Here is a 57,671-nt window from a genome sequence, read left to right as displayed (position 1 = left end):
TGAGCTACGAGCTTACTGAAGACGTGCCTATTTCTCTTGTCGGACAAGTGGTGAAAGGTCTTAAATGGAATGATCCGGATGTGGTCCCGGATATTGAGCGGGTGGTGAAAGAATTTGATATCAATATAATTCTCCCATTTGTAAACGGGGCAATCGAGATTGCCTCTATATGCCGCGACAGGATGCCGTCGGTGTTCGTGCCCGTCACCGACTTCGAGACTGCCTGCAAGCTCTTTGACAAGGCGGAGGCTGCAAAGGTGTTCAAGGAGGCGGGATTGCCGATACCTCGCACTTACAGCGTGCTCTCCGCCCAGATGCCGGCAATTGCAAAGCCGCGTAAGGGTGGTTCATCTCGGGGGATACATATTTTCCACAACATGGAAGACCTCATGCATCTGCATGACCTGAAAAGCTATCTGGTGCAGGAATATATACCCAATTGTAAGGAATATACCGTAGATTGCTACATCAGCCGCGATGGTGAGATCCTCACCACTGTGCCGCGCGAGAGAATCGAGATTATGGGGGGTGAATCCACTCGCACACGCACGTGCCGCAACTCGATACTTGAGGAGCTGAGCCGGAAAGTGATAGAGACCTTCTCTCTCCGCGGACCCGTCAACCTTCAGTTCCTTCATGACCTTGATTCCGACAGATACCTGCTCATGGAGGTCAATCCAAGACTCGGTGGTGGGGTGATCTGCTCGATATTCGCCGGGGCTCCTATCACCGACTATATCATAGACGAGGCTCTTGGGGTGGAGTTGTCGCCTTGCAACGATTGGGCTTCAGACACTCTTATGGCAAGATATTTCAAGGAAGCTATCTTCTATGAAGAACGTTAAGACACTGTGGCTCATCCCCGCAAGAGGGGGCAGCAAGGGGATTCCGGGGAAAAACATAAAGCCGTTTCTCGGGCGACCGCTCGTATGCCGGGCTGTTGATCAGGCGTTGGAATGTGCCGCTGTCGGCGACGTCGTTTTCGTATCTACTGATTCTGAAGAGATTGCAAAGGCTGCCGAAAGCAGCGGCATACAGATCCCCTTCATGCGTCCGGATATTCTCGCGTCTGACACGGCTTCAAGCTATTCAGTCATAATGCACGCCCTCTCGGAGTTTGAGAAGAGAGGATTGGAGTTTGACCGGGTAGTGCTTTTGCAACCCACGTCGCCTCTGCGACGCATCGACGACATCCGTAAGGCTTCCGCACTATGGTCAAAGGATGCAGACATGGTGGTGTCGGTATGCGAGGCAAAGACCAATCCGTATTACAACGCTTTCGAGACTGACTCAGAGGGTATGCTCCACATATCCAAAGGCGACGGGCACTTCACACGCCGTCAGGATGCCCCGAAAGTATGGGAATATAACGGTGCAGTCTACGTCATGACTGTCAGCTCGCTCCGCAAGGGGGATTTCTCCTCATTCTCACGCATACTCCCCTCCCCCATGCCATCCTTACGTTCTGTGGATCTCGACACCCCCGACGACTGGATCATTGCAGAAACATTATTCTCACGATTAAATGATATCACCCCAGACAATCCTTAAGAAATATTACGGCTATTCATCCTTCCGACCGGGACAGGCGGAGATTGTGGACGCCATTCTCCAAGGACGCGACGCGCTTGCCCTAATGCCTACGGGAGGCGGTAAATCCATCTGCTTCCAGGTGCCCGCCCTCATGCTCCCGGGATGCGCGATCGTAATCTCTCCGCTGATCGCTCTCATGAATGACCAGGTGCTCGCGTTGCGTGCCAACGGCATCCCTGCCGCCGCCATACATTCCAATCAGGATGAATACATAAACCGTGATAGCTACGACAAGGCGATAAAAGGGGAAATGAAGATCATATACATCTCTCCGGAACGAATGACCGCCGACATTGACCTTATCGCTTCCAAAATAAACGTGTCGTTGGTAGCGATTGATGAGGCACACTGCATTTCACAATGGGGACACGATTTCCGCCCCGTCTACACATCGCTAAGATACATCAAGGAGAGATTTCCCGGTGTGCCGGTGATGGCTCTGACCGCCACCGCCGACAGGCTGACGCGTACCGACATATCGACTGCCCTCGGACTTGACGACCCGTTCTGCTGGACCGGTTCGTTCGACCGTCCCAACATCTCAATATCCGTGATGAATGACCCCGGGAAGAAGCAGCGTCTGAAAATAATCTCATCGCTCATCGAGAAATATCATCTTGACTCGGGCATCGTATATTGCCTGAGCCGAAAGAAGACAGAGGAGATGCATGCCGCCTTGACGGAACTCGGATACCGGTCAGTGTGCTATCATGCCGGAATGACACCACAGGATAGGGAGGCGTCGCAAAAAGCGTTTGTCGACGGCGATGTGCAGGTGGTATGCGCCACGATAGCCTTCGGAATGGGCATCGACAAGAGCAACATACGATGGGTGGTCCACAATAATATCCCGGGCAATATCGAGAGCTATTATCAGGAGATCGGGCGTGCCGGACGCGACGGATTGCCGTCTGAGGCAATAATGTTCTACAATTTCGCCGACATAATGATGCGGCGCAACTTCGTCGACGAGTCGGGACAGAAGGAGATAAACAGTGAGAAACTTGATTTCATGCAGAAGTTTGCCGAAGCGTCGATATGCCGCCGACGAATCCTACTCAGCTATTTCAGTGAGGAGGCCACCCACGACTGCGGCAACTGCGACAACTGCCGGAATCCACGCCGACGCTTTGACGGAACCATCCTCGCGCAGAAAGCCCTGAGCGCAGTGATAAGGATCAATGCTCAGGAAGCGATGAATACGGTGATCGACATTCTGCGCGGATCCAACCGTGCCGACATCGTAAAGAAGGGCTACAACCGCATAAAGACATACGGGGTGGGTGCCGACCTGTCATCAAGGGTGTGGCATTCTTATATGCTTCAGATGATTCAGCTCGGACTCTTCGAGGTAGCGTATGAAGAGAATTTTCACTTGCGCCCCACCCCATACGGGATGCGCGTGGTGAAGGGGTTGGAGAGGATTGAGCTGTCGCTGTTCCAGGAATCCGACTATTATTCTTCAGGCAAGAAGCGCACCCAGGCAGAGCCGAAAATCGTAGTCAAAAAGACACCGGAAGAGCAGCTCACCGATATATTGAAGACCCTTCGTAAAGAGATTGCCGGGAAAGAAGGTATTCCGGCATATATGGTGTTCTCCGACGCATCTCTGGAGGATATGGTGAGGGTAAGACCCACCGATATGGAATCATTTGCCACCGTATCGGGAGTGGGCGACGTGAAACTGTCGCGCTATGGAAAGACCTTCGTCAGCGAGATAAGGAAATTCCAAGGACTCCCCAAAAGCCTTCCCGCAGGATCAAGCGCGAAGGAATCTTTGAGGATGTTCAATTCCGGGATGAAACCGGCGAATATAGCCTCCGTAAGAAACGTTTCCATCAGTACCGTATATTCCCATCTTATCCAGTTTGCCGACAATGATATGCTCTCCGACTTCCGTCGCTTGCTGACAAACGAACAATACGGCATCGTATGTCACGTATTCAAGAATGATGCGGAAAAGGCTTATCAGACTCTCAACAACCTATATGCCATACCCTCCCATATAATCCGGGCAGCTCTCGCCGAGCAAAGATATAGGGAACGTCATGGGAATCCGGGTTAGAACTGGAAGAAAATAGAAATACAATTATCTTATAATTAATAATATATCACAATACGAAGTATTTTTTTGAGAAAAATACTTCGTATTTGAAAATTTATTATTAACTTTGCAGCCGTAAACGCTGAAAGGCAATCGGGGCGTAGCGCAGTCCGGTTAGCGCACCTGCTTTGGGAGCAGGGGGTCGAAGGTTCGAATCCTTTCACCCCGACTTAGTAAGACTGAGTGTCGGTTTCATTTTTTGATACCGACACTCTTTTTTATCCCATACTCTTCCATTCTATTGCCGGGTTCGGTCTACCATATCATCAGGTTCACGAAAACGGGACAATCCTTCGTCCATAGATCAGGAACGTCCCATCCGGACGTATCGCCTCAAGACGACGTAGCCACCCTTTCATATATTTCCACGCCACTTTGCTCTTCCGGTAATGGCATACTCTCGCAATATATATCTTTGAGAACAATTCCTCCGGAATACCGCCGTTTAAAGCACGCAAAGTATCCTTACCCACTATTCCGTCGGTTTTGACACCGGCAATCCACTGCACATCCTTTATCCGCGCCGCACCACTTCCCCATATCCAGTCGACTATAAGATTCGCCAACCCTTGGCTCTCTATCTCATCCCCACGACAACGGTCCCAGAACATCCGTTTGAGCACATCGCGCCAATCCCCATAACTGATATTCCTCAGATCTGAAGGCGACGGCTCTCGTCGCCCATTCTGACGGCACCACGATTTATACGTGGTCAATGTGACGTCGATCATCGTCTCCCCTCCGGGATCATCCTTATCATCACTCCAACCCTTTATCCGGGCAAGACGGAATTGCTCATCATAAGGGAGCGACAGATCCTTACCCTCATCCCCATACACACCGGCTGCAAAATGCATTATCAACGGTATCATTCTCTCAAAATTTGCCATATCTTTTTTCCGCGAAATTACGTCCACTCCCCTCGCCATCTACGTTATTCTAAAACTTTCTAACCCTCAATATCATAAAAAATCCGACATTTTACACACGGATAATACGTTTTCAGAGATTACTTAGTAATTTTGCAATCCGAACGACAATTTGAAGCAATCATGGATTTTTCTAAAATTGAACTTGACGTACACACCCACACGCTTGCAAGCGGACACGCTTTCAGCACCATTCAGGAAATGGCAAAGGCAGCTTCTGAAAAGGGTCTTAAATTCTTAGGCATCACAGAACACACTCCGGGTATACCCGGCTCTTGCGAACTAATCTATTTCCGCAATCTCCACGTAGTGCCACGCAATATGTATGGGGTGAATCTACTGCTCGGAGCGGAAATCAATATCCTAAACCCGGACGGCACACTCGACATCGACGAAAGCCTGATGGAGAAACTTGACCTCCGCATTGCCGGAATACACTCCCTATGCTACCGCTGGGGCACACGTGAGGAAAACACCGCCGGAATGATAAAGGCGATATCTCACCCGCTCATCGACATCATAAGCCATCCCGGCGACGGCACCGCCGACCTTGAATTTGAGCCGATAGTACGTGCCGCAAAGGAGCATAACACACTTCTTGAGATCAACAACAGTTCTCTCAAACCGATACGCAATAAAGCCACGGCAAGAGACAACAATCTGGAGATACTGCGTCTGTGCAAACGCTACGAACTCCCCGTGATACTTGGCAGCGATGCCCATATATCATTCGACATAGCCAACTACGAATACCTACCCACCCTCCTTCACGAGACCGAATTTCCCGACGACCTGATCATCAACACCTCCGTCGCTAAATTCAAATCCTTCCTCAAACCCGGCTACCACGGCATCCTTTAACTATCTACCACAATATCTTATTTCCCAATTAATTACAAATAAAGCACAAAATTAGTCAAAAAAATCCCACAAAAAATTTGCACAAACAAAAAAAAAGCTCTAACTTTGCACTCGCAAAAGAGCGGGAACGGTGCGAAGCCGTAACTGACTTGGATGCAAGGAGAGATGGCAGAGTGGTCGATTGCGGCGGTCTTGAAAACCGTTGAGGGTCACACCTCCGGGGGTTCGAATCCCTCTCTCTCCGCTGAACTAACCGGACAATACCGGACAGTAAGCAGACAAGTCCCACAAATTCAATGATTTGTGGGACTTTTTTTATTCCCTTGTGTCTGCCTTAAAGTACATCTTTTCGCCCCTAAAAGACAAAGTTCGTAACCTAACTCGTACCCCCGACAAACAAAAACGGAAAGGGGGTACAGATTGTCCGAAATTGGCGAAGTCCTGTCGCTATTTGGCTTGCCTGCATAGAACTCATTTTTAGAGAATTACAATAGTTTTGCAACTTAAAAAGTGAGTTATGAAATCGACATTCAACATTTGCTTTTACGCAAAGAAAGACAAGCAGAAAGCCAACGGTGCGTACCCCCTTTTCGCCCGTATCACAGTGGACGGCGTGGCGAGCCGTTTTAACACCAAGCTGGACGTGCTGCCCTCTATTTGGGACGGCAAAATGGGCAAGGCTACTGGACGTACTTCGGAAGCCAGCCGCATAAACCGTATGCTGGATGATATAAACGCATCACTGAATACCATTTATCACGAAATGCAGCGGCGTGACAACTACGTGACCGCTGAGAAAGTGAAGAACGAGTTTTTAGGTCATAGTGAGAGCCACGAAACAATCCTTACCCTGTTCCAAAAGCACAATGACGATGTAAAGCAGTTGGTCGGCATATCCAAGACGATAGCGACCTACCGTAAGTATGAAGTCACCCGCCGCCACCTTGCCGAGTTCATTCAAAGCAAGTACAACGTATCGGACATATCCATTAAGGAGATTACCCCGATGTTCATTACCGATTTTGAGTTATACTTGCGTACCGCTTGCAAGTGCGGTTACAACACCACCGCCAAGTTCATGCAGTTCTTCAAGCGCATTATCATCATTGCCCGCAACAATGGCATACTGGTGAACGACCCGTTCGCCAATTATAAAATCCGGCTGGAAAAAGTGGACAGAGGTTATCTGACAGAGGACGAGATAACAATCATCCTTAAAAAGAAAATGGTTTCCGAACGGCTGGAACACGTCAGGGACTTGTTCATCTTTGCCTGCTTCACCGGGCTTGCCTATATAGATGTAGCCGGGCTTACGCAAGATAATATCCGCAAATCCTTTGACGGCAACCTTTGGATAATGACAAAGCGGCAAAAGACGAATACGGACGTTAATGTTCCCCTGTTGGATATTCCCAAGATGATTTTGAAGAAGTACAAGGGCAAGTTACCGAATGGCAAGATACTTCCCATAATCAGCAATCAGAAGCTAAATGCCTACTTGAAAGAGATTGCCGATGTATGCGGAATTAAAAAGAACCTGACATTCCACCTTGCCCGGCACACGTTCGCAACGACTACCACACTATCAAAGGGCGTACCCATTGAAACGGTTTCCAAGATGCTGGGACACACCAATATCGAAACGACACAAATTTACGCCCGCATCACTAACAGCAAGATAGGCAGCGATATGCAGGGGCTTGACAAGAAGTTTGTCGGCATCGAGAAAATTTACAAGGAAGTCGCCATGTAATCTTGATTATTGGGAACTGGTCACAATTTGTGACCAGTCCTCACTATTATTCCAACATTACTTAATTCCCTAAAATATACGATTATGGATTTACAGATTATCCAAAACAAGATTTTTGAAGTCAGAGGTTGCCGGGTGATGCTCGATTATCATTTGGCAGAACTCTACCAAGTGGAAACACGAGCCTTGAAGCAGGCGGTCAAGCGCAATATCGAGCGTTTTCCAAGTGATTTTATGTTTGTTCTCACCCAAGAGGAAGCTAACTTGCTGTTATCCATAGGGGTGTCACAAAATGTGATACCCCCAGCTTACAACTTCGGCGTTGCTATGCCTATGGCTTTCACCGAACAGGGCGTAGCCATGCTTTCTTCGGTTCTCCGCTCCAAAGTAGCCATAGAAGTAAACATTTCAATCATGCGGGCTTTTGTCCTCATGCGCCAAATGGCAATCGGTTACGAGGAACTGTTAAAGCGCATCGAGGAACTGGAGGTAAGCACCGATGCGCAGTTCAACGAACTGTACCAAGCCCTTACCCAGCTTTTGAGCCAGTCGAAACAACAGAAAGAACGCCGTCCGGTAGGTTTCGTTACCTATAACCGTGACAAAAACGAATAGGTAACGATTTCGGCAACGAAATTCCGCCTAACAAACTATATCCCAGTATTGTACATTCTTCCACCTTGCGGGCAGTCCACCGACTACCCGCATTTTTTATATCCTTTTCCAACTGGCACATTTCCCGAAACGCCAGCCGTGCGTGGCATGGCTGACTGTATTTCGTGAAAAGAGCCGTTGGAAACCCGCACAAGCGTATTGCAAGCAAGCTCACAACACCCTTGCCTTTCAGCCCGCATGGAGTGTTCCCTAAAAGACGAAAGAGAACAGGCACTTTTCCCCTGTTTCCCTAAATGTAAATCTTCCTCTCACGCAGTCCCCCAGCCGGGACAGTCGTTTTAATCATTTCAATAGGCAAAGGTAGTTACGTGTTCTTCACGATTTTGCAAGGTCGAGCCGTTCCGGTTTGGCGAAAAAATCTTCCCTGCCTTGCGAGGTATTTTTTGCCCAAAACCCTGCAAACTCTAAACACTACCCTTTTAAGCCTATGTGAAACGAAAACGACCGACCCGACCGGAAGACGCATAAAAAAAAAGTCGGATTTACGGGAAACAGGAAAAAAGTTCAGTGAAACTTCAACTCCCTCACCTCTCGAATCCGCATAAAATCAAAAACTTAAAAATTACAGCAATATGGAAGCAAAGGTATTATCGGAAGCAAAAGTTTATGTAGGCACTTACGGCAAGTATAACAACGGTTCATTGTCCGGCGCATGGCTCGACCTGTCGGACTACTCGGACAAGGAAGAATTTTACGAAGCCTGCCGGGAACTTCACAAGGACGAGGAAGATGCGGAATATATGTTTCAGGACTGGGAGAACGTGCCGGAGGGCTTAATCGGCGAAAGCTGGATTTCTGAAAACTTCTTTTCCCTGCGTGATGCGGTAGAGGATTTGGACGACACCGAGCAGGAAGCCTTTTTCGTGTGGTGCAACTATAAAAGCCATGATTTGGGCGAGGAAGATGCGGACGACCTTGTACGGGACTTTCAAGACGAGTATCAAGGTCAATATAACGATGAAGAAGATTTCGCCTACGAAATTATCGAGGAATGTTACGAACTGCCGGATTTTGCGAAGACCTATTTCGATTATGAAAAGTTTGCCCGTGACCTGTTCATGTGCGATTACTGGTTTGATGACGGCTTTGTGTTCCGTGCGGCATAACCAAATACTAATCCGGGCGGGGTGTCAAAGCCCTGCCCGCTTAAAACAACCAAGTTTATAACCATAAAAAATAAGACATCATGCAGTCACTTAACAAAAACGGGGTAAGCATTACCCAAACACTGGGAGAAGAAAAGTTCGTGAAATGCTGTTTAGGGGCTTTCAGGGGACAGATTTATTTTCAATATGACTACCGCCACACGGACGGCGAACTTTTCAGCACAGTAGCCAAAACGCTGGACGAGTGCCGCCGCAGGCGTGACGGGTGGATAGCGAAAAAGAACGGAGTAATAAATAAGTAAATTTTAGGGACATGAAAACGACAGAAGTAAACAAGGAGCTTATCGGCAGGCGTTGCGAGTGTATTTTTACGGGCTTAATGGTAACGGGCGTTATCGAGGACACAGAAGAAAACGAACACACCATAGAGGTAAAAGTCCGTTTCGACCATCCGCACCGGTGGGGCGATGATTTGTATAATGATGTGTGGGCGTGGGGGCGCAAAATTGACGAGTTCGGCACGTTGCACCATTTGCAACTGCTGGTAGATAAGCCGGACTTTCAGATAATGACGGTAGTTTTCGGCGAGCCAATCAGCCAAATAGACCGCAGTGTTTTTGAGGATGTTGCAACGTGGGGCGTCTGTTCGCTGCAAGGCTGGGTAAACAGCTACGAGAGTGTCCGGTTTGTAGCCATAGACGACCATACGGCAATCATTACGGGCGAATACAACATGGAACAGGTAAAGGTGTGGTTAGAGAAATACACGTCCATAAAGAGCCTTAAAACCAGTTGATAGAGAACGGCGGCTGTTTGCCGCCGCCACTTTCTTTCGTGAGTGCCGGGAAATAAAGTGGCAAAGAAACCCGCCCTGTTCCCTAACATGAAAAGTCCACCCGCCGAACTGTCAGCGGGTGGACTGCCATAACATACGCCTTGCGTATCATTCCCTATTTGGTGTCCCCTGTCTGTCGTTGCTTTTCACGTATATATGCAACCGATAAGGAAATAAAGCTTATAAATCTTCATGTTGGAAGAATTTTACACCAAGTATGCACACGGTTTCTTCTTCCTCGATGTCGTATTTCCATGTTCGTTTATAGACAAGCATTTCCGTGTCGCAGTCGAACCATTCCATTACAGGCGCATCATCTTCTTCGTCCGCCCATTTGAAAACCTGATTGGACGGCGTTTTCCACAATTCAGCCCTGTCACGTGCGGAAATGCAGTCCTTATCCACAATGATAATGTCACCTACTGCCGGAACTGTATCTGTTTCCAACGTGGTTTCTATGTACCACGAGATACCTTTTATATCCAATTCTATTTTTACCATGTCATTTTATTGTTTAGGGGTCGTTATTGTTTCTGTTTCTTCCTTGCCGTTGTCATTATTGAACGATAACGAAAGTTGCCGCACCTGTCCAAAGCTATCAATTACATAAATGTCAATCGTCTGCTGGTCTGTCGATGCCGAGGTGTAGTATAGCCGGAACATTTCTTTCTCCAGCGGGTACAGGTCATTGGGCAGGAACATCGTGCCGTTATCCATTTCCAGCTTCCCTTTGCCGTCCGGCTGGAAGTACCGTATCTGATAGGTAGTCGGCTGGTAATAGCCGCCACGCACCAGTCGGCAGCGTATTTCGGCGGTTTCCCCGACTTTCAGCCTTTTGGGTACTGGCAGCGTTTCGATGCTGAACGGGTATGCCTGCTGAATATCCAAGTTGTCATTACAGGCGGTGACAAGCACGAGGGCGGCCACGATGTAGCAGCCCATGATGATTTTATACATTACATTCTTCATATACATTATTATATAAGGGTTATCAAAATAAAGTAGTCGTTTGCCTAATCCGGGCGGCAACTTCCCTGACAACAGGAACACTGACCGCATTTCCGAGTAAGGCATAACGGTGTATCTTCGCTATCTCTTTTTTCTCTCCGTCATATATCCCGTATCGGGTATAGTTGTCGGGAAAGCCTTGCAGCCTTTCGCACTCTACTTCGGTCAGCATCCGCACGTGCTTCAGTTGTTCGGGAGTAGGCGTTCCGTTGTACGCTTCACCCGATTTCAGGCACAGCACATAGTTCCCGATGTTAGGTTGCCTGCCGTAGTTCCTTGTTATCGTACCACTTGGACGAGCAGCGGGTTCATTACCCCCGACCTTACCATGCACTCCGCCCGGCGTAGGGAGAGGAAATAGGTCTGCGGTACATCTGTCTGCAACACGTCCGACAAGGTACATCCGCTCCCGGTTTTGGGGTAGAAACCATGCCGTATTACACAGTTGCCATTCAAGTCTATAACCGCCAATGTCGGCAAACGCTTTGACAATGCCCCAAAAATCCGGGCGATGTCTTGCGAAGAATATCCCCTTAACATTCTCCCAGATAAAAACGTCAGGTCTGAAACGCCTAACGGCTTCGACTGCATATCTGACAAGGTGGCTTTCTCTCCCTTGCAGTCCCTTTCCGTCCCCGATTGCGCTAAAATTTTGGCAAGGGCTTCCGAAAGTGACAATGTGGGGACGTTCGATGCCGACTTCCCCGATGTTTGTAACCGTTCCGATGTGTTCCGCATAAGGAAAATTGTATTTGAAGTTAGCGATTGCGTGTTTGTCTATCTCTGAAAAATATACCTTGTCGAAAGTATATCCGGCGGCTTCCAGCCCTTTGCTGAAACCGCCGATACCTGAAAATAATTCAAGCAGTACCATAGGCTAATTGATAATGAATTTCAGTCCCACAGATACCTGCGTGTGGAACTTGCCTATGTCCGAGCCGAACAACGCCCGTTCCCTTGCGTTCAGTAGCAGAGCCACCCGGTCGGTCAGGTAGGCTTCCAGTTCCAGCGTTAAAGCCCCGCCGTACACAAAACAGTCCTTATCCAGCAAGGTAGAGCCGTCCGGCAAGAGTTTTTGGCTTCGGTTGCTTGTTTCATATCCGGCGAGTGCCGACAGTCCCAGCGAGAGAAAAAAGGTCTTTCGCCTGTCCGAAAGGAATTTCAGGTAATAGCCGCCCTCTGCGGTGAACTGTTCTACGGGTATCTGCATATCCTTGTAGTCATACTTCTTGTGCAGGTACTCCCCGCCAATCACCCAGCGGTTGGCGTTCTTGGTGTAAACGCTGTACGCCGCCCCGATGTGGTAGGCGAAATCACTGCCAGCGTTCCAATGCACCCCGTCCGCCATGCCCGCCGTCACCTGCAAGCCTTTCATGCCCGGCAGGTATCTTTGTGCGTGTGCATGGTTGAAATGCAGGCACAGCACAAAGAGTATTCCGATAAATAGAAACCGTTTCATCCCTATTTGATTTTGAGTTCGTTAATCACTTCTGCGTTCACGATGTCGGCGTTTTCCACCCGGATAACCTGATGCCGTCCGCCGTTCTTCTCGTAGAGTTCCACCAGTAGCAGCTTATCGTCAGGAATGGTGAACTTCGGCAGGGCGTACACCGTGCACACGGTTGATTTCCCGGCAATCTCTATCACCTCGTTGTAGCTGCGTACTGCATCCAGTACCGTTTCCTGAATAGCTGTGCGCTTAGGCACTTTCTTATCGACTATCTTAAACTTGATGAAATCGGTATCGAAAGGCACGTTGGAACTGTTCTTCGTCTGCGTATGCACGTAGAGCATCCCGTTATAGGTATAAATCCCCTTGATTAAGAACTGTATGCCGAAACGCTTGCTACCCAAGTGGCGCACTTTCCGGTCATTGTTCTTGTAGATGCTCCGCATTATCAGCTTCACCAGCAGCGGGCTTTCATTACCTAATTCCCGGAAATAGATGTTCATGCGGGTATGCGAAAAGTCGCTGGTGTCCTCGTTCTCCAAGAAGTCTTTCATTTCGATATTGAGCATTTCCGGTTCACGGGCGTACTTGGCGTTGAATGAAAAGAAACTCCCGTCCTCGCAGATAACGGAGAAGTTCGTTTCGCCCGGAAAGCCCTCTGTCGTGGCTTTCACCCGGATAACGTTCTCCGCACCGTCCGCCTTGCCCGCTATGATGTGGTTGCTTCCCAAATCCACGTAGCGGACGGCGGCGGGGAAGATGATATGCACCGTCTTGGCAAAGGTCACTTCCACGCCGTAGGGCGTGACCATTTGGCGGTACGGGAGTTTCCGGGTAATACCCCGGTACAAGTCGTTGCCAGCCGCATACTTCACGGTGTCAGTGGTTTGTGCGTTTGCCGCACACACGCCCAGCAAGAGGGCGAACATTACAAAAATCTGTTTCATTACTAATTGAAATTTTAACGGTTGATAAAATGGTTATTGTTGTTTGGCGTAAAGCATGACTTTATAGCCTGCTTTCAGCTTTATTTTTACAGTCCTGAACTTTTTCGCAAGATAGCCGGACGTTCCTTGCAGCAAGCCCCTTGTCACGTCCATAGCCACCTGCTGCCCGGCACTCCGTGCAAAGGAAATGCTTGTACCCAACCCGCTGCCGATATTCGCCATAGCTTCGTTGAACGCTTCCTGCTCCATAGAAGACGGTACGGAAAGCCCCTTTTGCCCGTCCGTGTCGAACACGGCGAGTTCCACCGGGATGATGTTGCCAGCGTACTCAATTGAGGACACCAGTATGTCGAGCCGTTCGCCCTGCACCTTTGCCGTCCCCGCCACAAGGGTATTCTTCGGCACGACTATGTTCCCGGCTTGCACGGGTTCGAGCAGCCGTAGTTTCACCGCCTGCCCGTCCATCAGGGTTTGGTCTTGGTGTATGCAGGCGGCTACCGTGTTCTTTCCCATAGCGTAGCCTGTTCCTACCGCCGTGTTGAAGCCGTAGTTTCGTGGCTGGCTGTAAGCCCGGATGAAGTCGGCATCGCTCATGGGCTGCTGCAATCCCGATACGGTCGTTTCCCGGATTGCCTGCACGGGCTGGGCTTGCGGCTTTTGGGTGACAGTCCCGGCAACAGGCACTTGTGCCGTTTGCCCGTTCTGCCCGCCGTCATTCATGTACTTTGCCGCCAGCTCGTAGGACTTTTCCAAGAGTGCCATTTGGTCGTCAGCCGTAGGCGTGGCGTTCTGCTGCTGTTGCAGTCTGTCGGTCAGTTCCGCCACCTGCCGCTTCAAGTCCTCTTTTTCCTCGTCCACCGCCGGGGTTTCGTAGAACGTGCTTAACTGGCGGTTGATGTCCCGGTAGGCGTTTGCCGAATAAGAAGCACCGCCGCCCCTTTGGGATTTCGGTTCTTCTTCCGGCATCAGGTCGATTTCCGCTTGCGGTTCTTCCGTTTCATCGTCCCCCGTGAAACCGAAGTCCTGCAAGGATTGTATCTTGTCCTGCTGTTTGCGGTTCAGCATCGCCTGTTCGTAAGCCTTTTGCTTGTCGGCTATAATCCCGTCCTCTGCGGGCAGGGGGATGTCAGCGTTGAAGCCGCCCACGCTTTCCATGTTCACGTCCTCTTTGCCGGAGGGGGCGAATATCAGGTACATACACCCGGCAAAGGCAAGGAACATCAGCGGGAAGACTATCATTTTCCTGCGCTGCTGCACCTGCTGCGGGGTAAGTTCCCGTTTGGGGTTATCTTCCTTTTTCGGCTTCCCGTCCGTCTGCGGTACGGTCGTGCCGTTCTCATTCTTCTGTACTTCTTCCATATTCCGGTCTGTTTAAGGGGTTGATACTGTTGATTGTGTCATTGCCTTGCAATGGCAGTTGTCTGATATGTTCTATTTGCAGCCGCCTGCCGTCCCGTTTCCCGATATTGTAGATTGATGAAACGGTGATGTAGATAGACAAGCCACCGAAAAATAGGAACATCACGAGGATAACCGCCAGCCTTTTGCCCGGCGTAATCCGTCCGCACATTCGGCGCAGGCAGTCGTCCGCCCAGTCCTGCACCTTTTCGATGTAGTTTCGTTTTCTCTCCATAAGGTTATCTCTTAATGGTCTGTAAATCCTTGTTCTCGGTAATGGTGAACGCTTCGATGATGAAGCCGTGCGGGTTGTTGTCGCTCCGGGTTGCGTTGAGCAACCGGCACGAGGTCACAAGGCTTCGCACCGTCAGGCTGCTTTCCCGGACAATCAACTGGCGGGCATACGTGTTCACCTTGTAGGGGTACTGGTCGAAGTCGCACTTCACGCTGTCAATCTCCACCGTCTGCGTGACGTTTCCGGAAATCACCCGGTTGTAGTAGCCCTTTTCCGCCAAGTCCTTGTAATAGTTGAAAGCGGTCTTGTCGGCGAGGAACAGCGAGCGTTTGATGTTGCTTTCGATAGCCCCCTTGTCGGGTGATAAGGTGAAAAACAGTTCGTGGAAACGCCGCACGTGCGATTTGGCTTCCACGGGTCTGTTCTGTGCCATGTCCTGCGAGAGTGCCAGCATCAGGCTTTTGCCGTTGTCGAGGACGTATATCTTCTGTCGCTGCTTTTCGGCGAAGCTGTACGAGTTCCACACGGCAAAACCCGTCACCAGTGCGCACAGGCAGATGAATACCAGCGCAAAGAGCCGGATTTGTCGGAAACTCGTTTCGATGTTCGTTAATGATTTAAATTCCATATATTAAATTTTGATGTTGGTTATTTGAGTAGTTTCCCGGTTACTTTCCCGCTTGCCGCACCGACCGCAGCCCCGGCGATTGACCCCGCCCGTGCCACGTTGCGGTTATAGGCAGACGTGCCGCCAGCCGACACAATCCAGCTTGCCACCGTGGGAATGGTGAAGTAGCCCACGATACCTATAATCATAAAGATTACATACACGGTGCTGCTCCCGTCAGGAATGAAATTCGGGTCTGAAAGTTCCTGAATGTCCTTTTGGAGCATCAGCGTTTGTATGCGTGCCAGCACGCTGCTGAACAGGTCGGACACGGGCAACCACAGGTAAATGGAGATATAGCGTGAAATCCACTGGGTCAGCGTGCTTTGGAAACCGTCATAGACGGAAATCGCAAACGCCAGCGGACCCAGTATCGAAAGCACAATCAGGAAGAACGTGCGCAGCGTGTCTATAATCAGCCCCGCCGCCTGAAAGAGCATTTCCAGCAACTCCCTGAACCAGTCCCGGACGGACTTCTTGATATTGTAAGCCGCCCTGTCCATGTACATACCCGTCATAGTCACCATGTCGGAGGGCGACCAGCCCAGTTCTTCCAGTTGTCTATCAAATTCCTCGTCCGATGCGAGGTAAGCCGTTTCGGGGCTTCGCATCAGGGCTTCATATTCCAGTCGGTCTTTCTGCGCCCGGTACTCGTTCATGTCGAAAGTCTGCGTTTCCATAAGCTGGTTGCACCCTTTCACCACTGGCGACAGCACCGTGTTGATAGTCCCCAGCACGAACGTGGGAAAAAACATGATACACAGCCCCAGCGCAAAGGGACGCAGGAGCGGGTACACGTCTATGGGTTCGGCACGTGCGAGCGACTGCCATACTTTGGCGGCTACATAGAACAGCGCACCCAGCCCGGCTATCCCTTTCGCTACCCCCGTCATGTTGCTGCACAAGGGCATCATTTCATCGTAAAGCACCCGCAACACTTGGTGCAGGTTGTCAAAATCCACTGCTGCTAATAACATAGGCATACCGATTTATATGTTACCAGTAGCGTTCATCCGCCGAGCCGTAGAGAGCCAGCACCCGGTCGGTGTCGTTCTTCTTCTTTGCCCGCAGGTAGGACACGGATATGTTCTTGCGGGTGTAGTAGTTCACGAGGTTGCGGTAATTCAATAGGCTTCGGTAGGCATTATCAATAATAGCCAACCGTTCTGCATCCGTCAGCGACATACCCGTGATGTTCACTACATTTTTCAAGTCCTGCAACACGTCCGAGCTTTCCGACATCAGTTTGGCATAGCCGAACGATATTGCGGAAAGTTCGTCAGGCGTGAAATTCGGGTCTGCCAGCATGTTTTGGAAGTTGCGCACGTAGATTTCGGAGATTTCCGCCACCAGTTCAATGGACTTCTTCACCTTGACACCGCCCTTAACCACGTCATGCACCGCTTTGAGCGCATCGTAATATTTTTTACCCTGCTGGAAAATCTTCTGTGCTTCCATGAAGCCGTCCAGCGTGTTCTTGGCAGTGGTGGAAGTCTGCACTATCTGCTTGGTGGTGTTGATGATACCCTGTGCCAAGTTGCCGGGGTCTGACACCACCCATTGTGCGGATGCCTTGCCGATAAAGCAAAGGCATACCGCCATAAGGAGAATTGTTTTCTTCATGTTCTTGATTTTTAAGTTGTTGATGATTGGGGATTGCGTTTGCTTTCCGCAAGCCGCTTGATAGCCAGTTCAAGGTTGCCGCCCAGCTTCTCGGCGAGGGCGAACAGTTCCATTTTTTCGCTTTCCTCTGTCGTGAACGTGTAATATTCTTCCAACGAAACTTCCGTGGCATATACCGCCGACTGCGTGCCGCCCAGCGAGAAGAAAACTTCCTTGTACTTCCGTCCGGGGTGGTTCGCCATGTTGATAGACAATATCTGCGAACGCTCCTTGTCGGTCAGTCCGAGCAGGTTTTGTATACTGTCAAACTTGTTGAGATATTTTCGCTGGTCTAACAGGATTTTGCAGTCCGAGTTATTGATGATACTCTCTTTCACTATGGGCGAGGAAATAATATCTTCCACTTCCTGCGTTACCACAATCGCTTCCCCGAAATACTTTCGGACGGTTTTGTACAAATATTTTATGTAGTCCGCCATATTCGCCGATGCAATCGCTTTCCACGCTTCTTCAATTAGTATTAACTTCCTTATTCCCTTTAACTTGCGCATCTTGTTTATAAAGGCTTCCATGATGATGATAGTCGTTATCGGGAATAAAATCTTGTGGTCTTTGATATTATCCAATTCAAAGACAATGAAGCGTTTATGCAGCAAATCCAGCTCCTTGTCAGAGTTCAGCAGGTAGTCGTATTCACCGCCACGATAGTATGGTTCAAGCACGTTCAGGAAATTGTCAATGTCAAAATCCTTTTCCCTGACGTTCTTCTGTTCAAGCTGTTGGCGGTAATCATCCCGGACAAACTCGTAGAACGTGTTGAAACAGGGCGTTACCGACCTGTCGCCCGTGATACGTTCGATATAGGCACTTACCGCATTGGACAACGCCACTTCTTCCGACCGCTTGGGGGCTTCATCGTCCCGCTTCCATAAAGTAAGAATAAGCGTCTTGATGCTCTCTTTCTTCTCGATGTCAAATACCCCGTCCTCGACATAGAACGGGTTGAACGCTATCGGGTTTTCGTTGGTGTAGGTGAAATAAATCCCGTCCTCGCCGTGCGTGCGGTTGTGGATAAGCTGGGACAGCCCCAAGTAGCTGTTACCCGTATCGACCAGCAGCACGTGCGCACCCTGCTCGTAATACTGGCGCACCATGTGGTTGGTGAAGAAAGACTTCCCGCTACCACTCGGCCCAAGTATGAACTTGTTTCTGTTGGTAGTGATGCCTTTCTTCATGGGCAAATCCGATATGTCGATGTGCAGCGGGCGACCGCTTACCCTGTCCACCATTTTGATGCCGAACGGGGAAAGCGAACTCTTGTAGTTCGTTTCTTCCACGAACAGGCAGAGAGCCTGCCCCAAGAACGTGTAGAAACTTTCCTCTGCGGGGAAGTCGGCTTCGTTGCCGGGTATGCCCGCCCAAAAGAGCGTGGGCGTATCGACCGTGTTGTGGCGTGGCTTGCACTCCATTAGTGCAAGCTGGCTTCCCACATCGTTGCGTATGCGTTTGAGTTCTTCCCGGTCGTCACTCCATGCCATGACGTTGCAGTGGCAACGCACCGAGATAAGCCCCCTGCTATGCGCTTCGTTCAGGTACTCGTCTATCCACTCCTTGTTCACTTGGTTGGCACGGGAGTAACGGGAGAGCGATTGCATATTCCGGGCGGTCTGCTCGAAGTTCTTCAGGTTTTCGGCGTGGTCGTCTATGAAGATGAACTGGTTATAGACGTGGTTACACGACAACAGCACGCCCACCGGGGCGGCAAAACTTAACCTGCAATCGCTTCTGTCAGTGGACAGCTTCTCAAATCGGCAGTCCGTCCCGACCTTTCCGGGCAAATCTTCCACGTCCGAAAGCGTGTGCAGGCACAGTATGTCGTCCCCAACACGCATTTCTTCCGGATACAGCCCGATGTCTTTCAGGCAAGTAGTGTCGGTTTGCGAGAGCGAGAAGTATTTCTCGATGATGCCCGCCTTTCCGTCCTGCCCGGTGATTTCCGATGCCGCCAGCCGGGTAAGCGTGACAAACCCGCTGTCGTTCATGATGCGCTCGAACTGCCCGACCGCTTCGATGAACTTTGCCGCCGCTTCCTTGTCGGCTATTTCCTGCGGAACAATCCTGCCCCGGCAGAGGGTGGAGAAGTCGCTCTGTCGGCGGCTTCTCTCCCTTGTCGTTTTCGTCAGGAACAGGTAGCAGTAATGGTTCAAGAACGGGCGTTCATTGAAATGCCGTTCAAAACTCCGGGACAGGAAACTAAGCTCGTCCCTTTCCGTGTCGGGCTGGTAGTTCTCCTTGATGAAGAAGTCCTGCTTGTGTACTATGGAGTAGTCAGGCAACACCTTGATTGCCTTGTACCACGCCGAATGTATGGCTTCGTACTCGGCACTGGTGACGGTGAACAGTTCGGGCAGTTCCACCCTGAAAGCCACCGTTATGTCTGCATCTTTTGAAATGATGCAGCCGTTCTCCACCGCCAAAAGTGGGAATTTCCTTTCCAGCGTGGTAGCCTTTAATGTATTCCTCATGTTCTTTCTTCCTTTCTTCTTTTGTAGTTGAACAGCCGGGGTATCGCCTTTCGGCTGATAATGAAGCGTGGGTGTCTTTTGCGTGCGGCAGCTTTCATCAGCCCGTGCGTGCCGTACCGTGCGTTGAGCCGGAACGTCTGCCACACGAGCAGCAGCGAAGCCGACACGATGAAACCGATACATAGCCACTGGTTCACGCCTGCCATGAACAGCACGATGAACACCACGAAGACGGCGAGCAAGCCGCCGCAAAAGATAAAGAGGTACTGGCTTTTCAGCCCCTTGAACTCCACCGGCTTCCCGATACCCCTGTTTACCGGATATTCAGACATAGCCGCTGGTTTAGAGGAAGAACGACCGCAGGATAGTGGCGGCGACAATCAGGAAGATGCACGCCCCGAACCAACTGGCGGCAGTCTTTGAGGTGTCGGGGTCGCCGCTCGAAAATTTGTTATATACTTTTACCCCTCCAATCAAGCCGCAGACCGCCCCGATTGCGTACACCAGTTTTGTTCCGGGGTCGAAATACCCAGTGATTAGGTTCGTGGCTTCGGTGATGCCCGCCTGCCCGTTGCCCTGTGCGTAGGCACTTACCGCAGCGGCAAGTATAGCCGCCGACAAAAAGATTCTCTTTCTCATTGTGATTTGTTTTTAATGCCGGGCGGCGGGTGGGAAGTCCGCCTTTCCCGGCTGGTGAATAATTTGAAATTTTAGTGGTTGCGGCACGGATGCCGTCTGTTGGTTCTTGGGTTGCCAATCAACCGTAGTCACGTTGCTTCATATTGTTACACATTATTATATTATAGGAAATCGTTCATGTCGAACGCTTCATGTTCCTTGCTTGTACCGCCAGCTTCGGCAGGGACGGCAGCCGTAGCCAGTTCCGCTTCGTTGCGTCCCAGCAGTTCCGCCACCTTTGCCAGCCCGCCGTTGATGTTCTCCACCACCGCATCGTAGAGGTTCGTCCCCTCAATGCTTGCCAGCGTCCCGGCGGCTTGCCGCTGTTCCGCTTCGGTGGGGTTGTCGGCGTTCGCCGTGCGTACCGCTTCGCCCAGTTCGTCAAAGCTCACGCCCGTAGCCCGCCCGGTATCATCGTCACCGTCCATGTACCCGGCTATTTCCTCGTCCTCGTAGTCGGGTTCGTCATTCTCGTAACCGGGCGTTTCTTCCGGCAGTCCGTCAGCCTGCGGCGCAAAAATAGTATCATTTTCAGCCGCTTGCGGGAGGTGTCCCGATTTGTCCTGCGCTGTCCCGATTAGTCCACCCTTGTATCGGCTTTCACCTATCAGCGTGTAGCCTGAAACTTCGTTTCGTGGAAGCGACGCATCATCCGTTCTGCCCGGTGATGTCCGACTGTCCGTGTAGCGATACCACAGCCATAAGGCGATATAGTACACCAAAAGCCCGGTAAGTATGCAATAGATTACCATAGTCAGACAGGCTTTTGAAAATTACTTTCGTACAGGGTGTTTATCTCGTCTTGGTATTGCTCGAAGTGGCGCAGCAGAATGTTTTCCACATAGCTGCTTACCGTTACCTTTCGCCCGCCTATCACCGTCACGATACGCATCAGCTTCTCGTGCGTGGTACGGCTCACGTACAAGGGCTGTCGGTCTGCCAGTTCCACTTTCTGAAAGTAGGTTTCCCGGTAGTCGCCCGAACCGCCCTTGCGCTTGCGGGGTGTCGGTTTCTCTACTTGCACCGTTTCTGTTTGTATTTCTTGCGGGACATCATTCGTCTTATTATTATCTTGTTTACTGGGGACACCTTGCGAGATAAGTTCTTTCATGAAATCCTCGTCTATCTTCGGCATCCCGCCGCTTTGCTTTGCCATATCATTGTAATTTGATGTAGTACGTTATTTCGGTTATCAGTTCTTCCAAGTTGCTTCCCCTTACCAGCGGGCGGCTGGCGGGAAAGAGCGTGGAGCGGAACACCGCCTTTTTATCCGCTACCAGTTCCTTTTTGTAGCGTTTGGTATCGGGGATAAAGGTTTTCATCAGTGGCAGTTCCAGTTCCTTAATCGTCTTGTCGTAGGCGGCGTAGAGGTCTGTTTTCTCCCGCCCGTCCACCATGTTCCAAAAGAGGTACAGCCCGGCAAGTCGGCAGGCTTCATTCTTCACCAATAGCTTTTGGATAGCCATTGCGAACGACAGGCTGCTTTCCAGCACCACCTTGTCGGCTGAAATGGGGGTGAAAATGTAGTCCATGCCCGCAAGGGAGTTTATCACGCCCTCGCTGTTCACCGTGCCGGGCAGGTCGAAAAAGACAATATCCGGCACGTGTCCGGCGGCTATATATTCGTCAGCCGTTGCAATCGCCTTTTCGGGCGAACTGCACAGCACCGGGTAGGCTTTCTTCCCCAGCCGGGTGAACTGTTCATACGCCATGCGCTTGTAATCTTCATCCGCCCCGACCTGCTCGGCATCCCGCTTTCGCATCCCGGCAATGGAGTGTTGGGGGTAGTCGCAATCGACCACCGCCACATCGTAGCCTTTGAGGTAGTAGAGGTAACTCGCCGCCAGCACGGTAAAGGTGGTTTTGCCGACCCCGCCCTTTTGGGTGGAAAAGGCGACATAAAGGGGTGTTTTCTCGTTTTCCATATTGCTTTCGTTCATTATTGGTTGATAGATTTATTTATTGCTTTCAATCATTCATTCCATATTGCAATCTTGAAATATTGAAAGATTGTTTTATTTCAATCTTGTTTTCCTGCTTTCATTCTTTCTTGAAATATTGAAATCCTGCAATCATGTTTTCTTGAAATCCTGCTTTCAATCATTCTTTCCTGATTGGAATATTTCTTTCAATCTTGCTTTCAATCTTGAAATCCGATGCAAAAAAAGGGAGAAAAAACGTCCCCTGAAAACCTTGTCCCGATTTGTCCTGCGCTGTCCCGTTTTGTCCACCAACCACCTATTTTACAGCATTATAAATCACCGTTACTTTGCAGCGGAGTAACGAACCGCAAGGGGCGCAGGTGTAAAACAGGGCTGGTGAACGGCAGGGCTTACCGCTTCACGCTAACCCCAATCCGTCCGTGACGGATTTCGATTTTCGTCAGAAAATAGCAAGGTGTGTTTTGTATGCTACAAAACCGTTTTCCGTGCCTGAAAACGCCTTGCCCCTTGCGGGGGTAAATATCACTCCGAAGTCGTAATTTTTTAATCCAAAGAAGCATGGAAACAAGAAAACCTAACAAGGGCGGTCGCCCCGCCCTCGCAGACCCGGCGAAGCACCGCCATGTCCTTTACCTGAACGACCGGGAGAATGCCCGCTTCCTCTCGCAGTGGGAGCAGTCGGGCGTTACGAGCAAGTCCCGGTTCATCGCCGCACGGTTGTTCGGCGAGCCGTTCCGGGTGGTGAAAGTGGACAAATCGGCAGTAGAATATTGCGCCCGGCTGACCGAATTTTATGCCCAATTCAGAGCGGTAGCGGTCAATTACAACCAAGTGGTAAAGGCTCTGAATAGTAACTTTTCGGAGAAAAAGGCACTGGCTTTTCTCTATAAACTGGAGAAAGCGACCACCGAACTGGCTGTGTTGAACCGTCAGGTTATCGACCTGACAAACGAGTGCAAGGAACTATGGTTGCCAAAATAAGCACGGGCGGCAATATGTTCGGCGCACTGGCGTACAACCAAAACAAGGTGGACAGCGGGGAAGCAAAGGTGCTTTTCTCCAACCGGATGCTGTTGAGCGAGGACGGGAATTTCTCTATCGGCGAGTGTATGCGCAGCTTTGAAATGCAGATGCCCGTCCAGCTATCCACCAAGAAGCCGATACTTCATATTTCCATAAACCCGCACCCGGAAGACGTGCTGACCGACCTGCAGCTTTCCGACATTGCCAAAGAGTATATGCGGAAGTTGGGCTATGGCGACCAGCCCTATTTGGTGTACAAGCATACCGACATCGACCGCCACCACATCCACATCGTGGGGTTGCGGGTGGACGAGAACGGCAAGCCGCTGAATGACAAGTTCGAGCATCGGCGCAGCAAGCAAATCACCCGTGAACTGGAAAAGAAATACGGGCTGCACCCGGCAGAGCGAAAGGAACGTGCCGAACGCCCGGAACTTAAAAAGGTGGACTATGCCGCCGGGGACGTGAAGCACCAAATCGGCAATACCGTGAAAGCGGCTTGCTATGGCTACCGCTTCCAGTCGTTCGGGGAGTACAAGGCTTTGCTTGCCGCTTACAACGTGTGCGCCGAGGAAGTCAAGGGTGAAGTGAACGGCAAGCCCTATCAGGGCATTGTCTATTCCGCCATGAACGACAAGGGCGAAAAGGCGGGCAACCCGGTAAAGGCTTCCCGCATCGGCAAGTCGGTGGGTTATGAAGCGGTGCAGCGCAGAATGGAGAAATCGGGCGAAGCAATCAGGAACGGGAAACTGAAAGAGCGCACCCGGAAGATTGTAGCCACTGCCATGCAGACCACCCGCAGCCGCAAGGAACTGGAACAACAGCTAAAGAAGCAGGGCATTGACGTGGTATTCCGTCAGAATGACAGCGGGCGCATCTATGGCGTTACGTTCATCGACCATGACAGCCGGGTGGTGCTGAACGGTTCACGCTTGGGCAAGGAGTATTCGGCGAACGTGTTCAACGAACGTTTTTCGGGCGAAACCGGAAAGATGCACCAGCCCGAAGTGTCAGCACCGCAGCAAGACCAGCCCACGCATCAGGAACAACCGGGGTTCATGCCGAAATCCGACATCGTTCCGGGTGTGGCTTCCGTGTTGGGTGCGTTCGGTGGATTGCTGGGCGGCGGTGCATCAGGCGGTGACGATCCGCAGGACACCGCCCGCCAAAAGAGAAAGAAGAAAAAGAAGCGCACAAGGCGCATCGACTAACTTAAAAAAACATTACAATCATGCAACAGGAAGATGATTTGAGAGGGCTTGCAAGGGTCATGGACTTTATGCGGGCTGTCAGTATTCTATTCGTGGGAATAAACGTGTACTGGTTCTGTTACTCCACCCTGAAAGAGTGGGGAGTGACCTTTGAAGTGATAGACAAGATACTGTGGAACTTTCAGTGCACCACCGGGCTGTTCTCGTCCGTTCTTTGGACAAAACTATTTTCGGTGCTGTTCCTCGCCCTGTCGTGTATCGGCACTAAGGGCGTGAAAGAGGAAAAGATAACGTGGGCGAAGATACATTGCAGCCTTGCGGCAGGTGTCGTGTTGTTTTTTCTGAACTGGTGGCTGCTGGAACTTCCGCTGCCACACACGGCGGACACTGTGTTTTATATCGCCACGCTGTCGGCGGGCTATATCTGTATGCTCATGGCGGGTACATGGATGTCCCGGCTGTTGAAGAACAACCTAATGGATGATGTCTTTAATACAGAGAACGAAAGTTTCCAGCAGGAAACAAGGCTTATCGAGAACGAGTATTCGGTAAATCTGCCTACCCGGTTCTACTATAAGAAGAAATGGAATAACGGTTGGATAAATGTCGTGAACCCGTTCCGTGCCAGCCTTGTGTTGGGTACACCGGGTAGCGGCAAGTCGTATGCAGTGGTAAACAGCTACATAAAACAGCAAATCGAGAAAGGTTTTGCGCTTTACTGTTATGATTACAAGTTTCCCGATTTATCGGAAATCGCTTATAATCATTTGCTTAACCACTTGGACGGGTATAAGGTAAAGCCTAAATTCTACATTATCAATTTTGACGACCCACGCAAGAGCCACCGATGCAACCCGATAAACGCCAGCTTCATGTCGGACATTGCGGATGCCTACGAAGCCAGCTACACGATAATGCTTAACCTCAATCGAAGTTGGATAAGCAAGCAGGGCGATTTCTTCGTGGAAAGCCCGATTATTCTTTTGGCGGCTATAATTTGGTATCTCCGTATCTATCAAGGCGGTAAGTATTGCACGTTCCCCCATGCCATTGAACTGTTGAACAAGAAATACGCCGATGTATTCACTATTTTGCGCAGTTATCCCGAACTGGAAAACTACCTTTCGCCGTTCGTAGATGCTTGGGAATCAGACGCTCAATAGCAGTTGCAGGGTCAAATAGCAAGTGCGAAAATCCCGCTTTCAAGGATGATTTCACCCGCTCTTTACTGGGTAATGACAGGTGATGATTTCTCGCTGGACATCAACAACCCGAAAGAGCCTAAAATCTTGGTTGTCGGCAACAATCCCGACCGTCAGAACATCTATTCGGCGGCACTGGGATTATATAACAGTAGAATAGTGAAGCTGATAAACAAGAAAGGTCAGCTTAAAAGTTCGGTGATAATAGATGAATTACCGACTATATATTTTCGTGGGCTTGATAATTTGATTGCGACCGCCCGAAGCAACAAGGTTGCGGTTCTGCTGGGCTTTCAGGATTACAGCCAGCTTACCCGTGACTATGGGGACAAGGAAAGCCGTGTGATACAAAATACTGTGGGCAACGTGTTTAGCGGTCAGGTAGTCGGTGAAACGGCAAAAATACTGTCGGAGCGTTTCGGAAAGGTGTTGCAGAAACGGCAGAGCATGACAATCAACCAGCGGGAGAAGTCCACCTCGATAAGTACCCAAATGGACAGCCTGATACCCGCCAGCAAAATATCCAACCTCACGCAAGGTATGTTCGTGGGGGCTGTGGCGGACAACTTCGATGAACGGATAGAGCAGAAGATTTTCCACTGTGAAATCGTGGTGGATAATGAAAAGGTAAAGCGGGAAACCGCCCGTTACGTGAAGTTGCCGCAGATTATCGACTTCACCGACAAGGACGGCAATGACCGGATGCAGGAGGAGATACAAGCCAATTATGACCGCATCCGTCAGGAAGTCCGGCAGATTGTCGAGGACGAGATAACACGGATTAAGAACGACCCGGAGTTATGCCACTTGATAAAAAAGGAAGAATAAACGGCGAGGAACATTATTCCTCGCTATCTTTTTCAGGCAATATTGAGGATAATTCATCTTCAATATCTATCCCATAAGCCACAGCCATTTGCGCCAACATTATACCAAATGTACCTCTTAATTCGCCTAATGTAGAATTAAATTTCCAGCTACTTATACAATCATAATTGTGCAAATAAAAATGCACCTTATTATTCTCGTTAGTATATTGATTTAAGAACTTCCTACATGCAATACGCATTGCTTTTAAGTAATTATAAAGATTGGTTTCTGATGATATATCTTGTATCTTATCTGTTAGAAAATGTCTGATTTCAATTATTGAATGAATACAATGGTCAGGACATTCTTGTTCATAAGGATTATATAATACTCTTCTGTCTTCTAAAAAACGTATAATTTTAATTGCTTTTGTACGTTCTGTTTCAGACGGATTCCAAGATACACCAAAAATGGGGCAACTTATACCAGTTAACCGTTCTCTTATTTCTCTGAAAATCATATAATTGCTTCTTCTATTTTTAATTAACAGCTATTCTTTGTTTTGTTGCTTTATTCGGTAGGCTTCAAAGCGCACCAGTATTTCGTGTAGGTTCTCCAATGCTTCCACAGCCTTGCCTATCGGCGGCATCTTGCTTTTGTCAAAGGTCAGTTTCTTCAAATCGGTAATGTACGCCGTAGCCACTTCGGGTAACGCCATGACCGCTTCGGCATCCTTGAATATCGGTGCATCAGCCAGCGACAAGTGCGAACGGGAGTTTTTGTTTAGCCCGTCCTCTATCGTCACCCGGTACATGGCATCCAAGAAATCTTCCGAATGTAGGTAATCGTTATATTCCTGATTGTGGTAGAGTGCCGACAAGTCGTAAACATCACGGATATGCTTTGCCAATAGTGCGGTTGCATCCTCATTGTAAGACAGCTTTACCAGCCTTGAAACCTTGTCGCAGATAGTCTTTCGGGGATTGATACACTGCGTTTCAAAACTTTCCAGCCCGTAGGTGCTTATCAGTTCCTCTTGCCCGATACTTTCAAGAAAGGCGGTCACAATCGGTTTGATAACCCGCTTGTCTGCCGGGTAGAACATTAGTTTTTTGTCCGGTAGGTCACAAGACTTTATTTCTACTTCCAAATGTTCTTTCAGTCCCACACCCTGAAATATATTGTCATAAGAAAAATACAGTTTGCGGTAATTACCGCCCGTTTCCGACAAATCTTCCTTGTATATGTCACTGTTGAGTTCGGCTATGTATTTGGAAAGTTTCTTGTTTAATGTCTTTTCCGCCTGCTTGGACGCACCTTTATCTCCCGTGAACACGAACAAGTCCAAATCTTCCGAGAAGCGTTCTATCAGCCCGTAGGCTTTGGAAAGTGAAGTTCCGCCTTTGAAGTAGGTCTTATCCGCATATTCGGACATGGAAATATCCCGCAGTATCTTCGATACCCAGTAATCCTTTTCCACGTGCGACTGCTCGTAGCCGAAATGTTCAGCCGCCAGTGCGATGATTTCCTTGAACGCTTCCTTGTCCGAATGTAAATTCATATTTCTGTCCTATGCCGTTTTATAATCCAAGTTGAACCGTGTCGTGGGAAGAATGGTCTTTGCCATTTCCGTTTGCAATACGGTTTGTCTGATGTCGCCCAGTATGTCTGCCACCACCTTTCTGACACGTGGCGGGTAACTTTTTGCCAAAGATACGATTTTTTCCAGTTCCGGCAGGCTGTACCCGTTGAAATATTGGCTTTTGACCCGGTTGTAGATGTCCTGTCCGGTTGTTCCGGGTATGCGCTTCATGTCCTTTATCGCATCGAGCAGCCGCAAGTACGGGACAAGGCTTTCATCCGGATAGTCCATGCAGTAGGCTTTCACGCACTCTATATCCAAGTTCTTGAAACGGAAACGGCGAACCGGGTTTGGAGTGGCTATCGTTATGGTTGTGGCGACCTGTTCGGTCAGCCCCATTTTATTATAGACGTAAGCCCCCGTGATATAGCCGTTCAGTTTTTCGGTAAGATAACGAAACTGTTCATCCTGATAGACGGGCAGCTTCCCCAATCCTAAGACCGATTTCTTGGGGCGGTAGTACGCCCCTTTTTCAACCCGTACCAGTACCCCTTTGCGGCTCTGTTCGGAGAGCAGCACCGCAACATTGGCGGTCTTTTCCATTTCAAACGACAAATCCCGGAACGTGAATATACGCCCGGTATCTATCCGTTCAATCTGCCCAAGTATCTCTTTCCTGAATGAAGCCATATTTATGTACTTTGTTTCTATCTGCAAAGATAGTATATTATGTAATTACATACAAAAACATAACAAATATTTTGCCGAAGATGTTTTTATTTCTCCAACTGTTGGTTGGATATTTTCATCTGCCACGGACAAATCGGGACAGCGCAGGACAAATGCGGACAGCCCTTGCCGCCCGTCCAAATATAGCATATTTAGTCGCTACCTTTGGGCGGGACTATTCCCGTAACCACTAAAATTTCAATTATTTATGGCAAACAGAATGACCCCGCCCGCAGAGGGGCAGGAAAAAGACGTGCTGCTGGTCTTGGATAAACAGCAGGGCAAGGTGAGTGCCGTTAAGGGTATCGACAAGGAGGGCAATTTGCAGACTGTGCCGCCGACACAGGGCGGCGAGTTCATGCAGGTGGACAAGAACAGCGATGTGTTCAGCAACTTCATTTCCAATTTCTTCCGCAAGTTCCAGGACACTTCCGGGCTGGAACTGTTCAGCGTCAAGGCTTCCGAAGCGGAGCAGGACGCAAAGGCAATCGAGGACAACCACCGCAACCCGACACCGGAGGGCGGCAAGCGGGCTGAAATGTTACGAGTTCCGAAGCCCGACTTCCACGAGTTCAAGCAGGGCTACCGCTTCGACCCGTCAAAAATCGACTGGGAGAACCTGAAAAAAGTCGGCATCACCGCCAATACCCTGAAAAACACGAAAGACTTCGACCGGGTGATGCGTGGCTACAAGTCCCGCAACACCTACACCGTTTCGGGGACGGTGGGCGGCTTCTACCTCAAACCTACCGATGTCAAGCTCTCTTTCTATCAGGCAAAGGACGGCACGGTAGTACCCAAGCTGCACGGCGTGCAGCAGGACGAAAAACTGTTGCAACGCCCGTTCCATGAACACGGGTTCACCAAGCAGGAACAGGGTAACTTGCAAGGCACTGGCAACTTGGGCGGCATCGCTGAAATCAAAGACCCGAAAAGCGGCGGGCAAATCCCCGTGTTCGTCAGCCGGGACAGGTACACGCACGAACTGGAGTATATGCGGGCTGACAAGTGGAAATGCCCCGACACCATTTGCGGCGTGAAAGTCAGCCCGGAGCAGAAAGCCGCCTTTGAAGCCGGGCAAGCGGTCAAAATGGAAAACCTGCAATTCAGGGACGGCACGAAACGCAGTGCCTATTTGCAGGTCAGTGCGGTGGAGCGTGGCTTGGAGTTCCTGCCCCGTGCTGCCGTCCAGTTCTTGCAGCAGGGGCAGCAGCCCGCAGAACAGCAGGTAGCCGGGATAAAGGACGGCAAGGGCGTTGAGTTCAACGGTCATGTGCAGCCCGGCGCACAGGGCAAATCCCCCGACAAGGTGCAGCCGAAAGACGTTACCCCCGCCGCCGAGAGCCGGACGCAGGTAGCGGTCAATTCGGAGGGCAAGACCAACGAAGCTACCAAGCAGGGCAAAGAGCCGTTGAAACAGGGTCAGGACAAGCCCACCGCCAAGCAGAAAGAGAAGCAGGACAAGAGCCTGAAAGCGGACAAACCCAAGAAGTCCAGAGGAATGAAAATGTAGTACCCACCTTAAAAAGTAAAGAATTATGATTGCATTGATAGCAGAGAAGCCCAGCGTGGCAAAGGACATCGCCCGCATCATCGGTGCGACCCAGCGTAATGACGGTTATCTTTCCGGCAACGGGTATATGGTGACATGGGCGTTCGGCCACTTAATCCAGCTTGCCATGCCGGAAGCCTATGGCGTGGCGAACTTCCGCAAGGAGAGCCTGCCCATACTGCCGCCCGATTTCCAATTAATCCCCCGTCAGGTGAAAGCGGAGAAAGGCTACAAGGCAGACCCCGGCGTTCTGAAACAGTTGAAAGTGATAAAGGAAGTGTTCGACAAGTGCGACCGGATTATTGTCGCCACCGATGCCGGGCGTGAGGGTGAGTTAATCTTCCGCTACATCTTCCATTACCTGAACTGTCGAAAACCATTTGTGCGCCTGTGGATAAGCAGCCTTACCGACAAGGCAATCCGTGAGGGGCTGGATAACTTGCAGCCGGGAGAGCGTTACGATAACCTCTACCTCTCTGCCAAGTCCCGCAGCGAAGCGGACTGGCTGATAGGGATAAACGCCACCCAAGCGTTGAGCGTAGCCGCCGGGCAGGGCGTGTTCTCGCTGGGCAGGGTACAGACACCCACGCTCATGATGATATGCAGCCGCTATTTGGAGAACAAGCATTTCGTACCCGCCAAATTTTGGCAACTCAAAGCGGCGACCACCAGCGGGGAAATAAGTTTCACCGCCCAATCGACCGCCAAGTGGGAACAGCAGCCCGAAGCCATAGCCGCCCTGCAACGGGTTAAGGATGCCGGACAACTTGCCGTGAAATCCGTTGAGAGGAAAGAAGCCAACCAAGAACCGCCGCTTCTGTACGACCTTACCACGCTGCAAAAGGAAGCGAACACGAAGCTGAACTTTTCGGCTGACAAGACGCTTTCCATAGCGCAAAGCCTGTATGAAAAGAAAGTGATGTCCTACCCGAGAACCGGAAGCCGCTATATATCGGAGGACGTTTTCGATGAAATGCCGGAGCGTGTCGCCCTGTTAGGGCAATACCCCCGCTTTGCCGGGTATGCCGCCGGGCTGGACGGTGCAGCACTGAACCGCCGCAGCGTAAACGATAGCAAAGTGACCGACCACCACGCCTTAATCATTACCGAGAACCTGCCCGGCGAACTTTCCAAAGACGAGCGGGCGGTTTACGAGCTGGTAGCCGGGCGTATGCTGGAAGCCTTTTCGGGCAAGTGCGTGAAAGACGTTACCATCGCCATATTGTCAGCTGGAGATACTGACTTCACGGTAAAAGGGTCTGTGATGAAAGTAGCAGGCTGGCGTACCGTGTTCGGCGAGCAGGAAACGGGCGGGGATGAAGAAGACGCCAGTCTGCCGCCGCTCCAAGAGGGCGAAGGCCTGCCGATTTCCAACGTGGAACTGTTGGAGAAGCAGACCAAGCCGAAACCGCTGCACACGGAAAGCAGCCTGCTTGCCGCAATGGAGAACGCCGGAAAGGAACTGGAAGATGCCGAACTGAAAGCCAGTCTGAAAGATGCCGGGATAGGCACGCCAGCCACCCGTGCGGCGATTATCGAAACGCTGTTCACCCGCCAGTACATCGTGCGTGAGAAGAAGAACCTTGTGCCTACCGACAAGGGGCTTGCCGTTTATGGGATTGTCAAGGACAAGAAGATTGCCGATGTCGAAATGACGGGTATGTGGGAAACCGCCCTTGCCAAGATAGAAGCGGGCAGTATGGATGCCGACACGTTCCGAAAGGGTATCGAGGTGTACGCAACGCAAATCACCGCAGAACTGCTATCGGTGCAGCTATCTGTCGCTACTGGTGAAACCTGTCCCTGCCCCAAATGCAATAACGGGCTCATCCTGTTCTACCCGAAAGTGGCGAAGTGTTCCAACGTGGACTGCACGCTTACCATATTCCGCAACAAGTGCGACAAGCAACTGACCGACAAGCAGATTGTCGAACTGGTGACAAAACGCAAGACCGGGCTAATCAAGGGCTTCAAGGGCAAGAACGGCAAGGCTTTCGATGCTTCGCTTGTGCTGGACGAACAGTTCAATGTCGGTTTTTTATTCCCCGAAAAGAAAGCGAAACCGAAGAAATAGCCTATCTTTGCCACTGAAATTTCATTGTGATAGGTTTTACAACTTATAATAATTGAAATTTTAGTGGTTGCGCCCGGCGGGAACCGGGCGCATTTTTTATACGCTCCCGCCAAACAGGTAGGTTGAACAGACCACCCCGTTATCCAGCACCCTGCTTTCCGAGAGTTTCCAATGTGAGCCGAATGTTTCCCCGATAAAGCCGATGCCTTTGCCCGCCATGACCGGGACGGTGTAGATTGTCAGGCTATCCAGCAGTCCGGCTTTAATCAATGAAGTAAGCAGCTTGCCACCGCCCACCACCAGTATGTCGGTTTCCTGTTTCAGTTCATAGATCCTTTGCAGCGGTTCTTCGGTCAGGAACTCCACGCCGCAGTCCGGCGTCACGTTGGTATCATAGTGTGACACCACAAAAGACCTTTTGCTTTTGTGCGGCCACCCGCCCCAGTGTTCAAAGATGTAGTTGTAGGTGTTCGCCCCCATAAGCAGGCAATCTGCATCCAAATAGTATTTGCCAACGATAGTTTTTACTTTATCGGGTAACCAATCCAGTTCCTTATCTAAGGTGGCTGTATGTCCGTCAAGAGATACGGCGATATGCGCTTTAATTTGTTTCATCCTATCAGGTATTAAACAGTTGATAATCTTTTTCAACCTATTCGTTGATACCTCAAAAAAGAAGCGTGAACTTACACTGCTCCACTACGAGGTACTGGCATACCCAAAGAAACGAAACAGGCAAGTCCACGCTATGACAAAGCATAGCATAGACATTGCGCTGAAAATCCCGTTTCTTTTGAAAAGTGCCAGTTTTCGTAGTGAGATATTCGGCGAACGAATATGTTATATATAATGACGATATTACAGCCGAAACTGTTCAATCGCCGTTATTCTCTTATGTTACTTTTGCAAAAGTAGCGAAAATCACCGAAATAACCTTGCAAATAATAGAAATCCTGCCTTATTATCATAACAAGACAGGATTTAAAGAAGAAAATATATGATATTGATTATCACTTAATCCATGCGTTCACGGATTAACTTGTGTATGTCGCTTGCACGATAGAAATATTTTCCGTCTAATGTTAAGTAAGGCAGTATTCCTTTCTTCCGGTAACGTTGCAAGGTTTTGGTACTCACTTTCAGCATAAAGCACAAATCCTGATTATCAAGGAGTTTTTCGCCGTTCAGGTAATTGTGACCGCTTAACAGACGGTCTATCTTTTTGTCCTGCATATCGAGCCTATCCATGATACGCTCCATCCAAGCCACGAAGTTTTCTTTATCTATATACATAAGGCTACCGGATTAAATAAGACCTATCATAAAATAGCTTTGGTTCACCGGGTCTTTAATGATAATCTCCCGTTCACGCATAAAGCGGATATAACTCTTTGCAGTGCGTTCTTTAACATCCAAGACCTGCTGTAATTGTTCACAAAGGTCTATATAAGTGATATGTGTCTGTCGCCCGAAAATGTCACGGGCAACATTCACCAGTTCCCTTTCCTTGCGCTTCTCTTTTTCCTCACGGGGCTTCTCACCCTTGTACACGTGCATCCCGGCTTTCTTATCCCATGCAAAGAGCATCAGCGGCACGTCCAGCGGGCTTCCATCCCTTACTTTCAGTGATTTTACCACTGACTGGGCAGGTTCTTCGTCTTTCTCTATCGAAAGGATTGTAGCCGCCTTGCGCTGCAACTCGCTACCCAAATGTCCCCGTAACTTCAAGCCGTTCGGAACGAAGTGCAGCACACAAAGAATACAGGTGTTATAGATACCCGCCAACCGATAAAGTTCATCTATCACCGCCACGCTTTCCGCTTCATCATTGGCACTCTTAACAAGGTCGGCGATGCCGTCAATGACTACCAACTGGATGCCGCCATACTGGTAGTAGAATTTATCCATGCTCTGCACAATGGCGTTCAGGCGTTCTTTGCGTGACATCCCCGTCAGGCAAAACGCTTTCAGTTCATCGGGTTTGTCCGGCTGTTTGGCACGTGCCAGCAGGTTGCTTACATTCTTGAACAGTTGCACTTCCGACTGTTCGGTGTCATAGAGCAAGACCGCCTTGTGCCTGCCGTTAGTGGTTATCTGTACGCCCAGCGTATCTACTTCTGCACCAGCCGGACAGATGCAGCCCGCCACGATTGCGGCTACATAATTGCTCTTTCCCGTTCCCTCGCCCCCGGTGATGCCGAACAGGTTGCCTTGTGTTCCTAACGGAACGTCACCCGCTGAAATAATCTCTTGCGCTTTGGTAGGCGGGTTGTTGAAATCTATCTCGCATGATTTTAGCATAATCAATGTGTCGCTATACAGGTTGTCTAAAAATTCGATAAACAGTTTCAGGAAATCTTCACGGGTGTTCCCGGCTTTGAAGTAGTCGGATATGTCCTTTTCCTCTTTCGTTCCCGGAAGTGGTAGCAACAGACGTTTCACGCCAAATTCTTCCAATAGCTTTTCCTGCTTGCGTGAACTTTCCTTGCCCGTTTTATCCATATCGAAAAGCAGGATGATGTGTTTGAATCGGAACGTCAGCCGATAAACCAGCGTGGGCGGGATAGTCACCGTTTCGCTATTGAAGCAGATAGCATTAAAACCGTGTGCCACCAGCGAAAGCACATCTTTTTCGCCGCCCGTGATAAAGAGCGTGTCACCTTTGGCGGGCAGTTGCTCCAACCCGAAACAGTAGTTTTCACCGAAGCTGCCGCCATAGAGGAAGCGGGGCGTGGAGAACGGGCGGTATAGCTTGATATATTGTTTGCCTTTGTAGCCGTACATGGGTTCTGCTACCGATGAAGTGTAGGTGTACGGTTTGCCCTCTGCCGTTTCGCTGTTGTATTCCCGGAGCGAACAGACCTTGTAATGTTCCAGCAGTTCGGGCGTGATGCCGTACTGTTGCCAGTACACCAGTTCGGCAAGCGGAAACTTCTGTTCCCGGAACTGGTAAGGCTTGACGTGCCTTTCGGGTGTTTCTTCGGTTTTGTCTGGCACTGCCCGGCGGACGGTTGCCGGGGACATGGAAACCGGAGTGCCGGAAGCCAGCCCCAAGCCCAAATCCCGGTCTATGATTTCCAGTATCTCCACGAAGTCAGCCGCCCGATTACAGTCCAGCCCCTTTAACTGCCCCACGAAGAAGAAACAATCACCGCTATAATTGTCGTTGCCGAAGTCTTTCATTTTATACATACCGCTATGGCGGTCGAAGTAGATATTACAGGATGCTTTCTTATCCTGATAAAGAGGATTAAGAAAGTGCCTGCCAATACGCCAGTCCCCGGGTAAGTAATGTTTGAAAACAAGCAGACCGTTATTTGTTCTGCTTAGAATTTCTTCTTTCCTTAACATATTTCTGATGATTGGTTATCAGTTCATTTATACACTCCTTATCACGCTTAATCAGGCGTTCTTCCAACATTCGCTTTACTTCCTTAATCTTGTAAAAGTAATGCCCCTTGATGTCGGAGTAAGAAATCATTCCTGCCGCCCGTAGGCGTTGTAAAGTACGGTCACTGATTTTCAGGAACGTGCAGACTTCGTAACTATCCACCCAAATTTCATCTTCATCAGTCTTGTTTTCGTCCAAGTGATTGAAAATGTAGTCTGCTATGGCGGTAATCTTGTTATCAAGTTCCTTATAGGCTTTTGACTCAAATGTTATAATCTCCATATTGCTAACTTATTGATTTGCTGCAAAGTTAGGGAGAAGAAATAACCTAAAAGTCATGGTTGTATCTATCATGGTATTACTTTTTTTCAAGCTATTTTTAGGGGAATATTGGCGTAAAAGTTCTCCGAAATGTCATTTTTCAAAGTAGATTTCACCATAAAAAGAAAGTACCATGTTGGGGAGAACATGGTACTTCTACATACTGGAATACAGGAATTTATTTCATATCATCTTCATTCATCCGCTTAACAAGGCTCTCTATCAGATGATGAAGATATGCCGTCCGGTCTTTTCTCTCTTTCATGGCTATATATGAAGCGTAATAATCCCCTAAATCCATGTGGAATATTGTACTAAGGAAATTCATCATTTCTTTTATCTCCACGTTGCCATTGTTTATGTCGCCCGAAGATACAAGAGAATATCCCAGTTCGATAAGATATGACTTTTTGCCTGTGAAGCGGAACGGATATTTGAAGCATCTTTGTAGGTTATCTTCTATCTGATTATTCGTTACCAGTTTCACCAATCGCTTATTCAAATAAATGCGCAGCATTTCATTGGCGATAATCTTTGCCACTTTATAGTCATATCCGGTTGAGAAATTAGGGTCTTTATCAAACTGAGCGCTATCGGTACATAACCGCAAATCAGCTTTTCCACGTACAAAGTAGTATTCATCGTACACAGTGGAGTGTGAACGGTAGTATTGATAAAAGTCCAAATTGCGATTGAAGAAATAGGTCAGATTATCCAGTTCCCGATTGATATAATTCCTAATCACTTCATCGCTACCATTAGGGCATTGTGTTTCAATCTTGTATATCTTATAGAAGAATAGCAACCGACCGAGTATTTCCGGTTTCTGTGTCTTGAAAAATAAGATTTCGTCCTCTTTGGTTGGAAATATATAGGTTTGTATTTTAGTTCTCAAATCATCAAGAACCGTTTGCAGCTTATGTACCATTGAAAGAGAGGTTTCGATAATATCATAGCCGTAGAGGTCGATTTCGTCAATCTCTATGTCTATTTCCTGCAATATATTACCTATATACCCCTTCATCTTACTTCATAGTGATATGTCGTTTCATGTATGCCTTTGTTTTCGGGCAATAAACCAAACATTTCAAGCACGTAACACAGTCATAAACATTTACTATCTCATCCCTTGAAACATTCATGTCCCATACAACCCCGTTTAACGCTTTTTGAGGGCATACATCCCTGCATATATTACAATTACCGCATTGCGACGACTTGATTTCGTGTTCCATTATTGATAAAGGGGCATTTGTTAGGACAGAGCCAAGACATTGTGCCGCTCCATATTCAGCCGTGATGAACAGGTTGTTTTTGCCAATATAACCAGTACCACTAAGTACGGCAATGGTCTTATGTGGTAAAACGGACGTTTTTGTTGTGAAGTCAAATGTATTCTCGGTTATCAAGGCATTGTCGGACTGTGATAATGCTTTGTAACCTTTGCTGATAAGCCGCCCAGCCAGTTTGTCTGCAATCATTCCCACCCGTTTTTCTGCCTGTGCATATTCATCGCTGAGGGTATGCACATAATCGGGACTATCATGTACAGTTTTGATAAAATGTGGATTTATGGCAATTCCTATCAGTAGGGCATAGGGAAAACCCCGGTTTTGTCGTATATCCAGCATGGAAATATCCACGAAGTGAACAAAATCGGCATTTTCATTTCTTAGCTGTTGTTCAATTTCCTTATTTAAGTCATTCATTTGTTCTTTCGCACAATAGGAATATAAATATCCGTTCTCAACTCCGAAACAGGGGTCTTTTCGGGAGTATTGAGATAGGTTTCAAATGTGTAAGGCTCCCGTAGCGCATATCCACTTGTCGGCAACCAATCAAGGTATATGTAACGATATACTCTGTTCAACTCGTGATATAACCCCTTGAATTGAAACACTGCATATTCTCCGGCTTCTATTTCATGAACAGAAAAGCCATTGGGAACGTTAAATGATTCCGTAACGGTTATACCCACCATGAAACGGGTTTGTTCTTCTGAAGAAATTAGCGGACAATCCAATGTAAGGCTTATAAATTTACAGCCACTTGACTGTAAACCGCAATTTTCAGAAAGGCGTAGAATCTGTTTCCATAATACCGTAAAATCATGGTTTATATGTTCCGTCCATTCCAGTTTCAAACAGGCAATACGAACAGGCGGAACTTTCTCAATGCAAGGAACAATTTGCACCGGATACATTCCTGCGGGGTTAGCATTGGAATGTAGTTTACGAAATTCCGGTATCGTACACTTAAAATAACTTTTGAATGCCCTTGAAAGTGTATGTTTGTTTTGGTAGTTTATGTGGCATAACAATTCTGTAACACTTATATCGGTTGAAATTAACTTGAAAGCGATATATTCCAATCTTAACCGTTGAATGTAAAGCCCGACATTTTCACCACATACAGCCTTGAAAACACGCCGGAAATGGTATTTGGAAATACCTGCCGTTTGCGATAGGGCATCTAAACTAAGTTCCTCGAACAAATGGCGGTTAATGTATTCTTGTACCCTTACAATCAGCTCATATAACACGTGGGCTGTATTGATTTTTTGTTTCCACCGTTTTATTTCGGGAAGCCGTTTTGACATTACCTCTCTGATTTCCTGCGAAGTATAGGATATACCTACTTCTTTATAATACTCTTCGGGGAAAAGCCCCCAAAGGTAAATCAGATAGTCCATCGAAAAATCGTAACCCTTGACACCATGCTTCAAACAATAGTCGCAATATTCCGCACTCGTATTTACCCCAAGATTATTGTAGTCAATATCTAAGGGTATTCCGCAGGTTTGGCAATATTTGGTTTCTATATCTGTTTCCATTGTCATTTCTATTATTGGCAACAAAGTTACTTAATGAGATATGAAAGAAGTTACCATAAATAGCTATCTTTAATATATACTTCCTAAAATCTATTTATCACACTTTCTAATAGCTCGTTTTAACATTTTATGGACTATAAATTTGTGGAATACCCATATTGCGACAAAATACATCTTGCCTAAAATATTATTATATTTCACGAGTGTAGTTATACTTGCAATTTGTTCGTTGCATCTTGTTTCAATACAAGATATGGACACATAAAATGTCAAGTGCTTATCTTTTGTCCCTAAGATAATTTCGTGACTGTTTTCTTCTCTGATTAACTCTTTAAATGATTTACTTGCTTTAATACCTAATGGTTTTACAATAAAATCACGTAACTTCAATAACCATAATGCCCATTTAGGGTATTGAATGAACATAGAATCAAACAGTTTTTTCACAGAAATATGTGGCTTATCTGTAATTTTTTCCCAAAAACAATCTTTGTAGTCTGCTGGGAGATATTTTGTGATTAAACTATTGCTTAGTATCATGATTTACTCTTATTTTTTTATTTCAAATTTCTTTAAGAGCATATCTTGAAGTTCTTTAAAATCACAAGTAGGAATTTCAGAACAAATATGCTGTAGCCCAATAAGTAAGGCATATTGAATAGTTGCTATTTTATGTGCATATTCTAATGTATAACCGCAATCTTGACCTAATTTAATTAAATAATCTAATCTCAATTTATCTACTTGTGTTACATATCGCTGTACTATATTGTTAGTATAGCTCCACGCCCTAATACGACCCTCGCATTTATATTCGGAAGAAGCAGACATTTGAGCTAAAGAATACAACTTTTCTGTTGCACTGACAAGTTTTTCTGCATTCTCAATGAATGTAAGTGTATTTTCTTTAACCCAAAAGGTCATAAGTGCATCTATATATCCATCTATATTTTTGAAATGATGATAGAACGCTCCTTTTGTGATTTTCAACAAAGCACATAAGTTGTCTATTGTAATTTTTGAAACTCCCTCATTTTCTATAATTTGGAGCCCAATAATGAACCATTGTTTTTTTTCTACTTTCTTCATGTTAATATACTTTTGCATACCATACTATATGGTATGCAAAAGTATGAAGTTAATATGAAATACACAAATTATTATTTCAAGAAATGTATCTTTCACAAGAAACTAAGGTTTTAGTGCAAGGTGCAAGTATATATCTTTATATATAGCTTGCACCTTGCACTAACCGCAGAAGATTTATTTTCAATGATTTGCATATATCAAAAGAAAGCCGTATCTTTGAACCGTAGTTTTAGGCAGACAACGAATAGCCAAAAGGTGACAGAAAAGCGTTATTCTTGTAACCTAAGTTGTACCCCCTAAGGCTTTGACATGATGATAAGAAATTGAATTTCAAGGATATTGGGGAGTAGGTTCATAACCCTCTCTCTCCGCCAATAAACATTGAAAAATCCTGTAAGTAAATTCTTACAGGATTTTTTATTTTAGGGATATTGCCTGAAAATGCCATAAAACAATTGTTATGAAGATACTACATTTATCTGACACACATGGTTGCCACCGGAGGCTGAAGCAGCTCCCGACAGCTGATATCGTGGTACACTCCGGCGACTTCTGCATGACCGGTTCGGAAACTGAGGCTATTGATTTCTTGAACTGGTTCTGCGATTTGCCATATAACCACAAAATTTTCATCTGTGGCAACCATGATGATTGCCTGTATGGTGCAGACATCGACGGACTGGATGGAAATGTGCATTATCTATGTAATTCCGGCATTGAGATTGAAGGTATGAAATTTTATGGCATGCCAATGTTTATGGATGATTGTATGACAGACCGTCAAGACATCAATATCACAAAAATTCCAACTGACACCGATGTTCTGATTACCCACACACCTCCTCATGGTATTCTTGACTTTGATGACAATTTCAATTATGGTTCGGGAAAACTATTGACAAAGGTTACAGGAATAAATCCCAAGTTACATCTTTTCGGTCATATTCATGCCAACAACGGCATTCTACAGATTGGAAATACCACCTACGTCAACTCAGCAATAATGGACAAAGATTACTTCAATCTACAGAATCCTAATATTTTGGAAATATATTGACGGCGGTCTTCACATCAATCGCCTGATTCTTTCCAAGAAACCTTGCGTATTTCTTTGATAGCCTAGTCCTCAATTTTGCGTATTTGGGATTATCGGTCTTGTACGACATGCCAAAATGATGACTCAGACCCTTTATCCTTATCTTAAAAAGAGAAAAATTGGTGTGGATTTCGTTAATACAGCGATTTTTTAGTAATTTTGCATTGATATGAATACGCCCAACGATTTTTTCATACCTGACAATGAGGTCAAGTTGCCCGATGAGCTTGATTACGGCCGTGTGGATGAGTATATCCGCTCGGCAGAGGCGTTTTCACGCTCCACTTACCAGAGCGTCTATATCATTGACTATTTCAAGCAGAATTTTCTCTATGTGTCGCCAAACCCGATGTTTCTCTGCGGTCTTACTCCTGATGAAATGATGCGGCTTGGCTATCATTTCTACCTAAAATATGTGCCGGAGGATGAACAGGCACTTCTGCTTGATATCAACCGCGCCGGGTTTGCCTTCCACCATAAAATACCACGGGAGGAGCGTAAGGACTGGTATATATCTTACGATTTCCACATCCTGAACAACGGACACCCCATTCTGATAAATCACAAACTCACTTCGCTCGCCCTTACTTCCGACGGGCGCATCTGGCTCGCATTGTGCGTTGTGTCAGCTTCGCCGCACACAACGCCGGGCAATATCGAGATGCACCGCACGGGATCTTCCGAATATTTTTCATACAACACTACTTCGCATCGATGGGAGAAGAAAGAGATGCCGACATTGACCGAGGGCGAGAAATCTGTGCTTACGCTCTCTATCCAGGGCTATACAATGGCGGAGATTGCCGACCGCATCTGTCTCTCGCCCGACACCGTGAAGAAATACCGTCAGCGGATATTTGAGAAACTTTCTGTCCGCAACATTTCCGAAGCCATCGCCGCCGCTACCAATTACAAGTTAATTTAGTGGAGTGTGGCTCTTCTCTAAATTTTCTGATGCGAAATTAGAAAGACCCGATCTCATGCGCCATACCCAAAAGGGTATATTTTCATCCACTAATACAATCATACACTTTTGGGTATGGTGAGAATAATTCACCGACAGTAACTTTGCAGCAGAAAACCAAACTATCCATAGAAATGAAAAGAATCATTCAATTTTTACTTTGTTTCTTGGCATCAATTCTGACTGTTCAGTCTCAAGAAACAGCACAAGTAGTAAGCAAGACATTCCACTCTCCGGATTTTCCATTCGATAGAGAGATATTTATCTATACCCCACCATATTACAACGAGAGAAATCAGTCGGAATACGATGTCGTATATGTATTCGATGCTCAGTGGCGAGCTGAATTTGCCTTGACATACGGTATTTTGGAAGTATGTCAGAATATGGACGTGGACGCAGATATTTTTCCATTCATAGTCGTAGGTATCACTTCTCCAACCACACCTGAATATCAACGCTCCAACGATTTCCTACCGGTGCCTACAAATGCGACATACCAATCAAATCTTTATGGTAACTATGAGAATTTCAAGAAATTCCTTCGTGAAGATGTATTCACATACATCAACAGTCACTATCGCACTTCCGGTCATACACTTGCCATAGGGCATTCGCTCGGAGCATCTTTTGTGCTCAATGCTCTCGCTTCGGAAGATACGTTTGATGACTATATAGCTCTTTCACCTAATTTTATAGAAGATAACTTTAAGCTTGCTGACAATTTCATCAACTATGACTTCAACAATGGCAAACCACATTTCCTGTTTCTCACCATGTCCAATGAATCGGAAGAAACGGGCTGGCCAGCAGAGTGGCGTCAAGGTTGGGACTTGGTAAAGTCAAAAATGGAATCTGCGCATATCCCCGAATCGGTCAGAATATTTTTCAAGGAATATCCCCATCTGACCCACATGACTTGTTTCGTTGAATGTCTGATGGATGCGCTTCCTCTTTATTCTATGTATCGACTGAACACCACGTTCAATAACGATAAGCTATATCCTGTCCATATTACTCTCGATGCTCCGTATGCCGAGGGGGATGTATATATCACCGGTAATCAAGAGAGCATCATCAATTGGAATCCTATGGGGCTTAAGATGAACAAAAATGAAGACAATACCTATTCCATCGATTTGAACTTGCGCTTACCTGCAGAGTTCAAGTTCACGCAAGGTTCATGGGAAAGCCAAATAATCCCTGCAAATGCTTGTATCGGCAATCTCAGAATTTACAGTCCTGAAAAGACAACCAAGCATTATGTAGCAAATTGAAATGCCACCTACATAGAATTCTGCATAGATGTCAATATGCGTATTCTACTTTCTGCACACACATACGAATATGGAAAGACAGTGTGACATTATATTGTAGCAAAAGGCGGAAATTCATCTTCATCAGGAATACTGAAATAATTTAATCATACAAACCTATTCCGTTCCCGACGTGATGCCGGGAACGGTTTATTACCATAATTTTTGCCAACATAATGAATATGTGGCTAAAAAGTACTATCTTTGCACTCCAAATAACTGACCTTTTGTGAGCTTAATGAAGTATCTTCTCCATATAATTGCATTGTGTCTGCTGCTTGCCGGTTGCGGACGCAATTCCGAAATAGACCGACAGTTGGATCGGGCGGATGCGTTAATTGAGTCGCGTCCGGATTCCTCGCTACTCATACTTGACAATATCGATGCCAATGCCCTGTCGGGCAAGGAACAGAAAGCTCGCTATGCGTTACTGAAGTCTATGGCATTCGATAAGAACTACATTGACACCACCACATTTGATGTCCTGCAACCCGCCATTGACTACTATCTTGAACATGGAACACCTAATGAAAAACTCCGAACCTATTATTATCAAGGGGTGATATTCAATAATCAAGGGAATAGGGATAATGCACTTAATTCGTTTTCCAAAGCAATTGATTTGGAAAATACCATTACTGATTTATATGTTCTTGCAAGAGCATATGCTGCGCAAGGCTATTTATATGACCAACTATACGCATTAGAGGATGGTCTGAAATCAAATTTAGAGGCATCCCGAATTTATAATAGAATATCACAGAATTATAAGGAGTTTGATTGTTTGCTTAGGGCATACAATGAAGCAATAATATTGAATGATAAGCCACTTGCCGATAGCTTGTCATCAGTCTGCAACAACTTTGCCATAAATGACTCCATTGAAGCGGGGAAATTATGGCAGCAGAATCTACATTATGCTTCAAAATTTGGAGATAAAGAAGAAATTAGAATTATGCTTTCTCAACAAGAGCATTCCTTACCTTTTAATCCAGACAAATTGATGGATTTGGCTCTTGCATATAATAAATTGGGAAATAATGAGTATGCGTTAGAACTACTGGATATTGTAAGAGCGTCAAATTCTGAATATAATGGGCTAAGATTGCTATCGGTTCAGCTCCCCATTTATAAAGGTATCGGTAATTTCAAGGACGCGCTTTCTATCTATGAAAAGTATTCCATAGCGTATGATTCTATTAATTTGAAGAAATTTGAATATCTGACTCAAACCATTCAAGCACGAAACAAAATAGAAATTCAAGCCCAAAAAGAAGCCGAAAGGAACACCCGAATTATATGGAGCTGTATCGGTGGATTGGTAATATTGGTTTTGCTTGTAGGAGTTCTTTTGCTCACGGTCCGCAATAAGCAATCAGAGAAAGCATTGGCCATACAAATAGCCAGAACCAAGGAAGCTGAAAATGCCCAATTGAAGACGGAACAAGAAAGGTTGGCTCTTGAAGCGGAAAATCTTGCTCATAGAGTCGATACCCTTGAAGAAGAGAGCCGTTCTCTCAAAGAATTGATGGCGACTTCCGTGGAATTACCTGAAGAAGTTCAGAAGGCTATTCAAGTTAGAATTGAGATGCTTAACTCTCTATTGGCAGGATACATCACATCAAATGAGCAATACGAAAAGCCGTATGATGTATGGGTAAGGGAACTTACCGAAAATACGGAGGCGTTTATGAACTCCAACCGGTTGGCATTTCAGGCATCACATCCCCGATTCATCCAATATTTTGAGGAACATGGCTTGACAGAGGATGAGATCAATTATGTATGCCTATATGCGATAGGACTCCGTGGCAAGGAAGTAGGAAACTACATGAAGAAACCGGGTCATGTAAACATAAGCAGCGCCATTCGCAAGAAACTCGGTATAGACAAACATGAAACGAATATCGGCATCTACGTGCGCAAACTGCTGAAAAGTCTATAATGACTTAAATTTCATCAAACAATTGTCATAATATTTTACAATATATATCCTTGAAGTAGGTGTCATCATATATTATGATGACATCAACATACCTATACCTAAGCAAGTTTAAATCCCAAAATAATCGTTGGCTAATGCAATCATACACTTTTGGGTATGGCACAAAAAAATTATAGGCAGTAATTTTGCAGCAGAAAACAAAAGATCGTATACTATATGAGAAAATCGTTGTCATCCCTTATCATATTGACTGTTGCTTTTGTTCTTTTAGCACAAAAGCCGAAGGGAATCCCCTGTTGATGAAAGTTTGCCACTATTTTTACAAAAATAAAAACAGCTCCATCATATAATACATTGTGCAACAAGAATATAAAACTTATAACAGCCGTAACAATATGAAAGTTTTTATTTTTGGATGAAAGTATCCGGCAGTAATTTTGCAGCAGAAAACACAGCGATAAACCGCCAAAACAGAATACATATAGAGTCATGAACAACATGAAAACAACGTTATCATTAATCATCACGGCAACTTCCGTCTTAGCTTCCTCAGCACAGGAACCGACGGATACCGTCAAGACACAAGAACTACAAGAGATAGTCGTTGAGGCATCCAATCAGCGTGTCAATGCAGAAGTTTCAACTTATATCCCTATGGCGAAACAAAAGAATGCAGCACAAAATGCAGTTTCTTTACTTGAACAAATGTCCATTCCTCAAATTGAGGTTGACCCTGTAAATCAAGCGGTGAAGACCGCGCACGGACAAAATATCTCAATCTTCATTGACTATATCCCGGCAACCTCCGAAGATTTGCAAGGAATGAGGACACAGGACGTAAAGAAAGTTGAATACTACCTTCATCCGACTGACTCACGCTTTCAAGGTGCAAAATACGTGATAAACTTCGTAATGCAGAGATATGAATGGGGAGGATACACCAAACTTAACGCAAACAAATGGATAGGAGTCAACCGAACTGAGGGACAATTGTACTCCAAGATAAAATATAAACGGATGACGTTTGATGTTTTTGCCGATGAAATATATCTGACTAACACTCACATGGGGCAAAATTCATCTGAACATTTCAATTTTCTTGACTTGAATGGAGAAGGTCCAATGTCTGTGATACGAAAATCTGAAACTGGTTCGTCACGTTACAGGAACAACAGCAATGATTTCAGTTTTCGTGCATTATACAACACTGAGAGGTTTCAGTTCTCGAATAAGTTAGCGTACAGTCTGACCAATATTCCCCATAATGACCTCAGCAATAATATCTCCTATTCATCTGACCTATTCCCTATTTCAAAATCCTCAACTACCTCATCTTCTAAAGATTGGGCACTTAATTACAACGGATGGTATTTTTTTATGCTTTCAAAGTGTGCGGCTCTTAATGTGGATGCGGTTTACACCTATGGTCGCAATACATCCAATTCAAATTATAGTGTACATGATGAATTGTCAATTGTAAATGACGCCAAGGAGGATGTTCACAAAATGAGTGTGTATCTGCATCTGAACTGGAATCCAAATAAGCACAACCAATTCTTCACAAACTTTGGAGTACAACACGATTGGAATATAATCAATTACTACGGGAATTCCCCCTCCAAGCAGAAATATGATGTAGGCATATATTTCCTTGGTCAGAATTACCAGCATATATTCAATGAGAAATGGAATATTGGAGCAGGGTTGGCATGGATATGGGAGACCAACAGAATATCGGGGATAAAAGCCGACAACAACTTTCCGCAGACTAATATCAATGCCACTTGGTCACCGAATAACAAGCATCAAATGTATTTTACATCAAATTATGGTTCTATGTTTCCTAACGCCTCGCAAAAGAGTCCGAACACACTCCAACAAGATGAGTTGATGTGGTATAGAGGGACACCGGAATTAAAAGATTACAAGTATACCAATGCCCTCCTTTCATACACTTGGCTACCCAACAACCGATGGCAACTGACCGCAGATGCTTATTTCGGATATGTCAAAAACAGATGTGTTACCCTATATTCTCCCACAGGTCCGAATGGTACAATGCTCCGTCAATATTTCAACGGTGGTGACTATTTTAGAGACTATATAGGGTTCAACGCAACCGGGAAATTTTTGGGAGGGAAACTTATAGCTAAATTGCGTCCACAGTTTTGGATCAGAAAGACAACCGGTGATTACGCATGGAGTAATAATCAATTGACTTGCACCGTAAGACTTACATACTATCTCAATAATTTCTATTTTACAGGCTGGTATCAGACTCCAAGCAAATATCAAGAAAGGAATAGCGGGATCATCAGTCGCACTCCATCAACATATCAAATTCAAATTGGTTGGGGGAATGGCACATGGAATATAAATGCCGCTGCCTATAATTTCTTCCACACCTCATGGGATGATTATAAGGAAACATTAACAAGCGAGTATTATAGCTTTGACCGAACTACTTACGGGACACAACGCCATGCACGTTATACCGTATCCGTCACATATACTATGAGTTACGGCAAGAAAGTGCAACGTAATAATGAAATATCCGGATCTGGCACAGCCAGTTCTGCCATACTAAAATAAAAAGTCATTGTTTATGAAACAAAAAGTAAAGTGGGATATGTATGTTTGGGTCATTACTATTCTCGTAACCGTGGTTTTGTGCGTTGGGTTGATTTGCACAAGAGATATACTCGGAAAGTTTATTGTTTGGGCTACCATAACAGTACTGGTATTCGTCGCTATGTGGACAGTCGCACCGATAAGCATTTCAGTTGACGACACTTCAATCACAGTACGTAAGCGAATAGGTAACAAGAGAATATTAATCTCAAACATTGAAACCGTCAGAGCTATTACGCCCTCGACTATTCCAATAATACGCATCGGGCTCCGAATGTTTGGTAGTGGCGGATTTGCAGGATACTGGGGATGGTACGCAAATTCACAGATAGGAACATACTTCGCATATTACGGCGATAGGTATGAGTGCTTCTTGATCAAACTTAAAAATGGCAAAAAGTATATCCTCGGATGTGAAAACTCTTCTGAAATGATAGACAGGCTTAAAATCCAATTAAATATAAACAGCTAATCATACAAACCATAAGAGGTCCGGCGAAAGATCGGATTCCACAAAATCAAAAAAGGTATGAAGAAATCACTAATTTTTATTCTTTCGCTTGTAATGGCAAGCGTTGCTTATGCCGATGATTGGCAGACGCAAAAGGGTTATCGAGGTTTTGCCGATTTAGGAGGCGTAATCGGCATGGGATCTCATGGAGAGAACGCCTTGACTATTTCCACGACACACGGCTATCAGGTTGTGCCAGGCTATCTATTTGTCGGAGCCGGAATCGGTTTTAATACAGGTAGTGTTCTACTTCCGATGTATCTGGATTTTCGCAGCCAACTCCCTACGGGCAAATGGTCTCCATTCCTTGATCTCCGTGCAGGATACAGTGGAAAATTGGAATGGGATTTCAATGATGGCGGGGCATTATTTAATCCTTCCGTTGGCGTAACCTGGTCTGTTGCCAAGCGATTCGGATTGGAACTTTCTGTGGGCTACATGTATCAAAGAGCCACAACATCTAAAGTTGAAAGCGGACGATATGTCAATGGTAAATTGGAGATATCTACTGAAAACAGAGAAAGGCACAACATTGGCGGAATAAATATCCGTTGTGGATTTACCTTCTAAAACAATTTGCTCATACTAATATATTTCCGTTCCCGACGTGATGCCGGGAACGGAAATATAATCAAAGATTATTGAGGATAATATCCGGTTTCATTTCCATTTTAGAGAAGGCGAAGAGCTTTCTACCGAGGTCTTTGATGGATGCTCCGATATGATACAGGTCTTCGTCCACGATCAGGAAGCGATCGTGGATATTGGCGACGGTCTTCACATCAATCGTCGGGTATCCATTTTATCAGACAATTCCGCGATCTGAATATCGTGTTCAGCAAACCTTCGGTCAATTCTGCTTTCAAGATATAATAATCTTTGATTTACGCTATATCCTCGCAACAGATACTCTTTCAAAATCTTATTAGCCCATTGCCGGAACTGTGTGCCTCTTATGGATTTTACTCTGTAACCGACGGAGATAATCACATCCAACGAATAAAACTTCGTTCTATATCGTTTACCGTCAGCGGCAGTTAGTAAGGATTCCTTACATACTGAATTTTCATCTAATTCGCCCTCCTTGAATATGTTTCGTATGTGGAGAGTAATGTTGTTTCGGGTAGTCTGGAACAACTCGGTCATTTGAGCTTGGGTTAACCACACAGTTTCATCCTCCAGTCTGACCTCCAGTTTCACTGTGGAATCAGGCTGGTATATTATGATTTCATTGTTGGCACTTGAAACTTTGTCTATTAGGGTTTCAAGTGCATTGGGCTTATCGTTCTCGTGCATTGCTATGTTACTTGGTTTAGATATTGCAACCCAGAAGGGCTCACGGCTCCAAAAATAAATCTCACCGTAAAAAAAGCCGAAGGGAATCCCCTGTTGATGAAAGTTTGCCACTATTTTTACAAAAACAAAAACAGCACCATCATATAACACATTATGCTACAAGAATATAAAACTTATAACAGTTGTAACAATATGAAAGTTTTTATTTTGGGATGAAAGTATCCGGCAGTAATTTTGCAGCAGAAAACACAGCGATAAACCGCCAAAACAGAATACATATAGAGTCATGAACAACATGAAAACAACGTTATCATTAATCATCACGGCGACTGCCGTCTCAATCGCCTCAGCACAGGAACCGACGGATACCGTCAAGACAAAGGATCTCAAGGAGGTGGTAGTGGAGGCACAAATGCAGAAGACTTCTTCAAATGTCACCACTTACTACCCTGACAAGAACAGCAAGCGAACGGCTCAAAATGCCATTGACTTGCTCGACCGTATGGCAATCCCGCAGATCAATGTTAATCCAGCCGACGGTTCTGTAGCCACACCAAGTGGCGATGCAGTGGCTATATACATAGATATGGAACAGGCCACACAAGAAGAGAAGGACGCCCTACGTCCGGAGAATGTAAAGAAAGTTGAATACTTCGTATATCCGACCGATCCTCGTTTCAATCATGAGAGATATGTCATCAATATCACACTCCAACACTATGATTACGGTGGATATGCCAAATTCTCCGGAACTGGCAATATTATGGCAGGTTCAGGCAGTGGACTTGCTTATGCCAAGACTGCATATAAACGGATGACATACGACATAAGCGTCAACGACAAATATACCGACCGCCATCATACCGGTTCAGATCAGACGCAGATCTTCCGTTTTCCTATGGCTGACGGTTCGGTCAAGGAGATAACCCGAAGCAATCTTCTTGATGACAGTAGATTTCAGAATAATAAATTCGGAGCATCCTTCCGCGCCAAATACATATCGGAAAAGACAGTGATCTCCAACAGTTTTTTCCTGACAGCATTAAACACACCGCACCAAGACAACAACGGACGGCTTATATTCTCACCCGAAGTCGCAACAGGCAACAGCTATTCCAATTCGCTAAATTCCACATACATTTATCCGCGTTGGCGTGGCAACTACTATTTTGATCTCGGAAACGGTTTTCAACTCAACGCTATACCCTCGTTCTTTTATGAGCATACCAAAAGCAACCGAAAGTATTCGTCAGAAGAAACCGATATAGTCACAGACGCAACCGAGGATGCCTTGACCGGACAATTGCAGATACAGCTGAACAAGACATTCCATAAAAATCATACCGTTGATTTCAACCTTCTCGGCATCTATTACTATGACAAGGTGAAGTATTCGGGCAATACCGTAGCATCCCCGGAGTTCAACCAGTTTGCCTACGGCGGATTCTTTGCATACACTTTTACCAAGGATCCAATCTTCGCCCAATTAGCTGTCGGTTTTGCCGGCGAGTCAAACAAAATTAGCGGTGTGCGTACAAATAGCTTCATACCTATTGTCCAGTTGAGCACTCAGTATGCCCCGAATTCTAAAAACCAATTCAGTTTCTCCGCCCAATATAACGTCAATCCGGTCACTGCTGCCGACAAGACTCCCGATATGATTCAAGAGAATGAATTGCTTTATAAGACAGGCAACCTCCACCTTAGAAACACCCACTGGAGTAAAGTGACATTAGACTACACCTATCTCCCCAACAACAGGATATCCTTATCGGCATTTACCGGCTGGAGCAGATATTTCAACAGAGTCGTGCCAGTGTTCAGTCCCGAAGGACCGAATGGAATGATGCTACGCTCACTTGAAAACGATGGAGATTATCAGGATTTCCACATTGGAGCAACGTTGTCGGCAAAGCTTCTTAACCGCAGTCTCGTGCTACGTGCCACCCCGCAGATGTGGTTCGAACGTACAACAGGGCTGTATTCCGATAAAGCCAATTATCTGTCGCTTAATCTGTCTGCTACATACTACCTCGGCAACATCTACGTCTCGGCATATTATTCATTGGCAAACCGTGGATTGATACAATACAGTCTTGATGCCACATCTTATACTCCAAAGTCACATTATCAGTTAAAGATAGGATGGAGTAATGGAGCATGGAATATTTCGGCGAATGCCGTCAACATATTCCGTCGCAGTTGGATCAACAGCACATACTCACTACAAAGCAAATGGTTTGACCAGTATTCCACCGAGTATAGTGCCAACAGCCATCAATTCATCAATATCACCGCAAGCTACACATTCGGATTCGGAAAGAAAATCCGTAGAGGTGATGAGGTTCAGACAATGGATACAGGCAACTCCGCAATTATGAAATAAAAACAATTTAATCATACAATCCTATTCCGTTCCCGACGTGATGCCGGGAACGGTAGGGAACTTCCTCTGATGTGTTTTACCCTATAACTGACAAAAATAATCACATCCAACGAATAAAACTTCATTCTATCTATATTATTTGCCGTCTGCGGCAGTAGGTCTGGATTACTTACATACTGAATTTTCATCTTATCCTTACCATTTTTTGCCAACATAGTGAATATGTGGCTAAAAAGCACTATCTTTGCACTCCAAATAACTGACCGTCCAGTTATATTTTGTGAGCGTAATGAAGTATCTTCTCCATATAATTGCAATGTGTCTGCTGCTTGCCGGATGCGGACGCAATTCCAAAACAGACCGACAGATGAATATGGCGGATGCGTTGATTGAATCGCGTCCTGAATCCTCGTTGCTTATACTTGACAAGATAGATGCCGGAACGTTGGCGCCACACATCTCGAAGCTTTAGTTTTGAAATTTTCAGTTTCGATTATCCCGTTAATCAACGAAAACTTCCAAATAAGTGCAGTATAAACCATATAAAACGCCCAAATAAGTGCAGTAGTGATAATAGAAATCTTCCCAATAAGTGCAGTAGTACAATTTTTTATATTACCTTTGCATTAAAATACGAAGCAGATGAATCTGATAGAACTTGAAACCATATTACGGGACCAAAAGACCGAACTTGACCTTTTGAGGGAAGATAATCTGATCTCTCGCCCCGAAGAGAATTTGATAGACCTGCGGAGCAGACAGGCTCAGGTGGTCATCGGTGTAAGGAGAAGCGGCAAGTCCACCTTATGCTTCAAGGCACTTGAAAAAGCAAATGTCAACTATGCCTATGTGAATTTTGATGATGAGCGTCTTGCCGAATGCCGTAGAGAGCATCTTGATTTGATATTGGAAGCATTGTATCGCATATATGGCAAGTTCGATTATCTGTTTTTTGATGAAATTCAGAATGTAGATGGGTGGCCTTTGTTTGTCAACCGCCTTTTGCGCCAACGTATCCACATGATTATAACCGGCAGCAATGCAAAACTACTCAGTACGGATTTGGCTACTCACCTTACCGGAAGGCATCATAAAATTGAATTGTTCCCATTCTCATTCAAGGATTGGTGTGAGGCAAAAGACTTAAACTATGATGGCATGACAACCCGCAACAGAGGCCTGCTTGGTAAAGAATTCAATGAGTATCTACATACGGGCGGCTTTCCGGAACTGATATATGAGTCAGGAAATACCACTTATATAAGTACGCTCTTCGACAACATAATTAATCAGGACATAAAAAACAGGTTCAATGTGAGGAACGTGGAGGAGCTTATGAAGCTGGCCAACCACATGCTGAATGAGGTGCCGGATTGTTTCACTGTTGATGGACTGATGGATATAAGTGGTGTAAAAAGCAATCATACGATACTGAAATATCTGTCATATCTGCAACAGACCTATCTGATTTCACAAGTAAAGAAATTCTCCCCCAAAAGCAGGCAGCGGTCAACCAATGAGAAGTATTATGCCATCGACGTGGCTTTCATGGACAAGCGGGAGAACGCCTTTGCCGGAGAGAACCTGGGCTGGAGATTGGAGACAATCGTGTATCTGGAACTAAAAAGAAGATATGTAGGAAAAGGATGTGATATTTATTACCACAAAGAAAAGACCAGCGAGACAGATTTCATAGTCTGCAACGGCAATCAGACAATCGGCATATACCAGGTTTCATACGATATTTCCAATGAAAAGACCCGCAAGAGGGAAATACGTGGGTGTCTTGCCGGCGCCAAAATAACTCGATGTGACAATATGTATATCATAACGGATCATCAGCGTGAAGACATAATTGTTGAAGATAAAATCATCAAAGTGTTTCCTGCCTACGAATGGCTGCTGAACACCTCCGGAGACCTTAAAAGTCAAGAAAATTAACATTGTCCAACTCATAAAAAATCCTAACAATACCCTAACAAGGGATTTGGTTTGAAATATAGCAATTTGAAAGGCAATAAGTTACGACAATAGTTCACTTTCCTCTCTCCGCAAATAACGCTGAATATCAGCAAGTTGCAAGACTAACACCCAAATTTGCACCCAAAATCGCAAATTTGGGTGTTTTTATATATTCTTAACGTACTAATCGCCTCTTGCCGCCCAGCACCTGCCAATCATTGTTTCTTTTGCACAGCTCCATGTATATATTGGTTTAGGTTTAGTCGGGCATATATAAAGTCCGAACCAAACTAAATCCAAAATATGACAAATTCGGAATTAGAGGAAGAGATATATGAGACATACGCTGAACCTACAATGAACCTACAATGCTCCAAAGATTTAACTTTTTTTTACTCATTCAGTCAAAATTCCAAATATTTCTATTAACTTTGCAGTCCAAAGCGTATATGCTGACAATGGCCACCATGTAAGAACAATATTAAAACAATATAGTCGAGACTCTCCTTGTAGACGCAAAGATTTGGTCACTTGTCAGCCTACTTGGAGGACTCCATGTATAAATGAATTTTTCTTTTGATCGATCAAAACATGTCTTTTACTCGCCTGAATTTGAAGAGTTAATCAAGGACACTATACGGTTTTTCAACGGTACTCCAGTTCAGCCGTTGCCTCCATTAGAGCCTTTTGATGGTGCTGGTGTTTATGCTTTATACTTTATAGGCAAGAAAGGTATTTATCATAAATTTCATGAAATAAATAGATTGGAGTTTAGATTGCCTATATATGTAGGTAAAGCTGTTCCCCGTGGTTGGCGTCAAGGTCGTATTGCCGAGAGCACATCGCAAGAACTTTATCGAAGATTGTGTGACCACACAAAGAGTATTAATGCTGCGAAGAATTTATCAAAAGATGATTTCCTATGCCGATTTATGATTCTTGAAAATGCAGCAAGTAATCTTATTGGAACCGTTGAAGCGGCATTAATTCGACATTATCTACCACTATGGAACAGTTTAATAGATGGTTTTGGAAATCACGATCCAGGTAGTGGTCGTTACAATCAGGAACGTTCCGAATGGGATATCATTCATCCGGGAAGAAAATGGGCTCTTAAATGTGTAGAATCATCCAAAAATACATCTGCTATACTTAAAACAATTACCAATTATTTCTTAGGGCTAAAATGATTTCAGGAATAGAAATATTTTCCGGCGCGGGTGGTTTAGCAACCGGGTTAGGATTAGCAGGTGTTTCTCATAACGCTTTTGTAGAGTGGAATTGTGATGCATGCAGAACGCTTAGAATGAACTACGATAGTGATATTGTTTTTGAAGGAGATATAAGAAATTTTGATTTTACCTCTTATAGAGGTATTGATATAATTGCAGGGGGACCTCCATGTCAACCATTTTCTCTTGGTGGAAAAGCTAAAGGAAATCTTGATGAGAGAGACATGTTTCCTTCAGCCATCCGTTCGATTCGTGAACTTCAGCCAAAAGTGTTTTTATTTGAGAATGTCAAGGGTCTTCTCAGAACAAATTTCAAAGGCTATCTTGACTATATTTTATTACAATTATCTTTCCCTACAATTACACAGTCTTCAGATTGCCTTAATCATATAAATAAAATTAAACAGAGCGCGACTGATGTCCCTCTTCATGAACAGTATGATGTTTATATAAATCTTGTTAATGCGGCTGATTATGGCGTTCCACAAAAAAGAGAGCGTGTTATTATTGTAGGTGTAAGAAAAGACTTGCATATTGAATGGAATCTTCCTACACCTACCCATTCGTTAGACGCTCTATTATGGAGTAAGTATGTTACCAAGGAATATTGGGAAAAACATAGCATATTACCTTCAAATTCTGAATACAATACATTTGCAAGAAATAAAAGTTACTTAGAGTATAAATACGGTTTTTTCCCACCTGAATCGCTACCTTGGTTAACTGTGCGGGATGCTCTTGTAGATTTACCTAAAGAAGGTGATTTGACATTCTACCCTAGTGAACATGTGGTTAGAAGTGGAGCTAAAGAGTATTACGGCCATAGCGGTAGTCCAATAGACGAACCTGCAAAAACAATCAAAGCGGGAGCACATGGTGTTCCAGGCGGAGAAAATATGATTAAATATCCCGATGGTTCGGTTAGATACTTTACTGTTTTCGAAGCAAAACGAATTCAAACTTTTCCAGATGATTACCAAATTATAGGATCATGGACTGAATCCATGCGTCAGCTAGGTAATGCAGTCCCTGTAAGATTGGCACAGATAATAAGTAGTTCAATAATAGACATGCTTAATAATGAAAAATTTAGTTGATAGGATAATACAAGATTTGGGTGAGGACAAACCTATAAAAGGGATATTGTTAAAAGCCCAGATAGTTGCCTCAAAGCTTAATAACAATGATTTTAAAACTTGGATAGAGAATGAACAAAATGGCTATCCCGACGCTTCTAATTTACCTGATTATAGAGTTCTAAATGCAATAGTTAAAGCAGACTTGTCAATTCCTTTTTCTGGATATGTGAGAAATTATACTATTCCTGCAGGAATTTATGATGATCCCATTATTGAAGAATGTATATGTAAGGTTCGCATTACACATTCACTCCAAGAAATCGAAACTATATACGAAAACAAAAAAGGCGGTAACGTTTCCACAAATTTACCAGCAATGGCATATACCGAAGTAAATAAATATGTTTCTGGAAATGTTGAGCAATTAAAACAAGAGTTTTCAGTGGCATCGCTGATTCATATAGTAGACATATTCAAATCTAAACTTTTATCATTTTTTCTTGACATAGAGAAAGAGATGAATGTAGGAATTAATTTTTCAAAAATTGAAGAACAACAAGATAAAATAACTCAAATTATGAACACGTACTATATCAATTCCGCTATAGCTAATACGGGAGCTGGCTCTGTGAGCGCAGGAGATATTAGGGATAATACATCTCTTCAGATAATTTCAGATTCAGAGCAAAAAGAAAAATTCTTATCTTTAGTTAGTCAGCTTAAAGAAGAGGCCAATAGTCTTAATAATAGTGACCTTACTGAAACTATAGATCTGATAACAGAAGAATGCAATAAACCTTCTTGGGCAAAAAGAACTTTAAGAGTCGCACTGAATGCTGTTCAAGGTATTGCAACCGGAATTGCGGCAAATCAACTGACACCAATAGTTACAAACGCACTGGCACTGTTATAAAAGGTAGTGTTTCTCTGCGTGTGTACAAGATGAGCTGATGTGGTATTCCGGCAATCCCGATCTTGATAACTATTGGAACCATCATATTGGCTTGCAATATCTTTGGCTTCCCAATAATAAATGGCAACTATCGGCTGATAAGTAGTTTCTAAAAATTAATGTACATATGTTGGCACGGTTTTTGCAGTATGGT

The 57,671-nt window shown here is 45.9% G+C and carries 55 protein-coding genes, 2 tRNA genes and 2 pseudogenes (1 of these 59 running past the window's edge); 29 read left to right on the top strand and 30 right to left on the bottom strand.

Annotation, left to right across the window (positions count from 1 at the left end; genetic code table 11):
* From E5331_RS09700 to E5331_RS09685, 4 genes are all read left to right on the top strand, one after another.
* A protein-coding gene (locus E5331_RS09700; RefSeq protein WP_123484344.1) for an ATP-grasp domain-containing protein crosses the window boundary here: on the top strand, positions 1 to 845 show its 3' portion. 109 nt of this gene lie to the left of the window's left edge; 845 of the gene's 954 nt are visible here — the last part of the coding sequence; the start codon falls outside the window, past its left edge; the stop codon is at positions 843 to 845.
* Positions 832 to 1,551 carry an acylneuraminate cytidylyltransferase family protein gene (locus E5331_RS09695; protein WP_123484345.1) on the top strand — a complete coding sequence of 240 codons (720 nt, stop codon included), beginning with the start codon at positions 832 to 834 and terminating at the stop codon, positions 1,549 to 1,551. The genes E5331_RS09700 and E5331_RS09695 overlap by 14 nt, the downstream gene beginning before the upstream one ends.
* Complete coding sequence (gene recQ / locus E5331_RS09690) at positions 1,526 to 3,658, top strand: DNA helicase RecQ (protein ID WP_135985656.1); 2,133 nt, start codon at positions 1,526 to 1,528, stop codon at positions 3,656 to 3,658. The genes E5331_RS09695 and recQ overlap by 26 nt, the downstream gene beginning before the upstream one ends.
* Before the next feature lie 133 nt (positions 3,659 to 3,791).
* Positions 3,792 to 3,866, top strand: a tRNA-Pro gene (locus E5331_RS09685).
* A gap of 103 nt (positions 3,867 to 3,969) precedes the next feature.
* Here the strand turns inward: E5331_RS09685 and E5331_RS09680 are convergent.
* Complete coding sequence (locus tag E5331_RS09680; protein ID WP_168355196.1) at positions 3,970 to 4,587, bottom strand: glycosyl hydrolase 108 family protein; 618 nt, start codon at positions 4,585 to 4,587, stop codon at positions 3,970 to 3,972.
* Positions 4,588 to 4,749: 162 nt separating this feature from the next.
* On the opposite strand from E5331_RS09680, the gene E5331_RS09675 reads away from it, so the two are divergent.
* From E5331_RS09675 to E5331_RS09635, 7 genes are all read left to right on the top strand, one after another.
* Positions 4,750 to 5,487, top strand: coding sequence for a phosphatase (locus E5331_RS09675; RefSeq protein ID WP_135985654.1), 738 nt, complete (start codon positions 4,750 to 4,752; stop codon positions 5,485 to 5,487).
* A gap of 159 nt (positions 5,488 to 5,646) precedes the next feature.
* Positions 5,647 to 5,731, top strand: a tRNA-Ser gene (locus E5331_RS09670).
* Positions 5,732 to 6,004: 273 nt separating this feature from the next.
* Positions 6,005 to 7,240, top strand: a complete 1,236-nt coding sequence (locus E5331_RS09665; RefSeq protein ID WP_065538234.1) for a site-specific integrase — start codon at positions 6,005 to 6,007, stop codon at positions 7,238 to 7,240.
* An 84-nt stretch (positions 7,241 to 7,324) separates the two neighbouring features.
* Complete coding sequence (locus E5331_RS09660; protein ID WP_007653012.1) at positions 7,325 to 7,855, top strand: ORF6N domain-containing protein; 531 nt, start codon at positions 7,325 to 7,327, stop codon at positions 7,853 to 7,855.
* A gap of 632 nt (positions 7,856 to 8,487) precedes the next feature.
* Entirely contained in the window at positions 8,488 to 9,021 is a 534-nt protein-coding gene (locus tag E5331_RS09645) for an antirestriction protein ArdA (protein ID WP_016272709.1), read from the top strand.
* An 80-nt stretch (positions 9,022 to 9,101) separates the two neighbouring features.
* Positions 9,102 to 9,323: a DUF3873 domain-containing protein gene (locus tag E5331_RS09640; protein ID WP_123483438.1), complete on the top strand. Its 222-nt coding sequence runs from the start codon at positions 9,102 to 9,104 to the stop codon at positions 9,321 to 9,323.
* 11 nt (positions 9,324 to 9,334) lie between these two features.
* A complete protein-coding gene (locus E5331_RS09635) occupies positions 9,335 to 9,817 on the top strand; it encodes a DUF7258 domain-containing protein (RefSeq protein WP_123483437.1) in 483 nt (160 codons plus the stop codon).
* Between the two features lie 219 nt (positions 9,818 to 10,036).
* Here E5331_RS09635 and E5331_RS09630 read toward each other — a convergent pair whose 3' ends face one another.
* The 16 genes from E5331_RS09630 to E5331_RS09555 all read right to left on the bottom strand — a co-directional run bounded on the left by E5331_RS09630 (position 10,037) and on the right by E5331_RS09555 (position 22,327).
* On the bottom strand, positions 10,037 to 10,357 hold the full coding sequence (locus E5331_RS09630; RefSeq protein ID WP_010799827.1) for a hypothetical protein: 321 nt from the start codon (positions 10,355 to 10,357) through the stop codon (positions 10,037 to 10,039).
* Between the two features lie 6 nt (positions 10,358 to 10,363).
* A complete protein-coding gene (locus tag E5331_RS09625) occupies positions 10,364 to 10,831 on the bottom strand; it encodes a DUF3872 domain-containing protein (RefSeq protein WP_123483436.1) in 468 nt (155 codons plus the stop codon).
* Between the two features lie 16 nt (positions 10,832 to 10,847).
* The gene (locus tag E5331_RS09620; RefSeq protein WP_123483435.1) at positions 10,848 to 11,738 is read right to left on the bottom strand and encodes a DNA cytosine methyltransferase; all 891 of its coding nucleotides are present in this window, start codon (positions 11,736 to 11,738) and stop codon (positions 10,848 to 10,850) included.
* 3 nt (positions 11,739 to 11,741) lie between these two features.
* Positions 11,742 to 12,323, bottom strand: a complete 582-nt coding sequence (locus tag E5331_RS09615; protein WP_123483434.1) for a conjugal transfer protein TraO — start codon at positions 12,321 to 12,323, stop codon at positions 11,742 to 11,744.
* Between the two features lie 2 nt (positions 12,324 to 12,325).
* Complete coding sequence (traN, locus tag E5331_RS09610; protein ID WP_123483433.1) at positions 12,326 to 13,261, bottom strand: conjugative transposon protein TraN; 936 nt, start codon at positions 13,259 to 13,261, stop codon at positions 12,326 to 12,328.
* A gap of 33 nt (positions 13,262 to 13,294) precedes the next feature.
* On the bottom strand, positions 13,295 to 14,620 hold the full coding sequence (gene traM / locus E5331_RS09605; RefSeq protein ID WP_123483432.1) for a conjugative transposon protein TraM: 1,326 nt from the start codon (positions 14,618 to 14,620) through the stop codon (positions 13,295 to 13,297).
* The gene (locus tag E5331_RS09600) at positions 14,598 to 14,894 is read right to left on the bottom strand and encodes a TraL conjugative transposon family protein (protein ID WP_123483431.1); all 297 of its coding nucleotides are present in this window, start codon (positions 14,892 to 14,894) and stop codon (positions 14,598 to 14,600) included. The genes traM and E5331_RS09600 overlap by 23 nt, the downstream gene beginning before the upstream one ends.
* A gap of 4 nt (positions 14,895 to 14,898) precedes the next feature.
* The gene (gene traK, locus E5331_RS09595) at positions 14,899 to 15,522 is read right to left on the bottom strand and encodes a conjugative transposon protein TraK (RefSeq protein ID WP_004325451.1); all 624 of its coding nucleotides are present in this window, start codon (positions 15,520 to 15,522) and stop codon (positions 14,899 to 14,901) included.
* A 20-nt stretch (positions 15,523 to 15,542) separates the two neighbouring features.
* Complete coding sequence (gene traJ, locus E5331_RS09590; RefSeq protein WP_004326113.1) at positions 15,543 to 16,538, bottom strand: conjugative transposon protein TraJ; 996 nt, start codon at positions 16,536 to 16,538, stop codon at positions 15,543 to 15,545.
* Positions 16,539 to 16,557: 19 nt separating this feature from the next.
* On the bottom strand, positions 16,558 to 17,184 hold the full coding sequence (locus E5331_RS09585) for a DUF4141 domain-containing protein (protein ID WP_007653045.1): 627 nt from the start codon (positions 17,182 to 17,184) through the stop codon (positions 16,558 to 16,560).
* An 11-nt stretch (positions 17,185 to 17,195) separates the two neighbouring features.
* Entirely contained in the window at positions 17,196 to 19,709 is a 2,514-nt protein-coding gene (locus E5331_RS09580; RefSeq protein WP_123483430.1) for a TraG family conjugative transposon ATPase, read from the bottom strand.
* A complete protein-coding gene (locus E5331_RS09575) occupies positions 19,706 to 20,041 on the bottom strand; it encodes a DUF4133 domain-containing protein (RefSeq protein WP_010803765.1) in 336 nt (111 codons plus the stop codon). The genes E5331_RS09580 and E5331_RS09575 overlap by 4 nt, the downstream gene beginning before the upstream one ends.
* A gap of 10 nt (positions 20,042 to 20,051) precedes the next feature.
* Positions 20,052 to 20,348 (bottom strand): DUF4134 domain-containing protein, encoded by a 297-nt coding sequence (locus tag E5331_RS09570; RefSeq protein ID WP_100263229.1) that lies wholly within the window; start codon positions 20,346 to 20,348, stop codon positions 20,052 to 20,054.
* A 161-nt stretch (positions 20,349 to 20,509) separates the two neighbouring features.
* Positions 20,510 to 21,139 (bottom strand): hypothetical protein, encoded by a 630-nt coding sequence (locus E5331_RS09565; RefSeq protein WP_123483429.1) that lies wholly within the window; start codon positions 21,137 to 21,139, stop codon positions 20,510 to 20,512.
* A gap of 2 nt (positions 21,140 to 21,141) precedes the next feature.
* Positions 21,142 to 21,543 (bottom strand): DUF3408 domain-containing protein, encoded by a 402-nt coding sequence (locus E5331_RS09560; protein ID WP_123483428.1) that lies wholly within the window; start codon positions 21,541 to 21,543, stop codon positions 21,142 to 21,144.
* Position 21,544: 1 nt separating this feature from the next.
* Positions 21,545 to 22,327, bottom strand: coding sequence for a ParA family protein (locus E5331_RS09555; protein WP_123483427.1), 783 nt, complete (start codon positions 22,325 to 22,327; stop codon positions 21,545 to 21,547).
* A 561-nt stretch (positions 22,328 to 22,888) separates the two neighbouring features.
* Here E5331_RS09555 and mobA point away from each other — a divergent pair.
* The 3 genes and pseudogenes from mobA to mobC all read left to right on the top strand — a co-directional run bounded on the left by mobA (position 22,889) and on the right by mobC (position 26,594).
* Positions 22,889 to 23,311 (top strand): conjugal transfer protein MobA, encoded by a 423-nt coding sequence (gene mobA / locus E5331_RS09545; protein WP_120080979.1) that lies wholly within the window; start codon positions 22,889 to 22,891, stop codon positions 23,309 to 23,311.
* Complete coding sequence (gene mobB / locus E5331_RS09540) at positions 23,296 to 24,564, top strand: conjugal transfer protein MobB (RefSeq protein WP_123483425.1); 1,269 nt, start codon at positions 23,296 to 23,298, stop codon at positions 24,562 to 24,564. The genes mobA and mobB overlap by 16 nt, the downstream gene beginning before the upstream one ends.
* Positions 24,565 to 24,584: 20 nt before the next feature.
* Positions 24,585 to 26,594: pseudogene (gene mobC, locus E5331_RS09535) on the top strand (conjugal transfer protein MobC).
* Positions 26,595 to 26,607: 13 nt separating this feature from the next.
* On the opposite strand, the gene E5331_RS09530 reads toward mobC, so the two are convergent.
* The 3 genes from E5331_RS09530 to E5331_RS09520 are packed head-to-tail and all read right to left on the bottom strand — an operon-like array spanning position 26,608 to position 28,848.
* Entirely contained in the window at positions 26,608 to 27,096 is a 489-nt protein-coding gene (locus E5331_RS09530) for a DUF6650 family protein (protein ID WP_025077258.1), read from the bottom strand.
* Between the two features lie 30 nt (positions 27,097 to 27,126).
* Positions 27,127 to 28,137, bottom strand: a complete 1,011-nt coding sequence (locus tag E5331_RS09525) for a nucleotidyl transferase AbiEii/AbiGii toxin family protein (protein ID WP_123483424.1) — start codon at positions 28,135 to 28,137, stop codon at positions 27,127 to 27,129.
* A gap of 9 nt (positions 28,138 to 28,146) precedes the next feature.
* On the bottom strand, positions 28,147 to 28,848 hold the full coding sequence (locus tag E5331_RS09520; protein ID WP_123483423.1) for a DUF6088 family protein: 702 nt from the start codon (positions 28,846 to 28,848) through the stop codon (positions 28,147 to 28,149).
* Positions 28,849 to 29,095: 247 nt separating this feature from the next.
* Here E5331_RS09520 and E5331_RS09510 point away from each other — a divergent pair, with 247 nt between their 5' ends.
* Positions 29,096 to 30,400: a DUF3945 domain-containing protein gene (locus E5331_RS09510; protein ID WP_100263239.1), complete on the top strand. Its 1,305-nt coding sequence runs from the start codon at positions 29,096 to 29,098 to the stop codon at positions 30,398 to 30,400.
* A gap of 25 nt (positions 30,401 to 30,425) precedes the next feature.
* Positions 30,426 to 32,513: a type IA DNA topoisomerase gene (locus tag E5331_RS09505; RefSeq protein WP_123483422.1), complete on the top strand. Its 2,088-nt coding sequence runs from the start codon at positions 30,426 to 30,428 to the stop codon at positions 32,511 to 32,513.
* 96 nt (positions 32,514 to 32,609) lie between these two features.
* On the opposite strand, the gene E5331_RS09500 is transcribed toward E5331_RS09505, so the two are convergent.
* The 9 genes from E5331_RS09500 to E5331_RS09455 all read right to left on the bottom strand — a co-directional run bounded on the left by E5331_RS09500 (position 32,610) and on the right by E5331_RS09455 (position 40,147).
* Positions 32,610 to 33,128: a dihydrofolate reductase family protein gene (locus tag E5331_RS09500; protein WP_123483421.1), complete on the bottom strand. Its 519-nt coding sequence runs from the start codon at positions 33,126 to 33,128 to the stop codon at positions 32,610 to 32,612.
* Between the two features lie 399 nt (positions 33,129 to 33,527).
* The gene (locus E5331_RS09490; RefSeq protein ID WP_016276694.1) at positions 33,528 to 33,806 is read right to left on the bottom strand and encodes a helix-turn-helix domain-containing protein; all 279 of its coding nucleotides are present in this window, start codon (positions 33,804 to 33,806) and stop codon (positions 33,528 to 33,530) included.
* A gap of 12 nt (positions 33,807 to 33,818) precedes the next feature.
* Complete coding sequence (locus E5331_RS09485; protein WP_135985650.1) at positions 33,819 to 35,864, bottom strand: AAA family ATPase; 2,046 nt, start codon at positions 35,862 to 35,864, stop codon at positions 33,819 to 33,821.
* Positions 35,827 to 36,186, bottom strand: coding sequence for a helix-turn-helix domain-containing protein (locus tag E5331_RS09480; protein ID WP_004325475.1), 360 nt, complete (start codon positions 36,184 to 36,186; stop codon positions 35,827 to 35,829). The genes E5331_RS09485 and E5331_RS09480 overlap by 38 nt, the downstream gene beginning before the upstream one ends.
* Positions 36,187 to 36,403: 217 nt before the next feature.
* The gene (locus E5331_RS09475; RefSeq protein WP_123483419.1) at positions 36,404 to 37,249 is read right to left on the bottom strand and encodes an RteC domain-containing protein; all 846 of its coding nucleotides are present in this window, start codon (positions 37,247 to 37,249) and stop codon (positions 36,404 to 36,406) included.
* A gap of 1 nt (position 37,250) precedes the next feature.
* Positions 37,251 to 37,934, bottom strand: coding sequence for a 4Fe-4S dicluster domain-containing protein (locus E5331_RS09470; RefSeq protein WP_104404246.1), 684 nt, complete (start codon positions 37,932 to 37,934; stop codon positions 37,251 to 37,253).
* The gene (locus E5331_RS09465; RefSeq protein WP_104404247.1) at positions 37,931 to 39,058 is read right to left on the bottom strand and encodes a GyrI-like domain-containing protein; all 1,128 of its coding nucleotides are present in this window, start codon (positions 39,056 to 39,058) and stop codon (positions 37,931 to 37,933) included. Before E5331_RS09465 ends, E5331_RS09470 begins: the two co-directional genes overlap by 4 nt.
* A gap of 90 nt (positions 39,059 to 39,148) precedes the next feature.
* Entirely contained in the window at positions 39,149 to 39,598 is a 450-nt protein-coding gene (locus E5331_RS09460; RefSeq protein ID WP_123483418.1) for a DUF2867 domain-containing protein, read from the bottom strand.
* A gap of 9 nt (positions 39,599 to 39,607) precedes the next feature.
* The gene (locus E5331_RS09455) at positions 39,608 to 40,147 is read right to left on the bottom strand and encodes a TetR/AcrR family transcriptional regulator (RefSeq protein ID WP_123483417.1); all 540 of its coding nucleotides are present in this window, start codon (positions 40,145 to 40,147) and stop codon (positions 39,608 to 39,610) included.
* Positions 40,148 to 40,607: 460 nt separating this feature from the next.
* Here E5331_RS09455 and E5331_RS09450 point away from each other — a divergent pair, with 460 nt between their 5' ends.
* The 7 genes from E5331_RS09450 to E5331_RS09420 all read left to right on the top strand — a co-directional run bounded on the left by E5331_RS09450 (position 40,608) and on the right by E5331_RS09420 (position 49,180).
* The gene (locus E5331_RS09450; protein ID WP_135985648.1) at positions 40,608 to 41,204 is read left to right on the top strand and encodes a metallophosphoesterase family protein; all 597 of its coding nucleotides are present in this window, start codon (positions 40,608 to 40,610) and stop codon (positions 41,202 to 41,204) included.
* Between the two features lie 208 nt (positions 41,205 to 41,412).
* A complete protein-coding gene (locus E5331_RS09445) occupies positions 41,413 to 42,168 on the top strand; it encodes a helix-turn-helix transcriptional regulator (protein WP_123483415.1) in 756 nt (251 codons plus the stop codon).
* Positions 42,169 to 42,341: 173 nt separating this feature from the next.
* Complete coding sequence (locus tag E5331_RS09440; protein WP_123483414.1) at positions 42,342 to 43,484, top strand: alpha/beta hydrolase-fold protein; 1,143 nt, start codon at positions 42,342 to 42,344, stop codon at positions 43,482 to 43,484.
* A gap of 268 nt (positions 43,485 to 43,752) precedes the next feature.
* Positions 43,753 to 45,468: a tetratricopeptide repeat protein gene (locus E5331_RS09435; protein ID WP_135985646.1), complete on the top strand. Its 1,716-nt coding sequence runs from the start codon at positions 43,753 to 43,755 to the stop codon at positions 45,466 to 45,468.
* Positions 45,469 to 45,966: 498 nt separating this feature from the next.
* Entirely contained in the window at positions 45,967 to 48,060 is a 2,094-nt protein-coding gene (locus tag E5331_RS09430) for a TonB-dependent receptor (protein WP_135985644.1), read from the top strand.
* A 13-nt stretch (positions 48,061 to 48,073) separates the two neighbouring features.
* A complete protein-coding gene (locus tag E5331_RS09425; RefSeq protein WP_123483410.1) occupies positions 48,074 to 48,571 on the top strand; it encodes a PH domain-containing protein in 498 nt (165 codons plus the stop codon).
* A 57-nt stretch (positions 48,572 to 48,628) separates the two neighbouring features.
* Positions 48,629 to 49,180: a hypothetical protein gene (locus E5331_RS09420; RefSeq protein WP_135985643.1), complete on the top strand. Its 552-nt coding sequence runs from the start codon at positions 48,629 to 48,631 to the stop codon at positions 49,178 to 49,180.
* A 61-nt stretch (positions 49,181 to 49,241) separates the two neighbouring features.
* Here the strand turns inward: E5331_RS09420 and E5331_RS09410 are convergent.
* Positions 49,242 to 49,906 (bottom strand): annotated as a pseudogene (locus E5331_RS09410) (virulence RhuM family protein).
* 295 nt (positions 49,907 to 50,201) lie between these two features.
* On the opposite strand from E5331_RS09410, the gene E5331_RS09405 reads away from it, so the two are divergent.
* The 6 genes from E5331_RS09405 (at position 50,202) to E5331_RS09380 (ending at position 57,478) form a co-directional block, all read left to right on the top strand.
* Positions 50,202 to 52,292 carry a hypothetical protein gene (locus E5331_RS09405; protein WP_135985641.1) on the top strand — a complete coding sequence of 697 codons (2,091 nt, stop codon included), beginning with the start codon at positions 50,202 to 50,204 and terminating at the stop codon, positions 52,290 to 52,292.
* 289 nt (positions 52,293 to 52,581) lie between these two features.
* A complete protein-coding gene (locus E5331_RS09400; RefSeq protein ID WP_123482188.1) occupies positions 52,582 to 52,764 on the top strand; it encodes a hypothetical protein in 183 nt (60 codons plus the stop codon).
* A gap of 170 nt (positions 52,765 to 52,934) precedes the next feature.
* On the top strand, positions 52,935 to 54,233 hold the full coding sequence (locus E5331_RS09395) for an ATP-binding protein (protein WP_123482187.1): 1,299 nt from the start codon (positions 52,935 to 52,937) through the stop codon (positions 54,231 to 54,233).
* A 584-nt stretch (positions 54,234 to 54,817) separates the two neighbouring features.
* The gene (locus E5331_RS09390) at positions 54,818 to 55,444 is read left to right on the top strand and encodes an Eco29kI family restriction endonuclease (protein WP_123482186.1); all 627 of its coding nucleotides are present in this window, start codon (positions 54,818 to 54,820) and stop codon (positions 55,442 to 55,444) included.
* On the top strand, positions 55,441 to 56,583 hold the full coding sequence (locus E5331_RS09385; RefSeq protein WP_275441156.1) for a DNA cytosine methyltransferase: 1,143 nt from the start codon (positions 55,441 to 55,443) through the stop codon (positions 56,581 to 56,583). The genes E5331_RS09390 and E5331_RS09385 overlap by 4 nt, the downstream gene beginning before the upstream one ends.
* Positions 56,567 to 57,478 carry an AbiTii domain-containing protein gene (locus tag E5331_RS09380; protein ID WP_123482185.1) on the top strand — a complete coding sequence of 304 codons (912 nt, stop codon included), beginning with the start codon at positions 56,567 to 56,569 and terminating at the stop codon, positions 57,476 to 57,478. The genes E5331_RS09385 and E5331_RS09380 overlap by 17 nt, the downstream gene beginning before the upstream one ends.
* The last annotated feature ends 193 nt before the right edge of the window (positions 57,479 to 57,671 follow it).

Source organism: Lepagella muris (genome assembly GCF_004793975.1).
GTDB classification, from domain to species: domain Bacteria; phylum Bacteroidota; class Bacteroidia; order Bacteroidales; family Muribaculaceae; genus Lepagella; species Lepagella muris.
This window is presented reverse-complemented; position numbering and strand designations above follow the sequence as displayed.

What these genes read in the sequence shown, in the direction of transcription:
- E5331_RS09390 (WP_123482186.1), top strand. Translation starts at nt 54,818, where the DNA reads ATGAATTTTTCTTTTGATCGATCAAAACATGTCTTTTACTCGCCTGAA.
- E5331_RS09525 (WP_123483424.1), bottom strand. Translation starts at nt 28,137, where the DNA reads ATGAATTTACATTCGGACAAGGAAGCGTTCAAGGAAATCATCGCACTG.
- E5331_RS09420 (WP_135985643.1), top strand. Translation starts at nt 48,629, where the DNA reads ATGAAGAAATCACTAATTTTTATTCTTTCGCTTGTAATGGCAAGCGTT.
- E5331_RS09665 (WP_065538234.1), top strand. Translation starts at nt 6,005, where the DNA reads ATGAAATCGACATTCAACATTTGCTTTTACGCAAAGAAAGACAAGCAG.
- E5331_RS09480 (WP_004325475.1), bottom strand. Translation starts at nt 36,186, where the DNA reads ATGGAGATTATAACATTTGAGTCAAAAGCCTATAAGGAACTTGATAAC.
- E5331_RS09445 (WP_123483415.1), top strand. Translation starts at nt 41,413, where the DNA reads ATGAATACGCCCAACGATTTTTTCATACCTGACAATGAGGTCAAGTTG.
- E5331_RS09565 (WP_123483429.1), bottom strand. Translation starts at nt 21,139, where the DNA reads ATGGTAATCTATTGCATACTTACCGGGCTTTTGGTGTACTATATCGCC.
- recQ (WP_135985656.1), top strand. Translation starts at nt 1,526, where the DNA reads ATGATATCACCCCAGACAATCCTTAAGAAATATTACGGCTATTCATCC.
- E5331_RS09460 (WP_123483418.1), bottom strand. Translation starts at nt 39,598, where the DNA reads ATGATACTAAGCAATAGTTTAATCACAAAATATCTCCCAGCAGACTAC.
- E5331_RS09470 (WP_104404246.1), bottom strand. Translation starts at nt 37,934, where the DNA reads ATGAATGACTTAAATAAGGAAATTGAACAACAGCTAAGAAATGAAAAT.
- E5331_RS09660 (WP_007653012.1), top strand. Translation starts at nt 7,325, where the DNA reads ATGGATTTACAGATTATCCAAAACAAGATTTTTGAAGTCAGAGGTTGC.
- E5331_RS09575 (WP_010803765.1), bottom strand. Translation starts at nt 20,041, where the DNA reads ATGTCTGAATATCCGGTAAACAGGGGTATCGGGAAGCCGGTGGAGTTC.
- E5331_RS09400 (WP_123482188.1), top strand. Translation starts at nt 52,582, where the DNA reads ATGAAGTATCTTCTCCATATAATTGCAATGTGTCTGCTGCTTGCCGGA.
- E5331_RS09560 (WP_123483428.1), bottom strand. Translation starts at nt 21,543, where the DNA reads ATGGCAAAGCAAAGCGGCGGGATGCCGAAGATAGACGAGGATTTCATG.
- E5331_RS09675 (WP_135985654.1), top strand. Translation starts at nt 4,750, where the DNA reads ATGGATTTTTCTAAAATTGAACTTGACGTACACACCCACACGCTTGCA.
- E5331_RS09380 (WP_123482185.1), top strand. Translation starts at nt 56,567, where the DNA reads ATGAAAAATTTAGTTGATAGGATAATACAAGATTTGGGTGAGGACAAA.
- traM (WP_123483432.1), bottom strand. Translation starts at nt 14,620, where the DNA reads ATGGAAGAAGTACAGAAGAATGAGAACGGCACGACCGTACCGCAGACG.
- E5331_RS09490 (WP_016276694.1), bottom strand. Translation starts at nt 33,806, where the DNA reads ATGTATATAGATAAAGAAAACTTCGTGGCTTGGATGGAGCGTATCATG.
- E5331_RS09405 (WP_135985641.1), top strand. Translation starts at nt 50,202, where the DNA reads ATGAAAACAACGTTATCATTAATCATCACGGCGACTGCCGTCTCAATC.
- E5331_RS09620 (WP_123483435.1), bottom strand. Translation starts at nt 11,738, where the DNA reads ATGGTACTGCTTGAATTATTTTCAGGTATCGGCGGTTTCAGCAAAGGG.
- E5331_RS09440 (WP_123483414.1), top strand. Translation starts at nt 42,342, where the DNA reads ATGAAAAGAATCATTCAATTTTTACTTTGTTTCTTGGCATCAATTCTG.
- E5331_RS09600 (WP_123483431.1), bottom strand. Translation starts at nt 14,894, where the DNA reads ATGGAGAGAAAACGAAACTACATCGAAAAGGTGCAGGACTGGGCGGAC.
- E5331_RS09475 (WP_123483419.1), bottom strand. Translation starts at nt 37,249, where the DNA reads ATGAAGGGGTATATAGGTAATATATTGCAGGAAATAGACATAGAGATT.
- mobB (WP_123483425.1), top strand. Translation starts at nt 23,296, where the DNA reads ATGGTTGCCAAAATAAGCACGGGCGGCAATATGTTCGGCGCACTGGCG.
- E5331_RS09640 (WP_123483438.1), top strand. Translation starts at nt 9,102, where the DNA reads ATGCAGTCACTTAACAAAAACGGGGTAAGCATTACCCAAACACTGGGA.
- E5331_RS09510 (WP_100263239.1), top strand. Translation starts at nt 29,096, where the DNA reads ATGGCAAACAGAATGACCCCGCCCGCAGAGGGGCAGGAAAAAGACGTG.
- E5331_RS09635 (WP_123483437.1), top strand. Translation starts at nt 9,335, where the DNA reads ATGAAAACGACAGAAGTAAACAAGGAGCTTATCGGCAGGCGTTGCGAG.
- E5331_RS09485 (WP_135985650.1), bottom strand. Translation starts at nt 35,864, where the DNA reads ATGTTAAGGAAAGAAGAAATTCTAAGCAGAACAAATAACGGTCTGCTT.
- E5331_RS09450 (WP_135985648.1), top strand. Translation starts at nt 40,608, where the DNA reads ATGAAGATACTACATTTATCTGACACACATGGTTGCCACCGGAGGCTG.
- E5331_RS09395 (WP_123482187.1), top strand. Translation starts at nt 52,935, where the DNA reads ATGAATCTGATAGAACTTGAAACCATATTACGGGACCAAAAGACCGAA.
- E5331_RS09680 (WP_168355196.1), bottom strand. Translation starts at nt 4,587, where the DNA reads ATGGCAAATTTTGAGAGAATGATACCGTTGATAATGCATTTTGCAGCC.
- E5331_RS09695 (WP_123484345.1), top strand. Translation starts at nt 832, where the DNA reads ATGAAGAACGTTAAGACACTGTGGCTCATCCCCGCAAGAGGGGGCAGC.
- E5331_RS09555 (WP_123483427.1), bottom strand. Translation starts at nt 22,327, where the DNA reads ATGAACGAAAGCAATATGGAAAACGAGAAAACACCCCTTTATGTCGCC.
- E5331_RS09430 (WP_135985644.1), top strand. Translation starts at nt 45,967, where the DNA reads ATGAAAACAACGTTATCATTAATCATCACGGCAACTTCCGTCTTAGCT.
- E5331_RS09465 (WP_104404247.1), bottom strand. Translation starts at nt 39,058, where the DNA reads ATGGAAACAGATATAGAAACCAAATATTGCCAAACCTGCGGAATACCC.
- traK (WP_004325451.1), bottom strand. Translation starts at nt 15,522, where the DNA reads ATGGAATTTAAATCATTAACGAACATCGAAACGAGTTTCCGACAAATC.
- E5331_RS09630 (WP_010799827.1), bottom strand. Translation starts at nt 10,357, where the DNA reads ATGGTAAAAATAGAATTGGATATAAAAGGTATCTCGTGGTACATAGAA.
- traJ (WP_004326113.1), bottom strand. Translation starts at nt 16,538, where the DNA reads ATGTTATTAGCAGCAGTGGATTTTGACAACCTGCACCAAGTGTTGCGG.
- E5331_RS09645 (WP_016272709.1), top strand. Translation starts at nt 8,488, where the DNA reads ATGGAAGCAAAGGTATTATCGGAAGCAAAAGTTTATGTAGGCACTTAC.
- mobA (WP_120080979.1), top strand. Translation starts at nt 22,889, where the DNA reads ATGGAAACAAGAAAACCTAACAAGGGCGGTCGCCCCGCCCTCGCAGAC.
- E5331_RS09615 (WP_123483434.1), bottom strand. Translation starts at nt 12,323, where the DNA reads ATGAAACGGTTTCTATTTATCGGAATACTCTTTGTGCTGTGCCTGCAT.
- E5331_RS09520 (WP_123483423.1), bottom strand. Translation starts at nt 28,848, where the DNA reads ATGGCTTCATTCAGGAAAGAGATACTTGGGCAGATTGAACGGATAGAT.
- E5331_RS09505 (WP_123483422.1), top strand. Translation starts at nt 30,426, where the DNA reads ATGATTGCATTGATAGCAGAGAAGCCCAGCGTGGCAAAGGACATCGCC.
- E5331_RS09385 (WP_275441156.1), top strand. Translation starts at nt 55,441, where the DNA reads ATGATTTCAGGAATAGAAATATTTTCCGGCGCGGGTGGTTTAGCAACC.
- E5331_RS09580 (WP_123483430.1), bottom strand. Translation starts at nt 19,709, where the DNA reads ATGAGGAATACATTAAAGGCTACCACGCTGGAAAGGAAATTCCCACTT.
- E5331_RS09425 (WP_123483410.1), top strand. Translation starts at nt 48,074, where the DNA reads ATGAAACAAAAAGTAAAGTGGGATATGTATGTTTGGGTCATTACTATT.
- traN (WP_123483433.1), bottom strand. Translation starts at nt 13,261, where the DNA reads ATGAAACAGATTTTTGTAATGTTCGCCCTCTTGCTGGGCGTGTGTGCG.
- E5331_RS09570 (WP_100263229.1), bottom strand. Translation starts at nt 20,348, where the DNA reads ATGAGAAAGAGAATCTTTTTGTCGGCGGCTATACTTGCCGCTGCGGTA.
- E5331_RS09500 (WP_123483421.1), bottom strand. Translation starts at nt 33,128, where the DNA reads ATGAAACAAATTAAAGCGCATATCGCCGTATCTCTTGACGGACATACA.
- E5331_RS09530 (WP_025077258.1), bottom strand. Translation starts at nt 27,096, where the DNA reads ATGATTTTCAGAGAAATAAGAGAACGGTTAACTGGTATAAGTTGCCCC.
- E5331_RS09625 (WP_123483436.1), bottom strand. Translation starts at nt 10,831, where the DNA reads ATGTATATGAAGAATGTAATGTATAAAATCATCATGGGCTGCTACATC.
- E5331_RS09585 (WP_007653045.1), bottom strand. Translation starts at nt 17,184, where the DNA reads ATGAAGAAAACAATTCTCCTTATGGCGGTATGCCTTTGCTTTATCGGC.
- E5331_RS09455 (WP_123483417.1), bottom strand. Translation starts at nt 40,147, where the DNA reads ATGAAGAAAGTAGAAAAAAAACAATGGTTCATTATTGGGCTCCAAATT.